Genomic DNA, 51,572 nt, shown 5'->3' with positions numbered 1-51,572 from the left:
GCATTTTCTGCTTTTATGATCACAGACGCGCCAGGGCTGACTGCCACACCCTGGCCGAAACAATGTCGCGAAGGGGAGTGACCGGATGATCCGCTCGGAACTGATCCAGAAGATCGCAGACGAGAACCCGCATCTGACCCAACGCCATGTTGAGCGGATCGTGAACACGGTTTTCGAAGAGATCATCGAAGCGCTGTCGCGCGGCGACCGGGTCGAATTGCGCGGCTTCGGCGCCTTCTCGGTCAAAGAGCGGGACGCCCGCACCGGCCGCAACCCGCGCACCGGCGAGGCCGTCGAGGTCGAGGACAAGCGCGTCCCCTTCTTCAAGACCGGCAAATTGCTGCGCGACCGGCTGAACGGCCGCTGATCGGCGCAAGCCGGGTTGAACAGCGCCGCGTTAAGCCCGATATTCCGGCCAAGGGGCAGGCTTTGCCTGCCCGGTTCCTGACTGACGGATAGCGGATCATGCTGCGTTACCTGCGCTTTATCTTCATCGGTATCACCGGCCTCGTGCTTCTGACCCTTGCCCTTGCCAATCGCGGACAGGTGCAGTTGCGGCTTTTGCCCGAAGGCATCGGCAATATTCTCGGCACCACCGGTGGCTGGTCGATCCCGCTTTTTGTGGTGATCCTCGGATCGGTGGCCATCGGCATCCTGGTCGGCTTCATCTGGGAATGGATGCGCGAGATGCGGATACGCCAGGCGGCAAAGGTCCAGACCAAAACCGTGGCGCGGCTTGAGAAAGAACTCGCCGTCCTGAAAGACAGCAATTCCGTTCCGCCCCGGGACGAGGTTCTTGCGATTCTCGCCGGGGACGGGCGGAAGTGAGCTCTCCCATCCGGGTAAAGATCTGCGGCTTGCGCCATGCAGCCGAAGTCACTGCCGCTGCCGCCGCAGGAGCCGCCTATGTGGGCTTTGTCTTCTTTCCCAGGTCCCCGCGCCATGTCTCGCTGACAGAGGCCCGTGAGGCTGCGCTGATCGCGCCTGAGGGCCTGTGCAAGGTGGCGCTTGTGGTCGATGCTGATGACAGCCTGCTCGACAATATCCTGGCCGAAGTGCCCATTGATATGCTGCAGCTGCATGGCAGCGAGACGCCTGAGCGCGTGTCAGAGATCCGTGCGCGCTTCGGCCTGCCGGTGATGAAGGCGGTGGGCGTGGCGGATGAGGGCGATCTGGCGCCGCTGATGGATTATGCGCTGGTGGCAGATCAGCTGCTGATCGACGCGAAACCGCCCAAAGGGACCGCCCTGCCCGGCGGCAACGGGCTGAGCTTTGACTGGCGGCTGGTGGCGCAACGGCGCTGGCTGAAGCCCTGGATGCTCGCGGGTGGGTTGACCCCCGAAAATGTAGCCGAAGCGATACGCCTGACCAATGCGCGCCAGGTCGACGTGTCTTCGGGCGTGGAAACTGCGCCGGGCATCAAGGATCTGGGTCGGATCGGCACATTTGCCCGCGCGGCCCTTGGCCCGGTGGAACCGGCGGTTCCGAAACTGCGCTGACACGATCAGGACCGGCCAGGACCGGCGATTTCTCCAAAATGAAAAAGCCCCGCAGCAGATGCTGCGGGGCTTTTTCAATTCTGTTTCGCCGATCAGTGCAGCCTGGCATCGACCTGGGCAATCGCGTCTTCAATCGACGCAGCCGCCCAGTCTTCGGTGCTGTTCTTCGCCAGCAGGTCGCCTGCCGCCGCAATCGCAACCGCCACGGCGCGCTCGCGCACCTGACGAACGGCAGTCTGTTCTGCCAGAGCGATCTGCTCTTCGGCAGCCTTCAGCCGGCGCTCGATCGAGATGGCCAGATCCGCACGCGCCTTGTCGGCAGCGGCCCGGGCCTCCTCTTTGGCCGAAGCCACGATGCGGTCCGACTGTTCGATCACTTCCTTTTGCTTGCGCTCATAGGAAGCGAGGATCGACTTGGCCTCTTCGCGCAGCGCCCTTGCCTCGTCCAGCTCGGCCTTGATCGCGACCGCACGCTTATCGAGAAGCCGCCCGAGCAACCCCGGAACACCTGCATAGATCAGGATACCGACGAAGATCAGGAAGGCGATCAGGACGACGAAGTCGGTATTCCCGAGCGAGAAGAACGGACCCGAAGCCGCGAGGGCGGGCGTCGCGCTCACAAGGGCTGCGGCAGTGATGAGAAGCTTTTTCATCGCCTTACCCTTTCAGCCGGGCAGCAATCGCCGCCGTTACCGACCGCGCATCGGCGGAGCCGCCAAGCGCTGCAACCAGTTCCTTCGCGGTGTCTTTCGCGACAGCCTGAACCGCCTCTTCAGCACCGGCCCGGATCTCGGCGATCTTCGCCTCGGACTCTGCAGCCCGTGCGGTGATCTCGACATCGGCCTTCGCAGTCGCCGCATCCAGGTCTTTCTGGATTTCGGCCTTCGCCGCCGCGATGATCTTCCCGGCCTCGGTGCGGGCCGTGGCCAGCGCCTCGTTATAGGCTTTCTCGGCCTCGAGTGCCTTGAGCTTCAGCTCTTCGGCTGCGGCGAGATCATTGGTGATCGTTCCCTTGCGCTCGGCCAGCACCGCGCCGATGCGCGGCAGGGCAATGCGCGAGAGGATCACGAACAACACCACCAGGGCGACCGCAAGCCAGAAGATCTGGTTGGGCATCCAGTCGGTGCAGAGCTGCGGCATCCCTTTGGCGCCGCCCGCGTCATAAAGGCATTCTGCATGCCAGTTAACGCCGTGGGTTTCCGTTGCCATTCTGCTCTCCGTCGATCCCTTCTGAACAGGAAGGGCGCCAGCCGTCTCCGACCCGCGCCGCTTCCCACTTTTACGTCAGAAGCAGATCAGACTGCGAACATCAGCAGCAGAGCGATCAGGAACGAGAAGATCCCGAGTGCTTCTGCGAAAGCGATACCAACGAAGAGGTTGGCGGTCTGGCCCGGAGCGGCCGAAGGGTTGCGCAGAGCGCCGGCGAGGAAGTTGCCGACGATGTTACCCACACCGATGCCAGCGCCGCCGAGACCGAAAGCCGCGAGGCCAGCGCCGATGTATTTGCCGAGAGCTGCGATTTCGCCTTCCATGGTCGAATACTCCTGTATTTGGATTTGGCTGAGTTGAGGTTCGGACCGTCAGGGGTGACGCTTAGTGATGCGCGTCGCCCACAGCGTCTTTCAGATAGACGCAGGTCAGAATGGTGAAGACATAGGCCTGAACGAAGGCCACGAGCACCTCGAGCGCGTAGATGCCAACGGCACCTGCGATCGCGAGCGGCGAGATGATCGCCATCGAGGCAAAGCCCGCGAAAACTTTGAGAACGGCGTGACCTGCCAGCAGGTTACCTGCAAGACGGATCGAATGGGACACCGGGCGCATGATGTAAGAGATGATCTCAATCACCGCGAGCACCGGGCGCAGCGCGAGCGGCGCCGAGGAAACCCAGAACATCGAGAAGAAGCCCAGACCCTTGCGGGCGATCCCGATCAGGGTAACGCCGAAGAACACCAGAAGCGCAAGCGACGCGGTCACGGCGACATGCGAGGTGGTGGTGAAGCTCATCGGCAAAAGGCCAAGGAGGTTCGAGAGCAGGATGAAGAGGAAAAGCGTCATGACATAGGGGAAATACTTCACCCCGTCATGGCCGGCGACTTCTTCAACCATGTTATGGATAAAGCCGTAAAACACTTCGGCGACCGATTGCAGACGGGTCGGGATGATGCCGCGATGGCGGGTCGCCAGCACGAAAAGCGCGAAGACGCACAGAAGTGCGACCCCCATCCACAGCGTCACATTGGTCACCGTGAACGTGCCCACAGGACCGTCGCCCCAAAGGGGTTTCACAATGAACTGATCCATCGGATGGATCGAAAAACCGCTTCCGCCCTCAGCCGTGCCTTCTGCCGCCACGATCAGTTCCCTTCACCCGATGCGGCGCCGGCCTCTGCCTTTGCCGCCTTGTCATCCCTTGCGGCCTCAGCCGCACGTTTTTCCGCCACTTCCCGCGCGGTGCCCATCATGGTGCGCACCCCCGCGGCAAACCCCAGGAGCGAGAAGATCACCAGGAGGAACGGGATCGTGCCGAACAGCTTGTCCAGCCCATAACCGATCCCGGTTCCGACGATGATGCCGGTCGCAAGTTCGATCACCATTCTCCAGGCAAGCTCGCCATGCGAGAGGCCCTTTGCCACAGAGGTCTTGTCCGACTTCGGCTTGCCCCGCAGATCACCAAGCCGCTTTTCCAGCGCCCTGAGCCTGTCGGGATCGGGTTCCGAAGCCATTTTCGCCACCCCATGACATTTGCGAGGGTTCTATGCGGCGGGGGGGAGGGTGTCAACCTTGCGTGAACGCGGGATATCTCAGAACAACCCATTGAAATTATGCGCATATGAGATTCGCAACCTATCTTTTCTCCGCTCCCCGCGGGCGCAGGATCGCGATTTGCACGCCGCTTCAATATTCAACGAAACGGTTGACTATCGCCGGTTGCGCCTGCCCGCCCTGGCCGCGATACTGCGACATGCTTTCCGCCTCCGCCCAGCTGGACCTCGTCTTCGCCGCCCTCGCCGATCCGACGCGGCGCGCGATCCTCGCGATGCTGCTCGAAGATGATATGGCAGTGACCGATGTGGCGCATCCGTTCGAGATAAGCCTTGCAGCCGTGTCGAAACATCTTGGCGTGCTCGCGGATGCCGGGCTGATCACGCGGGAGCGGCGCGGGAGGGTGATCTGGTGCAAACTCGAGCCCGATGCCCTGCGCGGCGCCTCGGTCTGGATGCAGGCCTTTGGCCAGTTCGAGCCTCTTGACCTTGACCAGTTCGAACGTTTTCTGGCAAGCGAGCTCGCCGGAGCAGAAACCGCGCCTCTTACCCCGGAGGAAGCCTCCGGCGGGGATATTTAAGGACAGAAAATATCTCTTTTTCCTATTTTCTGTCCTTAAATATCCCGGGGGAGTCGCCGCAGGCGACGGGGGCAGTGCCCCCTGCCCGGGCAGTCAGGTGCGGAACCACTCTTTGCCAGCGTCACGCATCAGGTTCTTTTGCCCCTGGCCTATGGTGTTGCGCGGCAGTCCATCCACCACCACGGCAGCTTTCGGCTGCGTGAATCCGGCGATCTGCCCCGACAGGGCGGCAAGTATCGTGGCCGGATCCGGATCTGCCCCGGGGCGCTGCGCCAGCACGCCTTGCGCCTCGTCGCGGATCAGCTCCAGATCTTTTGGGCAGACGTTGAAGCCGCCGGTGATCACCAGATCCTTCGCGCGCCCGACGATCCTCACATGGCCCTCCGCGTCGCGAGGTCGCCGGTCAGGAACCAACTCATACAGTTCCTCGGGGGGTCTCCGGCATCTGCCAGTAACCCTGAAACACATTCGCGCCACGCATCTCCGGGAGATAGCCAATCTCGGCCAGGGCATAAGCGGTGTTGAGCGGCAAAAAGAACCGCACCTGCCGCGACGGTTCCGGCACAGACCGCGAGCGCTTCAGGCGTTTTCGCGATCTGCACCGCGACGCGGTCCCCCGGCCGGATCTCAGGCGAGAGGAGCGCGTTCGCTGCTCGCGCCAGCATCTCATGAAAGACCACGGCGCTGATACCCCGCCCATCGGCCAGCGCAATCAGGTTGTGCTTCCCATCTGCCAGGGGAGCAAAGCACGTGTCATACAAAATATTGGAGATGGATGCCTCCTGTGGCATCTGCCGCGCCCTCAGGATTTCTGCCGCTTCCGGAGGACGCCGCCAGGCCTCCGCATCGGCAGGATTTCCTGCCCGGAATTCGCACCGGGCACCAGCGGATTCCTTCGCAACCGGAAACAGTCTGTCCGAAACCCCACGGCCAAGGCCCATGTTTCAACCGGAGGCTGCCACAAACCTGCCCCGGTTCGCAGCGATCTTCAGGCTCAGGAAAAGGAACAGGCCCGTCGCCTGCCGCAACGCCGGCAGCGGGCCAGGAACTGAAGGAACGCCCCCATGACCAAGGCACTCGAATTTCTGCGCAGCCTGACCGCGAAACGTGCCGTCGAGCCCGATGTCGATGCCGCTTTCGACGCCCGGCTGCAAAAACTCGACGCGGTGCGCCAGGTAACGGTCTCGCGCGCGGTGCTGTTCAGAACGCAGCCGTCACAGCAGGAAGCCTGAGCGCATTGATCAGGTCACGCAGTTCCTGCCGCGCGGCCACGTTGGAGAGGTTCATCTGCTCGACCCCGGTATCCTTCAGGTCGAGCAGCGTCAGACCGCGCGGAAACAGCTCGCGAAAGATCACGCGTTCGGAAAAGCCGGGCGCCACACGAAAGCCGATGCGGCGGGAGAGATCCTCCAGCGCGGCACCGACCTTCTTCTTGTTATGCATCGCCTGGGCGCCCAGACGGTTGCGCAGGACGATCCAGTCGATCGGCTTCAGCGCAGCCTGCGCCCGCAATTGCCGCGCGCCCCAGACCATCTCAGCATAGATCGACGGGCCCTTCACCTTGCCGGATTCCGGGTCGATCCGGGCCAGAAGGTCGAAATCAACGAATGAATCGTTCAGCGGCGTGATCAGCGTATCGGCCAGCGAATGCGCCACCTGGCTCAGCCGCGTATGGCTGCCGGGGCAATCGATCACGATGAAATCCTTGACCGGATCCAGCGCCGAGACCGCCGCCGTCAGACGCTGGTCGAACGGGTTTTCACCATCCACGAGGCTTGGCTCGTCGACATCGGGCAATTCGCGGTAATCCGGCGATGGCAGATCCAGCCCGGCTTTCGCAAGAAAGGCCCGGCGGTTTTCAACATAGCGACCAAAACTGCGCTGCCTGAGATCAAGATCCAGCGCACCCACCCGATGCCCCATCCGGGCCAGAGCCGTTGCGACATGCATGGAGGTGGTCGATTTCCCCGACCCGCCCTTTTCGTTTCCGACGACGATGATATGCGCCATGGCAGTGGCTCTCCCCCGGGGTCATTCCAGCCTGTCTATTGGCAAGGACCGGACAAAAGGGGAAGAGGAAATCCACGATCCGGCATCTCAGGCGGTTTCTGCTGCCGCACAGGGAACATATCAGTCGCAGTCATAAGCGGCGTCATTACCCGGAAACTCCCCCAGACAAACACGTCCGTCCGCGTCGCGTCGAAGACGCCGTTCAGGCCGATCCTCATCTGGGGCGAGCGGAAAATCCCCCTCGGGCAGCCGCAGCCAGGACAGGATCAGATAGTCCGGCCCGTGCCCGAGAACGCGGTAAGACGGATCGAAACAGCCACTTTCACTGTAGCCCCAAAGCGTGAGAACAGTACCGCCCTCCTGAGACCGGAACCCGATCGGGCGCTTTTCGCAGCGCGATAAATCTGCTTGTGGCGCGAACTCACCGTCAAAGGCCGCGAAAGGATCTGCCGCAACGCCGGCCCCGCATGCCAGCAGCATCCAAAGCAAAAAGGCGCATCCGAAGATGCGCCTTTTGTAGCTGTGCCAGGTCTCAGAACCCAAGGCCGGCATATTTGTTTTTGAACTTCGACACGCGGCCGCCGGTATCCATCAGCTTGGCCGACTGTCCGGTCCAGGCCGGATGCGCCAGCGGGTCGATGTCGAGCGACATGGTGTCGCCCGCTTTGCCCCAGGTCGAACGGGTCTGATAGGTCGAGCCGTCGGTCATTTTCACTTCGATGAAGTGATATTCGGGGTGAATGCCCTCTTTCATCTCGGCTCTCCTTATTCCGATTTGGCTTTATAGGTGCTGTCTTCGGCGATCCGGGCCGATTTGCCGCGGCGCGCGCGCAGGTAATACAGCTTGGCGCGACGGACTTTACCGCGGCGGACCACGTCGATCGAATCGATGTTGGTCGAGTACAGCGGGAACACACGTTCCACACCTTCGCCGAAGGAAATCTTGCGGACGGTGAACGAGGCTGCGAGGGTCGCGCCGCCTTTGCGGGCGATGCAGACGCCTTCATAGGCCTGCACGCGCGAACGGGTGCCTTCGGTCACTTTATAGCCGACGCGAATGGTATCGCCGGCCTTGAAATCAGGGATCTTCTTGTCGAGGGCGGCAATCTGCTCCGCCTCGATCTGAGCGATCAGGTTCATCGCATTTCTCCATATGCCTGCGGTTTTTGTCCGCAGAGGTGATCCTGGCCGAGAGCTCCTGGTCTTCTTTCGGGTCCCCGCATCGCGTGTTGCGCGACCGGCCCGCCGGAGATCGGTTCGGTTTACTTTGCTTTTCAGCATGCCGCGCCCTGCCTGCCCCCGCCGAAGAAGACGGTTCGATCAGACAAAAGGAATCGGGTCCGACAGGCTTTCACCCCGGACCCGCTGGCTATAGGCGCTGACGGCATTCCGGTCAAGCGGCGCGCATCCTGTCCCGGCATGCTGCCGGGATGCCTCCGGCGGGGATATTTAAGGACAGAAAATGACAAAAGAAGGCTTTCATTTTCTGTCCTTAAATATCCCGGGGGTGAGCGCGGTACGCGCGAGGGGGCTGGCCCCCTCAACACCCTTTCCGCTTGCGAAATGCATCCCAGAGATCGGGCCGCCGCGCGGCTGTGATTTCTTCTGACTGCGCCTGACGCCATTTGGCGATTTCGCGGTGATTGCCGGACATCAGCACCGGCGGGATCCCACGCCCTTCCCACTCTGCCGGCCTGGTATATTGCGGATGCTCCAGCAGCCCGTCGGAGAAACTCTCCTCCACGGCCGATTCTGCATTGCCCAGCACGCCGGGCAGAAGCCGCAGCGTCGCATCCAGCACGGCCTGGGCCGCAATCTCACCCCCGGTCATCACGAAATCGCCGAGGCTGACCTCTTCAATCTGCCAATGGTCCAGCAGGCGCTGGTCGACCCCTTCGAACCGGCCACAGAGCAGCGTCATCCCCTCGCCCGCCGCAAACCGGCGCGCCATCGACTGATCGAACGGCCGGCCGCGTGGCGAGAGATAGATCAGCGGCCAGGTGGCGCGGCTGGCGCGCACCCCCTCCATCGCCGCGGCGAGCGCACGATGTGTCACATCCGCCCGCAGCACCATTCCCGCGCCGCCCCCCGCAGGTGTGTCATCGACATTGCGGTGCCGGCCCTCGCCGAACTGGCGCAGATCAAAGGTTTCCAGCCGCCAGCGCCCCATCTCCAGCGCTTTGCCCGTCAGCGAGAGACCGAGCGTGCCGGGGAAGGCGTCGGGGAACAGGGTGACGATCCTGGTTTCAAACGCCCCGTGCAGGAGACGCGGCTCCTGCATCAGATCGCGCGGCTTCAGGGAGGCGCTGATCTTCAGTTTGCCATGGCTGCGGTCGGGCGCAGCCCCGTTGCCGGGACCCTCAGTCCCTCCGCCAGTCGCTTGCTGTTTACCGGGTTCTTCACTCATGGCCCCGCTCTAGCGCGAAACCTGTCGTCACGAAAGGGTCGTGCGTGAAATCACCAGGGCGGAGCGGTTTCCCGATCCGCCCGTCTCATCCGAGGCAAAGCCCTCGCGTCAGAGGCCCCGCGTTTCAGGCCTGCCGGGCGCCGGCAACCGGCGGCACAAAGCCAGGGGTGACCGGCCGCGCGGCGGCGGGCTTGCTCCGTGCCGTCTCGCTTGCCCGACCTGATGCCTGCGCTGGCGCTCCGGCTGCTGCCAGGGCCGCCGCGAGGTCACGCAAAGCGCGTGCCGCAGCGCTGCCTTCGCAGGCCCCGGCGAGATCCTCTGCCATGCCAGCCGGTGGGAAATATTGTGCCATCGCCGGGATCCTGTGCAAAAGCGCCCGGCCTCGCAACGACAGGAGCGACAGGAGCTCCTCCGAGGTTCCGGCAGCGGCAAAGGCCGTCCGCATCTCGCCCGGCACCGTATAGTCCGAATGCGGGAAAGGTTCTGTGGCTTTCAGAATGACCGCCGTTCTGAGTGCCACATGCTGGCTCGCGGGGCAGGCATTCAGTGCCGCCGTAAGTGCCGCAAGCCGTGACCAGATATCGCCGGTGTCTAGGAAATCTCCGAGCTGTTCCAGCATGACCCCGGCCGCGGTTGCGCCATCCTCAGCCAGGGCAAACAGCTCAGAGACCGCAGCCTCGGCCGAAGCCGGAACCGGGCGCGGTCGCCCTGCACCTGCCTCATCGCTCCAGAGCAGCTGGTCGATGGTTTCGCCAGTCACCAGTGCCAGTTCAGGCACCCAGGCCATCCGCAGCAGCGGCAGTGCCACAAGCGACAGCGCCACCGGCAGCAAAGGGTTGAACAGCGGCACATAGCCAAGCACGCCGCCGATGCCGCGCCCGACCCCGAACAGCAAGGCCACGAAAAGGATCTGCGAGCACAGGAGCGTCAGCGCCGCCAGTCCCGCCCTGAGGGTCAGCCATTCGCCAAAGCGTTGCGGCCATTTATGCGGCCGGAGCATCACCAGCCAGAGCATGAACAAAGCCACGAAGGGCGGCAGATAGGCCGCACCGAAACCGGCCAGTCCGGCCAGCAGCGGCCCCATGTAAAGGAGAACAGTTGTCGCCTGTATCAGCCGCTTCCGATGCGTCACGACGCGTCCCTTTCGCCGATGCGGATTGCGATCCGCCCTGTTGCCATCACGACCCCGACCCTGGTGAGGACCCGCGCCGGCCCTGCATATCCCGACCCGCAGGTGACGGTTTCAACGAGAGGGACCAGCCATGGCAAAAACAAGGCAGCGCCGTGTCGGGCCCTGGAAAATCCGAGGGATTTAAGAAAAGTTCTCGCCGGAGACGGTAACAATCCAGCCGCGCTGGCCACAGTGTTTCCGGAACGACGGCGGAAGCTGTGGCAAGTCTGAAAATGCCTTAACGCCTGTGGCGCTGGCATGGTTTAGAAAAGACAGGGACCAAAAGGCGAGACTTCATGGCCAGCACATTCGGCCGGACAGACCGGACCGGGCTGGCCGGCAGTCAGGCCCGGCTTCAGTCCAGACCTTCCGGCAGATCGGCGATCAGCACTCCGCGTGCAAGATCAACGGTGGGCACGGTTGCCTGTGTAAAGGGAAGCAGCAGCGGCGCGGCTTTCCCGGTGAGCCGGATCTCGATCAGATCCCCTGCCCCGTGATTATGGACCGCGATCACCGTCCCGAGGCCTGCGCCGCCGGTGTCTTTCACCGCAAGCCCGATCAGATCGGTGTGATAGAATTCATCATCCGGCAGGCCAGGCAGGCGGTCACGCGCGACATAAAGCTCTGTCCCACGCAGAGCATCGGCCTCTTCCTTGGTGGAAATGCCGGACAGACGCGCCCCGATGGCCCCCGCGACCGGCCTGGTCAGGGTCACCGCAAAGCTGCGATTGCCGTCTTTGGTGAAAAGCGGGCCATATGAGGCGATATCGGTCGGCTCGGCGCAAAAGCTTTTCAGCCGCACCTCGCCCCGGACCCCCCAGGCACCCGCGATGGAACCGACACAAATCCGGTCGTCAGACATAGCCCGCTCCAGTCCTGGAACAGATGGCCCCGGTGAAGGGGCCATCCGTGTTTTGCTCACGCTTCAGCAGCAGCCGGAGCTTCCGAACGGGCGGCTTTCTTGGCAGCGCGCTCGGCCATTGCTTTGCCCGGGACAGCCGATTTCAGGTTCGAGCGGACGGCTTTCTCTTTCAGACCAGCCGATTCCAGGAAGCGGGCCACGCGGTCGGTCGCCTGGGCGCCCTGGCTCAGCCAGTATTGGATGCGCTCGACATTCAGCACGACGCGGGCTTCGTTGTCTTTTGCCAGCAGCGGGTTATAGGTGCCCAGCTTCTCGATGAAGCGGCCATCGCGCGGCATGCGCGAATCGGTCGCAACGATTGCGTAGAACGGGCGCTTTTTCGAGCCGCCACGGGCGAGACGGATTTTCATAGACATGGGTATCTCCTTCAGATGTCTGTATCGCGGGGGTCAAACCCGCTTATTTTTGCAGTTTCTCGTGATGCCTGATGACTTCGGATATGATGAAGGTCAGGAATTTCTTGGCGAATTCCGGATCGAGACGGGCCTCATCGGCCAGCTTTTCCAGACGTTCGATCTGACGCGCCTCGCGGGCGGGGTCGGATGGGGGAAGGTCATGCGCGGCCTTCAGCCGGCCAACCGATTGCGTATGCTTGAACCTCTCGGCCAGCGTATAGACGAGGATCGCGTCCAGCCGGTCAATCGAATCGCGATGTTCTTTCAGCAGCTCAGCGGCGCGTGCGACAGGATCACTCATCTTGTTTCTCCGGTTGCGGGGCGCGCGGGTGCCGCCAGATCGTCATCGGCTTGCCGAAAATCTCGTCATCCCGCTCGGGGGCCGCGCCAAGGCGGCGGGCCAGGGCCATCGAGCGGTGATTGTCGCGCGCAATCATGCTGATCGCCGTGTTCCAGCCAAGCGCACCGAATGCGTGGTCACGAATGGCGAAAGCCGCTTCGCTCGCATAGCCGTAACCCTCATGCGCCGGATCCCAGAGGTTCCAGGCCAGTTCGGGCTCGGGCCAGGCGGGCGGGTTCAGATGGCCGGCAAGCCCGATCGCTTCGCCGGTCTCCGTAAGCGTCACGGCAAACAGCCCATAGCCGCGCAGCACCCAATGGCCGATCACGGTCGCAAATGTCTGGAACGCGCCCGACGCGGTGGCCGGCCCGCCGGTGAACACCGCACGGGGGCTTGCCATATAGGCGATGAAGCCCGGCAGATCGCGCTCTTCGGGGGCGCGAAGCGTCAGGCGCAGGGTGTTCAGCACGGGCGCACCGGAAAGCGAGATCATGCGGTCGCCTCCGCCGTCAGCGGGAAATGCCAGAGGCTCGCCCCGGCGATATGCGGCGAGGGCTGGTCGGTTGGCGTGCCGCCGATCCTGCGGGCAATCGTCATTGACGCGTGGTTGTCGCGGTGGATCGAGGTCACCGCCGTGGAGAAACGCGGATCCGCGACCATCCAGGTCTGCACCATCTGCGCGGCCTCGGAGGCGACACCCCGCCCTTCGGCCTCCGCGCTCCAGAGCGACCAGGTCAGATCGACCGGCGCGGCGGGGTCGAAATGCAGCGGCCCGGCATGGCCAAGCGCCTCCCCACTGACGCGGTCGGTGATGATGAACCGGCCATAGCCGCGCAGATGCCACTGCCCGATCATACCGGCGAATTTCTCGAACGCCTGAGCGGCGGTCTTCGCGCCGCCGACAAACCGCGTCCGCGCCGAGGTCGCGAAGGCGACAAAGGCGGCCACATCTCCGGCCTGGGGCGCGCGCAGGACCAGGCGGTCCGAGGTGAGGATCGGAAAGCTCATGCCGCCACCCCCAGATCGCGCCGCATCCGCGACGATTCCCCCCAGGTCGAAAGCCAGATCACCAGGTTGACGCTGTGCCGCGCCAGCGCCTGAAACGCGCGGCTGGCCCAAGTGTCATGGGTCTTTTGCTCGCGGGCAAGGTCCAGATGCCCCTCTTCCTCGGCGCGGATGCTTTCGATCAGATCATGCAGCGCCGGGTCGCGCTTGCGCAAAAACGCCAGCTGGTCGGTCAGATGCTGGTGAACGGTGTCCTCCACCGCTTCGGTGCAGGCCCAGATCAGATTCGGGCCCAGAACGGTCGAGGCCGCGCCAAGCGCCCAGCCGCCCATGCTCCAAAGATACATCGCGCGACACGGACGCCCCCCGCGCCCTCGCAGCGCCGTGATGAACAGCTCGCAATGCTCGATCTCATGCGCCTTCAGCACCGCCAGCCGGTCTGCAAGCGCAGGCCAGAGGTGGCGGCAAATCGCAATCTGCGCGCCATAGATCCGGATCGCGCCGTATTCCCCGGCGTGATTGACCTTTGCGATACGGATCGCTGAGAGGCGCTCGGCAGGCGTCATTTCTTGCGCATCATTCCCGAAAGGCCGGCCGGCAGGGTCACGCCGCGCGGCATCCCCGGGATCGAGCCACCGCCGAGGCCCGGCAGGCCACCCATGCCGCCCGCGCCCTGCTGCACACCCTTTGCCAGTTCAGCAAGCTGTTCCGGCGACATTTTAGACGGGTCCGGCATACCACCGCCCTTGCCAAGGAATTGCTTGATCATGTTCTTCATCATGCCCCCCTTGCCCATCTTCTTCATCATATCGGCCATCTGCTTATGCTGTTTCAGCAGACGGTTCAGGTCCTGCACCTCAAGCCCGGCACCCGTTGCGATCCGCTTCTTGCGGCTCGCCTGGAGCATATCGGGATTGGCGCGTTCCTTTTTGGTCATCGAATTGATCAGCGCGATCTGGCGCTTGAGCATGGAATCGTTGAGGCCCGCCTCTGCCGCCGCCGCCTGGTGTTTGCCCATCCCGGGCAGCATCCCCATCAGCCCCTGCATGCCGCCCATTTTCAGCATCTGATCAAGCTGCATCTTCAGGTCGTTCATATTGAACATACCCTTGGAGAAGCGCCGGGCCATCCGCTCGGCCTGTTCGGCTTCAAACGTCTCCTGCGCGCGCTCGACCAGGGCGACGATATCGCCCATGCCAAGGATACGGCCCGCAACGCGCTCGGCATCGAAGGTCTCGATGGCATCCATTTTCTCGCCAAGGCCGACAAAACGGATCGGCTTGCCGGTCACGGCGCGCATCGACAGCGCAGCGCCGCCGCGCCCATCGCCATCCATCCGCGTCAGCACGACGCCGGAGATCCCGACCTTGCCGTCAAATTCGGTCGCAACATTGACCGCGTCCTGGCCGGTCAACCCGTCAACCACCAGCAGCACTTCGCGCGGTTGCGCGATGTCGCGGACGGACTGAACCTCGTCCATCAGCACTTCGTCGATATGCAGACGGCCTGCGGTATCAAGGAAGAGCACATCATAGCCGCCAAGGCTGGCCTGGGTTTTCGCGCGTTTCGCGATCTGAACCGCGCTCTCGCCCTTGACGATCGGCAGGCTGTCGACACCGATCTGGGTGCCGAGAATCGCGAGCTGCTCCATCGCGGCCGGGCGCTGCGTGTCCAGAGACGCCAGCAGCACGCGCTTGCCGTTGCGCTCTTTCAGCCGTTTCGCCAGTTTCGCGGTGGTCGTGGTTTTGCCCGAGCCCTGCAGACCCACCATCAGGATGGTTGCGGGCGAATTATCGATCTTCAGCGCATCCGCCGGCCCATCGCCCTGGAGCGTCCGCACCAGTTCGTCATGCACGAATTTGACGACCATCTGGCCGGGGGTAATCGATTTCGTGACCGCCGAGCCCGTCGCCTTTTCCTGCACCCGCCTGATGAATTCGCGCGCGACCGGCAGCGAAACGTCTGCCTCAAGCAGCGCGATCCGCACCTCGCGCATCGCCGATACAACATCGTCCTCGCTCAGCGCGCCCTGTTTCGTCAGGCGATCAAAGACGCCGCCAAGGCGTTCTGAAAGGCTCTCAAACATGCGCGGCTCCTCGCGTGACAGATTTTCCCCGATATGGGGCGGCGATCGGGGTGGGACAAAGCGGTTTCGCACCCGTGGGCGCAAACGCGCTGACGGATGGCGATCCCGGGCAAAGCCCAAGGGACCGGAAGCTTTTGCCTCCGGGGAATTAGCCCCGCGATTACGCAAAGCGGGGGCGAGAGTCAAGTGCAGGCGGGTTGCGCTGCCGTCAGCTGCCGGCCGCCGTCAGGGCGGCAAGCTCGTCGGGCGAAAGGCTGAGATCGGCCGCGCGGGCGAAACTTGCCACCTGGTCTGCCGAGGTGGCAGAGGCAATCGGCGCGGTGATGCCGGGCTGCGCCATGACCCAGGCCAGCGCCACCTCGGCCGGTTTCGCGCGATGGGCAGATGCCACCTCGTCCAGCGCTTCAAGGATCCGCAGCCCTTTGGCGTCAAGATATTTTTCGACCGCATCGCCGCGCGCCGATTTGTCGAGATCGGCTTTCGAGCGGTACTTCCCCGACAGGAACCCCGAGGCGAGACTAAAATAGGTCACAACCCCGATCCCCTCAGTAAGGCAAAGATCGCGCAGCGGGCCTTCGAATTCGCCCCGGTCATAGAGATTATATTCCGGCTGGATCACCTGATAGCGCGGCAGCGAGGTTCCCGCCGCCTTCAGCGCCGCGCCCAGCAAAGCCGCATCGTAATTCGAGGCGCCGATGGCTTTGATCTTACCCGATATCAGCAGCCTGTCATAGGCGCCAAGCGTATCCTCATGGCGCGCCTCAGGATCGGGCCAATGCGAGAAATAGAGGTCGATGCTCTCGACCCCGAGCCGCTTCAGCGAGTTTTCGGCCGCCTCAGCGATCCAGCCCGAGGAAAGCCCCTTCTGCCCCGGCTGCCCCAGATCAGAGCCTACCTTGGTAAAGATCTTTACCCGCTGCCGCATCCCTGGCCGCGCCCTGAGCCAGGCACCGATGATCGTCTCTGATTCGCCGCCTTTATTGCCGAGCTTCCAGGAGGAATAGACATCCGCCGTGTCGATGGCGTCAAAGCCGTGATCGACAAAGGCATCCAGCACCCGGAAGGATTGCGCCTCATCGATGGTCCAGCCAAAGACATTGCCGCCAAAGACCAGCGGCATGAAGCTCAGCCCGCTCTTGCCCGCATCGCGCCGTTCCATGGCTCTCTCCGTCCTGGCCAGAAATCAGTGACAACCCTGCCCGCCGGCCTGTCCGGGTGCAAGCCCCCGGCGGCAGCAGATGCGCCTTCAGGCCCCGATTTCGCGCGGCACGATAAAATCGACCGTGATGCCCTGACCAAAGCCGACCTCGCCCCAGCTCGCCGCGTCGAAATCAACCACAAGGGTTGCGCCGGTCGGATAGCGGGTGAATTGCGAGGAAATCGGCGTTTTCGACACCAGGCGATGGGCGAATTCGGCAATGCCGGGGTTATGCCCCAGCATCATGACGCAGTCCGTCTGGGCCTTGCGCAGCACGGTCAGCATCACATCCGGACCGGCGTGATAAAGCGCCGGCTTCAGCTCCAGCTCCGGACCTTCGGGCAGTTCTCTGGCGAGGCCCGACCAGGTCTCCCAGGTGCGCAGGGCGTCGGAACAGAGCACCTGGCCCGGAATATAGCCGCGCGAGGCAAGCCATAGCCCGAGATCCGTTGCCGCCAGTTTGCCGCGCTCATTGAGAGGGCGGTCGTGATCCGCCATGGTCGGTTCGTCCCAGCTGGATTTTGCGTGGCGGATCAGGATCAGGCGCTTCATGTGTGGAACTGTCTCATATGATAGGCTGAATGTTCAGCCAGTCTTGCATAGCGAGAGGACACCGGGCAAGCGCGTCGCGTGATGCAGCCGGAACTGAGACAATCGGCGCCGGCGGGCTGATCGAGAAAGGCGTGGCAGGCGGGGATGTCATAGCCATGGCCCCCAAGCGCTCCGGCCGGGCAGGCTGTCAGGCAGGGCGCGGGGCAATCCTCGCAGGGCTTTACACCCGGGCTGACGTCGAGCCGCTGTTTCAGCGCCAGCGCGCCGCGAAAACTGACCATCAGCCCCTGGTCCTGATGGACGAGCAGCCGGACCGGGCTGTCCCAGACCCGCCCCGACCGCAAGGCCCAGGCATAGAACGGATGCCAGGCAGGGCCACCAAAAGGAAACAGCGCTTTCGCGCCGATGGCACAGGCCAGCCGCCCGATCACCCGGCGCGACCAGCGATCCACCGGATCGGGCCGACCGTCCCATTCCGGCTGAGAGGTGAGATGCGGCCAATACCCCGGCTCCTTCGGCCCGAGGAGCAAAAGCGTCTTTGTCCCTTTGGGAAACCCCGCCTCCTCCGGATCGGGATTGAACCCTCCGAGCAACGTCAGGAAATGCGGCGCGAGACGCGCCTCCAGGTCTTCCAGATCGTTCAGCGGTGCCGATGCCATGCCAGACCTCTTGCAGGCGGGGGCCAGCCCCCGCACCCCCGGAGTATTTTTATCAAGAGGAAGAAGCTGGCTTCCTCTTGACTTAAATACTCCCGCCGGAGGCTTCCGCGCTTTGCCGGAAGCGACGGCTCAGCCGCGTTTCACACGCGGTTTCACCCGGGGTTCGGTCGAGCGGATCTGGCTCCCTGCCCCGTGATCGGTAAAGAGCTCCAGGAGTGCCGCATTCGGAATGCGGCCATCGAGAATGGTGACTGCCCGCACCCCTTCTTCGATCGCCTTCAGCGCGGTCTCGGTTTTCGGGATCATGCCGCCCGCGATCACGCCGTCACTGGTCAGCTGGCGGATCTCTTCGGGGGAAAGCGAGGTCATCACCTGGCCATCCGCCCCTTTCACCCCGGCCACATCGGTTAAAAGAAGCAGCCGGTCGGCCTGCAGCGCGCCGGCAATCGCGCCGGCAGCGGTGTCACCATTCACGTTGAAGGTCTCGTTGTCATTCATGCCGGTTGCCACCGGTGCCACCACAGGGATGATCCCGGCGAGGTAAAGATCACGCAGCACCTGAACATTCATCTCGACCGGGCGGCCGACAAAGCCCAGTTCAGGATCATCGGCCTCGCAGACCATCAGATCGTCATCCTTGCCGGAGATTCCGACAGCACGCCCGCCTGCATCCATGATCGCCTGCACGATGCGCTTGTTCACAAGGCCCGAGAGGATCATCTCGACCACTTCGACCGTCGCCTTGTCGGTCACCCGCTTGCCGCGCACGAATTCCGATTTGATACCCAGTTTCGACAGCATCTCATTGATCATCGGCCCGCCGCCATGCACCACGACCGGATGCAGGCCGACCTGCTTCATCAACACAATATCGCGGGCGAATTCGGCCATCGCCCCGTCATCGCCCATCGCATTGCCGCCGAATTTCACCACCACCACCGCATCCTCATATCTTTGCAGATAGGGCAGCGCTTCCGAGAGCATTTTCGCGGTGTTCTGGGCGTCTTGCATGGTCAGGGTCTGCTGCTTCATGATGGCCTCCGGGTTGCCTTTGCCCCATAGGACTTTCACGCCCCCTTGCCAAGCACCGCACAGCCGGCCCGGATGGTTTTGGGCAGGGATCCGGGCGCGGTTTTGACACGGGGGGTCGCAAAGGCTATGCCCTTCGGCATTGATATGGTGATTTAAGCGAGCGAAGTCTTGAGTGCAGAAGACAATCCCCGCGCAGCAAAGGCGCCCCGCAAACTGAGCGAGGCGAATATCAACCGCCGCGAAGAGATCCTCGAGGCCACAGAACGAGTGTTGCGCCGGGACGGATATTCCGGCCTCACCGCGCGCAAAGTAGCGGCTGAAGCCGGGTTCTCACTGGGCCATATTACCTATAATTTCAACGGGATGGACGAAGTTCTCTCCGAGACCTATCGCCGTCTGTCGGGGCGGTTGCGCGACAGTATCGCCAGTGCAGGTTGCGCCAATGCGCCGCCACTGGCCCGGCTCGAAGGGTTTCTCGACGCGGCTTTCACGCCTGAATTTCTTGACCCTGCTCACCTGCGGCTCCGGATCGATCTTTGGTCGGCTGCGCTGACATCCGAAGTGATTGCCGCAACCGAATCCGGGCTTTACGCGCATTATCGCAGCGATCTCGAGGGGCTTTTGCTGGCGGTCGCAGGGGACGAACCCGCACGCCGGGCGCAGGTGCCTTTGCTGACCGATACGCTGATGGCGACACTGGACGGGCTCTGGCTTGACTGGATGCGCCGGCGTGATGATGCCGCAATCCGCCACGTGCTCAAAGGGTGCATGGCGCTGGTGCGCGCACTTTTGCCGTGACGAGACTGCGCTCTCAGGCGGTGCGGCGAGGGCGCCGGCTTTCCAGCCAGCCAAAGCCCAGGACGATCACCCCGGCCAGCACCAGATAAACCGCCGCGACAAAGAACAGCGGCTCGTAGGTGATCAGCAGATCCTGGCGGACCCGGCTGGAGGCGGCATAGATTTCCAGCACCGTGATCGTCGCGACCAGGGGCGTGGCTTTCAGCTGAAGCACAGTTTCTCCGCCCAAAGTCGGCAAGACGCTTTGCAGCGCCTGGGGGAAGGAAATCCGCGTCAGGATCTTGTGGCGCGGCATCCCCATGGCGCGGGCGGCCTCGATCTGGCCGCGCGGCACCGAAGCAAAGGCCCCGCGCATCACCTCGCCCTCATAGCCCGCGTAGGACAGCGACAAGGCCAGCAGCGCATAGGGCCAGGCCTGGCGCAGGATCGGCCAGAGCTCGCTCTCGCGGATCCAGGGGATGCCGGGGAAAAGCGAGCCCAGCCCGTAATACCAAAGCCAGATCTGCAACAAAAGCGGCGTACCGCGGATCACGGTGCAGAAGGCGCGGGCCGGCACCGCCAGATACCATGGCCCCGAGGCCTGGGCGAGACCAAGCGGCACCGCAAGAGTGAACCCGATCAGCACCGAAAGCGCCATCAGCCAGATCGTACGCCAGATACCCTGCAGGATCAGGGTCTGGTATTTCGGCTCCCCCAGCCAGTCCCAGCGGCCGGCAAGGCAGATCCACAGCACGAGACCTGCGGCGATCAGCATCATGATAATGCGATGTGGCTGAAGCAGGGCCTTCATCAGCGCCCTCCCGTCTGGCGAGGCGGGTCACCACGCCGCGCCCAGCGTTCCAGCCGCGCGAAACCCCAGGTCGAAAGCAGGGTAATCACAAGGTAGATCAGACCCGCTGCGATGAAAAAGGTGAAGAAAGCCTTGGTGGTGCTTGCCGCCTGGCGGGTCGCAAGGGTCAGTTCGTTAAAGCCCACAATCGCCATCAATGCCGTGTCCTTGGTGGCGATCAGCCAGAGGTTCGAGAGGCCCGGCAGCGCCAGGCCCAGCATGGTCGGCAAGGTGATGCGGCTGGCCACTTTGCGCGCCGGCATCCCCATCGCTTTCGCGGCCTCGATCTGGCCGGAGGGCACGGCAAGAATGGCGCCGCGCAGGATCTCGGTCGCATAGGCGCCCTGCACCACACCCAGCACGATGATCCCGGCGACCACGCCGGAAATCTGGATCCGGCCGAAATCCAGCGCCATCAGCGCCCGGTTCAAAAGGTCTGTCAGCCCGAAATACAACAGAAGGATCAGGATCAGCTCGGGCAAAGCCCGCACCATGGTCGTGTAAACGCTGAGGCAATCGCGCAGGACCGGCCCGCCATAGATCTTGCCATAGGCGCCTGCGAGGCCGATCACCAGACCGATGCCAAAGGCGCCGACCGCGATCCGGATTGACGCCCAGAGCGCGATCAGCAGGGTTCCCCCCCATCCGGGAGGGCTGAGGGCCAAAAGGCCGAATGTGCTTTCCACGGCGTACCGCTCCGGCGATCAGGGCTTATTCACCGTAGATCGATGAGGCGAAGTATTTCGCGGTGATCGTGTCATAGGTGCCATCGGCCCGAACCGCCGCGATGCCCTTGTTGAAGGCTTCTTTCAGCTTTTCATCGCCCTTGCGGATCCCGACGCCGACGCCAAGGCCCAGCACCGCCGGATCATCGGCCACAGCGCCCATCGATTCACAGCAGGCCTGACCATCGGAAGACGCGAGGAAGGCGTCGAGTGCGGTCGAATCCGCCTGGATCGCATCGACGCGGCCCGCCACCAGGTCCTGGTTCGCCTCGTCCTGGGTCTGATAGGCTTTGACCTCGGAGGCCACGCCTGCGAAATGCTTCTCGGCATAGGCCTGATGGATGGTCGCGACCTGAACGCCGAGGATCTTGCCCGTCAATCCGGCCGCATCCGGCGTGATGCCCGCCCCTTTCGCGGCGACGATCATCGAGGGTGTGTTGTAGTATTTATTTGAGAAATCAATGACTTTCAGACGTTCATCATTGATCGACATCGAATTCATGATCGCATCAATCTGACCTGCGGTCAAAGCGGGGATAATGCCATCCCAGGCGGTGGGGGTGATGACACAGTCAAGCGCTGCCGCCTTGCAGACCGCCTCCATCATCTCGATCTCCCATCCGGTCCAGTTCCCCGAGGCATCGACGCTGGCAAAGGGCGGATAGGGTTCGGGCGCCATGCCGACGCGAACGGTCTCGGCAGCGGCCATACCGGTAAAGCCGATGGCGAAAGCGGCGGCGAGTGCGATTTTTTTCATAGTCATCTCCCTGTTTTGTTGGCTGGTCTTCTTACGAGACCGATTTAAGAAACTGTTTCAGCCGGGCCGATTGCGGGGCACCGAAGAGCTGGTCAGGCGGCCCTTCCTCCTCGATCAACCCGTTATAAAGATAGACAATATGGTCCGAGACTTCGCGGGCGAATTTCATTTCATGCGTGACCAGAAGCATGGTGCGCCCCTCATCGGCAAGACTGCGGATGACGGCGAGAACCTCGCCGACCAGTTCCGGGTCAAGTGCCGAGGTCGGCTCGTCAAACAGCATGGCGCGCGGCTCCATGCACAGCGCGCGCGCGATGGCGGCGCGTTGCTGCTGACCGCCCGACAGAAAGGCCGGATAGGCATTTTCCTTGGCAGAAAGGCCGACCCGGTCCAGCAATTTGCGTGCGGTCGCAATGGCCTCGTCCTTCGGCTTTTTCAGCACATGGACCGGCACTTCGATGAGGTTCTCCAGCACCGTCTTATGGGTCCAGAGATTGAACTGCTGGAACACCATACCAAGACTTTGCCGGATCCGCTCGATCTGGCGGCGGTCGGCAGGGGTGCCGTCGCCCCGGCACCGCACCTCTTCGCCACCGATCAGAATCCGCCCCGATGAGGGCGTCTCAAGAAAGTTCACACAGCGCAAAAGCGTCGACTTCCCCGAGCCCGATCCGCCGATCAGCGTGACCACATCCCCCTCTTTCGCCGAGATCGAGACCCCCTTGAGCACCTCATGCGGGCCGAAGCTCTTATGCAGATCCTCGACCCGGATCGCCTCGGCTCTGGCTGTGATGCTGGCGGGGGGGGCAGTGGTCGCGATGCTCATCAGGTCCGGCTGCCCCTTTTGTCGCTACGCCGCCTTCTCCCGGGCAAGCAGGAACCGGCGCACATGCGGAAGCACCTGTTCGGTCGCCTCGATGAAAATCGCATGTTTCAACTCCGGAAGGACCACCAGTTCCGCCCCGGGCATTGCCCCGGCGATCAGCCTATTGAGACGGGGATTGCAGCCGCCGTCAAGCGCGCCGGTCAGAACCTGGGCGGATGCATGAATTTTATGCAGCCAGGGCGCCATTTCGGTTTCCGCATAGATATCAAATACATTCAGAAAGACATCCGCCGGGGTCTCAACCACCTGCTGCTTGCGCCAGGCGATCACATCCGGGCGGGCCGCCACGAAAGCATCGGTGAACCAGCGCGCGGTCAGCGTATCCAGCACCGGGCCGATGCCTTTTTCGCGCATCGCCTGCACCACAGCCCTGACCTTCGCACTATCCTCTTCGCTGCGGAAGGCGGCGGTCGACCAGAGGCCCAGCGAGCGCACGCGATCAGGGTAACGCCGCGCATAGGCCGGGCCGATCATCCCGCCCAGCGAATGGCCGGCGAAATGCGCGCGCTCAATACCCAGCTTCGCCCGCAGCGCCTCGAGGTCATCGACAAGGTCCTCAAGGCCAAAGCGACCGGCCGGTTGCGGACTTTCCCCATGGCCGCGAAGATCATAGCTGATACAGGTAAACCGGTCCTGCAGCCCTTCGACCAGGCGGGCAAAGGTGGCTCGGCGCGCACCGATCCCATGGATGAGGAAGAGCGGCGGGCCCTCGCCCGCCACCGAATAAGCGCAATCGATCGCGGCCATGGCTCACTCCGGTTTTGGGTCGGACCCGAGCCGCCCGCCAAAGGCCCAGTCGTGTTTCGCAACATCTGTAAAGACGATCTGAAGCGCTTCCGGCGTGCCACCGCAGGTTTCGACAAAGGCCCGGGTGAGGGCTTTGGCACAGGCACGCTTTTGTTCGACAGTGCGACCTTCGAACATTTCGATACGGATCATTGGCATTTTCTGGTCCTTGCTTTCACTTATGCAACTTTTTGGCGCATGGGCCGGATGGAGGGCATGACCTCTGCCGCGAAGCGGCTCATCATATCAAGTGTGGCCTCCTGGGGCTGGCCGAAATTCGACGAGGCGATCACCTCATCGATCCCCAGTTCAGCATAGCCGGCCAGCCTGTCGATCATCTCGGCTTGCGTACAGATGAGCACGTTCTGGCGTAACTCCTCAACCGTCTGGCGCCGCGGCAGCGGGCGGATCATGCCATGATCCACCAGGCCCGGCCCGCCAAAGACATTGTCAAAGCTCTGGTAATAGTGATGCGCACGGGCCGTCATCTGATCCGCCTCTGCCTCATCACGCGCAAGCCATAGCGTGCGTTGCAGCGAGAGCCGCTGTCGGTCCGGTCGGCCAGCCCGGGCGCGGCCAGAATGGAAGGCATCCACCTGGCTGCGCAGGATCTCGTGGCTGGCCCCGAGCGGTGTGGTCTGGACAGAATAGCCCCTGGCCGCTGCCGCCTCGATCCCGGGCGGTGCCATGATCGCCAGCGCGACCGGGATCGGATCTTCGGGGCGCGGCATCACTGTAAGCGCGTCAAAGCGATAGCGAGACCCCTCCCAGGTCACCTCTTCACGCGTCAGAAGCGCCTCGAGAACGGCAAGGCTTTCCTCGAAAATGGCCTTGGTATCTTCCATCGGGACACCGATTCGGCCGGTTTCAAAACCAAATGCCCCCTTGCCGACCCCAAGAACCAGGCGCCCGTCACAAAGCGCCTGGGCCTGAACGACTTCACCGGCGAAGACCCGCATATCCCTGATCGGCAACTGACAGATCGAGGTCGAAATCTCGAGATCCCTGGTCAGGGACGCGATTCTGACAGCGAGCTGCAGCGGCGAAGGGACCAGTAGAATATTGATCAGATGATGTTCCGGGATTGCGACACCGCGATAGCCACAGAACTCGGCATGAAGCGCCTGGTCGGTCATCTCACGGTAGAGCTGCTTGCCCCCGGTCTCCCGGCACAGGAGGTGACTGCTGAGAAAATGTGAAAAATCCAATCGCCTTCCCTCCATTCTGCACGAGTGTACAATTGTACATCCGAGCAAACCTGTCAACAGAGAAGAACAGGCCGGGAAAACACCACAAGGCCAGATGCGAGACCGAAAGAATGGAGAGAGTTCAGCAGCCAGAGGCACCGGAGTTTTAAGAAAAACTCCGGGCCGGTTTCTGTGCAGAAACCGGCTTCTATTCCAGCGTTGCGATCACGGCGCGCAGGGTCTCGACGCCCTCGCCCTTTTCGGAACTGGTCACGATGATCTCGGGATAGGCGGCCGGATGCTTTTGCAAGGCCTGTTTCACCTGCTCGATATTGGCCTCGCGGGTGGCGAGATTGACCTTATCTGCCTTGGTCATCACGACCTGGAAGGTCACGGCTGATCGGTCGAGCAGGCCCATGATCTCGTCATCTACCGCTTTCACGCCATGGCGCGTATCGATCAGAACAAAAGCACGCCGCAGGGTCTGCCGTCCGGCAAGATAGGATTTCAGCAATTCCTGCCATTTGCGCACAATAGCCACCGGGGCTTCGGCAAAGCCATAGCCGGGAAGGTCGACGAGATAGCGGCTGTCGCCGAGTGTAAAGAAGTTGATCTCCTGCGTCCGGCCTGGGGTATTCGACGCGCGCGCGAGGCTTTTGCGCGTGGTCAACGCATTGATCAGGCTTGATTTCCCGACATTGGAGCGACCGGCGAAGCAGACCTCCACGCGGTCAGCCGGCGGCAGTGCCGCCATGGTGGTCACGCCCTTCACGAAATCGACCGGCCCGGCAAAAAGCAGCCGCCCGGTTTCGCGCGCCGCGTCCTCCGGTTCTGCAGCAAGGGTAAACGCCATCGTCATGCCAGTACCTCGACCCTGTCTTCCGGGCGGATCTCGCCGCCCTCCAGCACGGTGCCGAACACACCGAAATCCTGCACGCCGACGGTTTCCATCAGCGCATCCAGCGTATCCGCGTCAACCAGGCCGGTTTCCGGGTTCGACATGGTGGCACGGCAGCGCCCCACCCTTTCGCGGATCTCCAGCACGGTGGCGCCAATCCGCAACCGCCGTCCTACCCAGGTCATCTCTTCCCAGGGCGCGAAACCGTCAACCCAGAGATTGCCGCGCCAGCGATGGATCGAGAGGTCGCGCTTCATCTTCTGCCCGAGTGCGGCATTTGAGGCGAGGTTCTTGATCGAGAGGCTGGCATAGGCCGTGTCGGTCATTGCCCGATCCGGCGCGTGCACCAGGGCCACCGGGCGAAACCGCAGCTGCGGGCTGATCGGCAGCACCCAGTCGATCAGCTTTTCGCCTTCACTTTCGGGAAAGAAGACCAGCGGCGGCAGGTCCGGATGGGTGAGGCGCATTTCGCCCGAGACCTCATCGAACCGCGCCTCGATCGCCATCAGCGTCGGGCTGCGCGCTGCGCGCTGAAAGTTGATGCAGGGCATCCAGGACGGCGCCCCGGGATCAAATTTCGACAGGTCATGCGCCACGGCCCAGTGGCGATCCCAGGGCATCGCCTCGCCTTCCGACAGCCGAACGGACGCGAGCTGCTCGCGTCCGTGGGCCTTGATCGGATGACGGAGGATCTGCGCAAGGCGCCCTTCACTGGTCATTTCTTTTTCGCACTGCCTTTATCCGCAAGCTTGCCGGCGGGCGCTTTATTGGCATTGGCCGCCGCTTCCTTCTTGCGAAAGCCCGAGCGGATATTGCCGAAGATATCCGGCTTATGCCCGTGGCTGCGCATGATGATGAACTGCTGCGAGAAGGTGATGACGTTGTTGGTGATCCAGTAAACCACCAGGCCCGAGGCAAAACCGCCAAGCATGAACATGAACACCCAGGGCATCCAGGCGAAGATCGAGGCCTGGACCGGATCGGTGGGCGCCGGGTTCAGCTTTTGCTGCAGCCACATGCTGATGCCGAGAAGGATCGGCAGCGCGCCGATAAAGACCAGATGCAGGATCGAGCCGGTCGCCGGTGCATCCCAGGGCAGCGCGCCGAACAGGTTGAACAGCGACGAGGGATCGGGCGCCGAGAGGTCCTGCAGCCAGCCGAAGAAGGGCGCGTGCCGCAATTCGATGGTGACGAAGATCACCTTGTAAAGCGAGAAGAAGATCGGAATCTGGATCAGGATCGGCAGACAGCCCGCCGCCGGATTGACCTTTTTATCGCGGTAAAGCTGCAGCATTTCCTTTTGCAGGCGCTGCTTGTCTTCGCCAGCCCGTTCCTTGAGCGCCTCCATCTCGGGCTGCAGCTCTTTCATCCGCGCCATCGAGACATAGGATTTGTAAGCCAGGGGCAGCACGATCAGCTTCAGCACGAAGGTCAGTGCTATGATCGCAAGGCCCATATTGCCGATCAGGCCATGGATCCAGTGCAGCAGCGCGAAGATCGGCTTGGTCAGGAAGTAGAACCAGCCCCAGTCAATCGAATCGATGAACCCGGGGATCGGGGCCCGGGCCTCATCGGCCTTGGCACCGAACAGTTTCGACACGAAGCCCGGCTCGTTCTGGTAGTCGCGGATCGCTTCCCATTCCTTGGCGCCGACGAAGAAGCGGGTCGAGGTGGTGAGGCTTTGGCCCGGGGTCACGATCACAGTGGGCTGACGCGCCTCGGTCAGATAGAGGTCATGCGAGGCCACATATTTCGTAACCTGGGTGATCGGCTTGCCCTGTTCGGGCACCAGGAGCGACATCCAGTAGTGATCGGTAAAGCCGATCCAGCCGCCATCCGAGGCTTCGACGACGCTGGCCGGTGCGGCCTCGCGTTCGACCGGGTCGAGGGCGACGATGTTTTTATAGGTGGTTTCGGTCAGCTTGCCATCGGCGCGGGCAATGGCGCCTTCATGCAGGATGAAGAAGCTCTTCATATTCGCGGGCAGGCCATAGCGCTGGATCTGACCGTAATAGAACATCGAGGCATCACCGGTGCCGGTATTCGCAACCGTCTCATTGACGGTGAACATGAACTCTTCATCCACCGAGATCTCGCGGGTGAAGGTCAGGCCCTTGCCATTGTCCCAGGTCAGTCTGGCGGGGTTGCCCGGCGACAGCGCACCGGTGGTCACCGGCGTCCATTCGGTTTGCGCGCCGGGCACATCGCCCTCGGTCAGCGAACCAGCGGGGCGCCAGCCGAAGAGCGCGAACCAGGCGCCCTGCTCGCCTTGCGGCGTCAGCAGGCGGACAATCGGCGAGTCATCCTCGATGGTCTCGTGGTAATTTTTCAGACGCAGATCGTCGATACGGCCACCGCGCAGCGAGATCGAACCTTCCAGCTGCGGCGTTTCCACCCGCAGACGCGGCGCTTCGGGAACCGGCTCTGACCCAGCTACAGCGCCCGCCTCAGGCAGAGCCGCGCCGGGTTGTTCCGTGGTGGCGGTCTCAACCGGAGCCGTCGTTTCCGGAGGAGGGAAGAGCCAGAACCACACCAGGATGACCAGAGCGCTGAGCACCATGGCGAGAATGAGGTTCTTGTTGTTTTTCTCGTCCATATTCTGAACCGCTGCCGCATGTAAGGAAGGATCAGCGGTCTTCAACAGAAGGGGGGGCGAAAGGTCAAGCGGTTTCGCCGGAAAAGCCGGCGAACCGGGCCGGTATCCGGCTGATTAGCGCATTCCGGCCTGCCACAGCAGGGTGCACGAAGCAGCAGGTCTCAGCCGCCCCGCGCGCCAATCCGCGGGATGCGGTCGGGGCGGTTCTGGTGTTTACGGATCCATTCCAGCGTGTCTTCGGGGTTCAGCGGCCGTTCGATTCCATAGCCCTGCACAAAGCGGCACCCAAGCTGGGACAACATGGAATGCTCACTTGCGGTCTCCACCCCTTCGGCCAGCGTCTCCAGCCCAAGCCGGTCCGCCAGCGAGATGATCGCCGACACCATGCGCTGCTGATCGCGATCCTGGTCCACCCGGGTGACAAAGCTGCGGTCGATCTTCAGGCGCCGAACGGTAAAGCGCCGGATGGTCGAGATCGAAGCATGGCCGGTGCCGAAATCGTCAAGGTCGATGCCGCAGCCCATCGAGGCCAGCTGCGCGATATTCGACACGATCACATCATTCTCGGCCTGGGCCACCACGGTCTCAAGGATCTCCACCGTGAGCCGGGCCGGTTTCAGATCGAACCGCTCCAGCTCCCAGCGGATACGGTCTGGCAGGCGCGGGTTGCGCAGTTCCGCCGCCGAGAAATTGACCGAGACCGTGGGGACCTGCAACCCCGCCTTGTCCCAGTCTTTCAGCGCGACCAGCGCATGGGACAGCATGGTCTCGCTCAGACGATCGCTCAGATCGCTGCTTTCGACCAGCGGCAGGAACTCCGCCGGCGAAAGCACGCCGCGCAGCGGGTGATGCCAGCGTGCCAGCGCCTCGAGCCCGGAAATCTCGCCGGTATCGGTGGAAATCTGCGGCTGGAACCAGGCGCGGATCTCTCCCTTATCGAGCGCCTCTTCGAGATCGTCGCGCAGTGCAGCGCGGACGACACTGCGTTCGGCCATATCACGCGAGAAGGCCCGGATCGCGCCCGGCCCGTGGCCAAGCGCCTCGTCTGCCGCCGCCTGGGCCGCATCGAGCAGCGATCGCCCGGTCGCCTCGGGTGAGCAGCCCCCGATACAAAAACCGATAGAGCAGGTGATATAAAGCCGCGCTCCGCCAAGCGAAATCGGTTCCGCCACCGCATCCTGGAGCCGCGCACAAAGCTGAACCATGCTTTCCAGATCCAGCCGCCTCACCGGCGAGAGCACAACGACCGCCGAAGCGCCAAGCGGATTGGTCACAAGATCCCCCGCCCTCAGCGCGCCGCGAATGCGGTCCGTCGCGCGCTCCAGCACTTCGGTATGGGCGGCGCGGCCATGGCGTTCCAGCGTATTGGTCAGATTGTCGAACTGCACGATCAGGCAGGCCGTATTGCGCCCATTATCCGTGACCAGCGGCAGCATCCGGTCCATCGCCGCAATCGCCCGCTGCAGCGATGTCCCTTCGTCCTTGTCCCCCAATGGCATCGGCGCCCGCAAAGGATCCGGCCCGGCGATGGCGATCACCAGCGGCAGGCCAAGCGCGAGAAAGATCAGCGCCCGCTCACCGCCCAGCCAGAACCCCGCAAGCGTGATCGCGGGCAGAAACAGAAGAAATTCCGGCCGCCGGAAACAGCCCAGGGCCTTCAGATACCTGCGGGTGCGGGCTGTGCTGGGAAGAGCCGACATACGGGAACCCTCTCTGATATGGCGCCGGGCCATCGCAGAACAGGATTGGCGAAACCTGTATGGGCTTTCTTAATCCGGAAGACGAAGATGCTTCGCATTTTCCTCAACTTCTCCGGGTTCTCCGGTCATCAGCCCGAGGAAATCGAAGATGCCGGGGTCAGCAAGATGCGAGGGGCGCACATTCATCAGCGAACGGAACATCACCTGACGGCGGCCCGGGGTGCGCGTTTCCCACTCATCAAGCAGCTTTTTCACCTGGGCCCGTTGCAGCCCTTCCTGGCTGCCACAGAGATCACAGGGGATGATCGGATAATTCATCGCGCGGGCAAAACGGTCGCAGTCAGCCTCGGCCACAAAGGCCAGGGGCCGGTAAAGGAACAGATCGCCCTCTTCATTCACCAGCTTCGGTGGCATGCTCGCCAGCCGGCCGCCATGGAAGAGGTTCATGAAAAAGGTCTCGAGAATGTCATCGCGGTGATGCCCGAGCACCACGGCCGAACAGCCCTCTTCCCGCGCAATCCGGTAGAGATTTCCGCGCCTTAGCCGCGAACAGAGCGAACACATCGTCGCACCTGGCTTGATTTTCGCGGTCACCACCGAATAGGTGTCCTGATATTCGACCCGGTGCTCGACCTCCATTTTCGCCAGAAATTCCGGCAGTACGGTCGAAGGGAACCCCGGCTGACCCTGATCGAGATTGCAGGCCAGCAGATCGACCGGCAAAAGCCCGCGCCATTTCAGCTCATACAAGACGGCGAGCAGCGTGTAGCTGTCCTTGCCGCCCGAAAGGCAGACAAGCCAGCGCGTCCCCGGCTGGATCATGCCATAGGTGTCGATCGCCTCGCGCACCTGGCTTACGAGGCGTTTCCTCAGCTTGCGGAACTCGGTCGATTTCGGAGCGCCGTAAAACAGCGGATGAATATCGTCGGCCTCGTCCAGCATCGGTGCACCTTCATGTGTTCCTGTGGCCAGATGGCCGTTCAGCGTTAACAGGTCAAGCCCCTCACCGGCCCATCAGCCACCCTGATGTCGCTGCCGCAGCTTTGCAAAGCAATCGATTCGCTTTTTCAGCGCTTATTCGCAGCCGCATTCTGGCGGGCCGTACAGAACGAGGCATTCAGGTCTTGGCGGACCCAGTCCTGCCCCCCCGAAAGCATCCTCGGGGTCATGGTCGCAATCATTGCCCGCGCCATAAGAATGTCGCCTGCGCGGATTTTACCGCTGGTTTCCACCCGAAATCCAGCCAGGTTGGTGCTCTGTCGTGCCCGAAACGCTGACCACGGAGCACGCCCGGCGGCGATCCGCACTGGCCCCTGGCAGCTTTGAGGGAAGGTCGCGCATCGGGTGGCCTCATTCAGATGTTGACGAAGGCGTTCTCTGCACGGTGGGAAGGCCTGTGACACGCTCCCAATACTCAGCAGCTCTTGCCTCGAATGTGACGCCTCTGCCATCAGACTGGTAGAGAGATCCCCTGGCCAGACCCGCCGCGTAATTCTGCTCGACCCAGCCCCGCGGGTCATTATGCGGAAACTTATAGCCGACGTGACCGAGCTTGGCGGCGCCGGCGTAATGAGAGTCGCGCAGATGCAGGGGAACCGGTTTTGGCGCTTCTGAAGTCACCATCTTCATTGCCAGCCCAATGCCACGGCACGCTGAATTCGACTTCGGCGCCAAAGCGATATGCAGCGCCGCATGGGCCAGGATAATCTGCGCCTCAGGATAACCGATCTTCTCCACTGCGTGCAGGGCGGCAACCGCAGTCTGCAGCGCGGTGTTGTCAGCAAGGCCAACATCTTCCGAGGCATGGATCATCAGCCGTCGCGCAATGTAGCGTGGATCTTCACCGGCATGGATGAGCCGGGCCAGCCAATAGAGCGTGGCATCCGGATCCGAGCCCCTTGCCGCCTTGATCATCGCACTGACGACATCGTAATGCATATCGCCACTGCGATCATGGTTCACCGGCGCCGAGGCATAGACTTCCTCGATCATCTCACCGGTAATGACCACCCGCGCCTGGTCATGCCCGACCGCGAGGCTTTCCAGCGTCGTGAGCGCGCGTCGCGCGTCGCCACCGGACCGGCCCGCCAGCAGACGCATCTGCGCAGGCTCCAGGACCACTTCGATGCCTTCCTCTTTCAGATGGGCAAGGCCGCGCAAAAGAACACGTTCCATGTCTTCTATGGTCAGCGGCTCAAGCTTCAGAATATGCGAGCGCGATATCAGAGCGGGCGGCAACACGTGGTAGGGATTGCCGGTTGTCGCACCGATGAAATCGGCCGTGCCCTCCTCACAGATTGACAGGAGATCGTCGCATTGCGTCGCGCTGAAGCGGTGCACCTCGTCCACGAAAATCAGCAATGGCCGGATCCGGGCCTCATCCGCCAGTTCACGCAAGTCCTTTACGCCGGCGCGGGTTGCGTGCAGCGGGCGGAATTCCTTGCCCAGCATATTGCCGACCGCTCTGGCAATCGAGGTCTTCCCGATGCCGGGAGGGCCATAAAGGATCAGGCTGCCAAGCCGGCCGGCAGCGATCCGGCGGCGCAACACTGAGCCGGGCTTAACGATATCGGGCTGGCCGAACACATCATCAAGCGTCTGCGGGCGCAGAACTGCGGCCAGCGGCTGTTTCGTCTGCCTGGGGGCACTGTCGAAAAGGTCGGACATGGGGATACCGGGTTTGAAGGATCTATCTCGAAGCCAGATTGCGACACCAGGCCGCCAGCCTCGCACCGGGCGGGACCTCGGGAGCCAGGGCATGCCCCTGCCCTCTCACCTCTGAAAGGCTGTTCGGCCGCAGCCGGCCGGCAGGGGGGCGCAGCGCCCCGGCACCTGGGGGCTTCGGATCGGTGCGACCACCGGGGGAATCGAAGAGATCGGTCATGGGCGCAGCTTCGCATGAAGCGATCAGCGCCGGAAGCGCCGAGGTAAAAGCCTAGCGCCCAAACGGATAAGGCCCACCCCTGACAATCAGAGGCGGGCCCTTTAATCATCCCGATCCCAGACAGGCGGGGATCAGTCGCGCGAGATCACTCTTCAGCGGCTTCCAGACGGGCGCGGTCAGCGGCGCCTTTGGCCGAAGTGTCACGGTCAACGAATTCGATGATCGCCATCGGAGCCATATCGCCATACCGGAAACCGGCTTTCAGGACGCGCACATAGCCGCCCTGACGCTCTTTGTAGCGCGGGCCGAGAATCGCGAAGAGCTTCTCGACGTCTTTGTCTTCTTTCAGCTGGGCGGCAGCCTGACGACGGGCGTGCAGGTCGCCACGCTTTGCCAGCGTGATCAGCTTCTCGATGATCGGACGCAGTTCCTTCGCTTTCGGAAGGGTGGTCTTGATCTGCTCATGCTCGATCAGCGAGCCGGACATATTCGAGAAAAGCGCCTTGCGGTGCTCATGGGTGCGGTTGAGGCGACGATAGCCGCGGGCGTGACGCATGGGTCTCTCCTATAGCGTTTTTACTTTGTGTTGCCGGTCTGCGTTGGACCGGCGTCGTTGGGGCAGGATTGCCCGGGGTCTTCATCGCGCTCCCTCAAACACAAAGCGGGAGGCGGGGGGTCCGGGGGGCCTTAGCCCCCCGGCTGCCTTAACAGGTTCTGCGGGGCCTTAGCCCCCCGGCTGTCTTAACAGGTTCTGTGGGGCCTTAGCCCCCTGGCCTTGCTCAGTCAACCGGCGTTCAGCCAGGCATCGCAAAGGATCAGAACTGATCTTCGAAGCGCTTGGCCAGATCTTCGATATTTTCCGGCGGCCAGTCTTCGACTTCCATCCCGAGATGCAGACCCATGCCCGAAAGCACTTCCTTGATCTCGTTCAGCGACTTGCGGCCGAAGTTCGGGGTGCGCAGCATCTCGGCTTCGGTCTTCTGGATCAGATCGCCGATATAGACGATATTGTCGTTCTTCAGGCAGTTTGCCGAACGGACCGACAGTTCCAGCTCGTCGACTTTCTTCAGCAGCAGCGGGTTGAATTCGAGGCCCGAATCCACTTCGCCACCACGCGCCGCTTCCGGCTCGTCGAAGTTCACGAAGACCGCCAGCTGATCCTGCAGGATGCGCGCAGCATAGGCCACGGCATCATCCGGCGTCAGCGAGCCGTCGGTTTCGATCTTCATCGTCAGCTTGTCATAGTCGAGCACCTGACCCTCACGGGTCGGCTGCACTTCATAGGACACGCGCTTGACCGGCGAATAGATCGCATCGATCGGGATCAGGCCGATCGGCGCATCTTCCGGACGGTTCTTGTCGGCCGAGACATAGCCCTTACCGGTGCTCACGGTCAGTTCCATGAACACGTCTGCCCCGTCGTCAAGGTGACAGATCACGTGATCCTTGTTCAGCACTTCGATGCCGTTGGTCTCGGAAATCGCGCTCGCGGTGACAACACCGGGGCCACGGGCCGAGATCGAAAGACGCTTCGGCCCTTCGACATCCATCTTCAGCGAAACGCCTTTGAGGTTCAGAACGATATCGGTGACATCCTCGCGGACGCCCGGCACCGAGGAGAACTCATGCAGGACATTGTCGATCTGGACGCTGGTGATCGCAGCGCCCTGCAGCGACGACAAGAGAACGCGGCGCAGCGCGTTGCCGAGCGTCAGGCCGAAGCCCCGCTCCAGCGGCTCTGCGATGACCGTGGCAACGCGGCCTGCGTCACTCCCCGGCTTCACGACCAGCTGGGTCGGTTTGATCAGTTCCTGCCAGTTCTTGTGGATCATGCTTATGCCTCCATACCTGCCATCGCTTCCATGTTCCGGGTGAAGCGCGGCGCCCGAGGGTCTTTAACGAAGTCTGAGAACCAGACCGTCAAACAGGAACACCCGGGCCATGCACCAGCACGGCCCGGGCTTGATCTTGAAAGATCAGACGCGGCGACGCTTCGGCGGGCGGCAACCATTATGCGCCAGCGGGGTCACGTCGCGGATCGAAGTGATGGTCAGACCAATCGCGGAAAGTGCGCGGAGCGCCGATTCACGACCCGAACCCGGGCCCTGAACTTCGACTTCCAGCGTTTTCACGCCATGTTCCTGCGCCTTGCGGCCGGCGTCTTCAGCAGCCATCTGGGCAGCATAAGGCGTCGATTTGCGCGACCCCTTGAAGCCCATGGTCCCGGCCGACGACCAGGAAATGGCATTGCCCTGAACGTCCGAGATCAGGATTTTGGTATTGTTGAACGACGAGTTCACATGAGCAACGCCTGCGGCGATGTTCTTGCGCTCTTTACGCTTGCCACCACGGGCGGCTTTCGGATCACGTGCCATGTGTCAGGCCTCCCCTTACTTCTTCTTGCCAGCGATGGCCTTTGCGGGGCCTTTGCGGGTGCGAGCGTTGGTGTGGGTCCGCTGACCACGCACCGGGAGACCGCGACGATGGCGCAGACCGCGATAGCAGCCGAGATCCATCAGGCGCTTGATGTTCATCGAGGTTTCGCGACGCAGGTCGCCCTCGACGGTGAAGTTCGCGTCGATATATTCGCGGATCGCCAGCACTTCTGCATCCGAGAGATCATTCACGCGGCGCGCCGGGTCAATGTTCAGCGCGGTGACGATCTGGCTCGCGATATGCGCGCCGATGCCGGTGATATACTGAAGCGCAATCGGAACGCGCTTATTGGTGGGGATGTTAACGCCAGCAATACGTGCCACGCGTGATTTCCTTTCGTTGCGGTTCCGTAGCTCCAGAACCTTTTTTCACAACCGGCCAGCAAAACTGTTCCGGCCGATTCGATCTTCCCGAAATGGGAAACCCCGGAGCGGTGATTCCACCCCGGGACGCTGTGCAATATGGTCAAATGCTTTGCGGGTCAAGGCCCCGCGCCGGATTTTCATGCCTTGTCAAGAACTTTCGCGATCTCGGCGGCAACGCTCTCCATCGCGGCCATGCCATCAACCTGGGTCAGCCCGCCCTTGGCATAGTAATAGCCCAGCAGCGGCGCGGTCTGTTTGTAATATTCGCGCAGACGCCTGGCGAAGACCTCAGGATTGTCATCCGGACGCACCGGCTCGCCGGCGCTGGCGGCTTCTTCGGCGCGCCTCACGATGCGGCCAACCAGGGCCTCATCATCCACCACCAGCTCGATCACCGCGTCCAGTCTTGTTCCTTTGGCCGCGAGCAAGGCGCCCAGGGCATCGGCCTGGGCCAGGGTGCGCGGGAAGCCATCAAAGATGAAACCACCAGCAGCGCCACGATCAAGCTGTTCGGCGATCAGGCCGATCACGATCTCATCGGTCACCAGCTGGCCGGCATCCATGATCGCAGCAACCTTCTTCCCCATTTCGGTGCCCGAGCTTTTGGCCGCGCGAAGCATGTCGCCGGTCGAAAGCTGAACCATGCTGCGCCCGGTTTCGAGCCGCTTGGCCTGGGTGCCTTTGCCGGCCCCGGGGGGGCCAAGCAGGATGATATTCTTCGCCAAAGCGTTGTCCTTTCCCTCAGGCCTGCACACCTTCGCGTGCAGGCTCTCCCTTAACCTCGGGCTTAGCGGCGGGCCGGAGCGCGCGGGCCCGTCTTGCGCTTGCCGCGCAGCTGCGACTTTTCGATCAGGCTCTCATACTGATGTGCCAGCAGATGCGACTGAACCTGGTTGATCGTGTCCATCGTCACCGACACCACGATCAGAACCGAAGTCCCGCCAAAGTAGAAGGGCAGACCGATATTGGCGATCAGGAATTCCGGCAGCAGACAGACGGCAGCCAGATAGGCCGATCCCAGAACAAGCACGCGATTGGTCACATAGGTGAGGTAATCCTCGGTCTTCTTGCCAGGGCGGATCCCCGGGATAAAGCCGTTCTGCGTCTTCAGGTTCTCGGCCACTTCGTCAACTTTGAAGCTGACATTATGGGTGTAGAAATAGCTGAAGAAGACGATCAGCAGACCCAGAGCCAGGGCGTGCAGCGGCGTCCCGTAGCCCAGATACAGCGCGATCCAGCTGATCACCGGGTTCGTTGTATTGCCCGAGAAGGTGCCGATGGTGGTCGGCAGCAGCAGGATCGACGAGGCGAAGATTGCCGGGATAACGCCTGCCGGGTTGACCTTGATCGGCAGATGCGACGAGCCGCCGTCATAGACCTTCATCCCCACCTGGCGGCGCGGATACTGGATATGGATCTTGCGCAAAGCGCGTTCCATGAACACGACGAAGGCAATGACGATGATCACCATCACGATCACGCCAAGGATCACCGGGGTCGAGATCGCGCCCGAACGGCCCTGCGCGAGGAAGTTCATCAGCGCGGCCGGGATCTCGGCGACGATACCGACGAAGATGATCAGCGAGATGCCATTGCCGATGCCGCGGGCGGTGATCTGCTCGCCCAGCCACATCAGGAACATGGTGCCGCCGACCAGGGTGATCACCACGCCGGCGATGAAAAACATTCCCGGATTATGCGCCAGATCACCGGCTTCAAGCGATTTCGCGATGCCGAAAGCCTGGAAGACCGCCAGCAGCACGGTGCCATAGCGGGTATACTGGTTCAGCTTCTTGCGCCCCAGCTCACCCTCTTTCTTGAGGTTCTTCCAGGGCTCATACATCGTGCCCAGCAGCTGGACGATGATCGAGGCCGAAATATAGGGCATGATGCCAAGGGCGAAGATGCCCATCCGGCTCATGGCGCCCCCGGTAAACAGGTTCAGCATCCCGCCGATCCCCTGCCCCACCTCGGCCCAGGTGCGCCGCAAAGCCTCACCCTCGATGCCAGGCACCGGAATATAGGTGCCAAGCCGATAGATGATCAGCAGGCCGATGGTAAAGAAAATGCGTTGGCGAAGATCGGTCGCCTTGGCCAAAGCCCCCCAGGAGAGGTTGGCGGCCATTTGCTCTGCGGCAGATGCCATTTCCGGTCTCTTTCATGGACAGCGCCGCCGGACCGTTTTATCCGGGTCCGGCGGCGCAGGAAAACGTGAGTGAGATGTAAGCGACGATGACGCCGCTCACAACCGCTTTGTTGGCTTATTCAGCCGCAGCGTCAGCCTTTACCGTGATCGAGCCGCCGGCGGCCTTGATGGCCTCGACAGCAGCGGCCGAAGCGCCGGTCACGTTCAGTTTGACAGCCGATTTGATCTCGCCCTTGTTCAGGATGCGGATACCATCACGCTTGTTGGTGGTCAGGCCGGCTGCAACCAGCGCGTCCTCATTGATCTCGGCCTTGATGTCGAGCTTGCCCATGTCGATGAATTTCTCGATCAGACCCAGGTTGACGACTGCGTATTCCTTGCGGTTCGGCTTGTTGAAGCCGCGCTTGGGCAGGCGGCGATAGAGCGGCATCTGGCCACCCTCATACCCGCCGATCGCCACACCCGAACGGGATTTCTGGCCTTTGATACCGCGCCCTGCGGTTTTACCTTTGCCCGAACCCGGGCCGCGTGCCACGCGCTTTTTCTTACGGGCGGCGCCAGCGTTGTCGTGAAGTTCGTTCAGTTTCATGTCGCATACTCCTGGCCGGAACGACCCCGCCTGCGACGGATGGGGCCAACACGGCATTTCTTGGTTGTGAGTCGCAGCCCGCTGGGCCACGCTGGCGCCTATAGACCACCACCCAGCCCCTGGCAAGCCCGGCGTCACGGCTGGCGCCTGAACCCTGAGCACGGCACGGTCGGACATCACCCCTGGCCGGGGCACGAACCCGGCCATTTGCTCAGGATCCGCTATGACCGCCTCCCCTTCCGCCGCCCGCCTCACTGCTCTTGTCGCAGCCCTCAGCCTGTCACTCTCGCCGCTTGCCGCTGTTGCGCAAGAGCCGGCTGCGCCCGGCGGGGCAGCCCTGCCCGAAGCCGCGAGCGCAGCCGAGGCCCCCGCCACGACCGAAGATTATGTCGCCGCAGTGATCGCACGGATCAACAGTGTCAGGCTGAACACCGCGACGCTGAGAGACGCCGGCATAACCGGTGACTTCACGACACGCGTCACCTTTACCACCGGCGCCGATGGCCGCCTCGTCTCCAGCGCGGTCTCGGAAAGCTCGGGACACCCGATGTTCGACAATATCGCCATGGCCCAGATCCGGTCCGCCGAGCCCTTCCCGCTTTTCGCGCCGGATATGGGTGATGCGGATCGCAGCTTTTCGATTCTCGTCACCAGCAATATCCCCGCCCTGCCGGAGGCGCCCGCCGAAGAGGCCGCAGAGCCCCCGGCGGAATAACTCAGAGGCTGGCCAGCCAGTCACACCAGACCGAGGGCGCGCTGCGGCGCAGAGCGATGTCGCGGGCGCGCTCTGCCATGTCCCGGATCCCGGCCCCGCCGGTCGCAAGGCGCTCCATCGCGGCGGCCAGCGCCTCCGGGCTTGCGGGCGGCAGCAAAAGAGCGGTGGCCGGGTCGACATAATCCCGCACCCCGAGCGAATCGGTGATCGCCAGCGGCACGCCCAGCAATTGCGCGCCGACCAGCGTGATATGGCCATTGGGCGTGCGGCCCTCGCGCAGCGGCAACAGCATCCCGGCTGCCCCGCTGACCAGCCCCCAGGCCTCGGCCGCCGGCAGATTGGTAAAGGCCTTTACATTGGGCGGCAGTTCCAGCCCGGCAAGGTTATAGGGCCGCGCGATCACCACCAGCCGCAGATCGGGCCGCAGCCGCGCGGCCTGCAGCAGCGTCGGGTAGTCGCGCCCTTCGCCGCCAAGCGCGACCAGCCAGGGCTGACCGAAGGGCGCCGGCACCGGCCCTGGTCGTGGCGCCTCCATCGCCCAGGGCAGGACGGTGAAACGCTCGGGCGGCAGACCGAAATGGCGCGCATAGAGATCACGTTCAAAATTCGAGAAGATCACGAATTCATCGACACGGGACAGCGCCGCGCGATAGGCGCGCAGTTTGCGCCCCTGCGGCAGGTCGGTAAAATTGAAGGCGAATGCGATATGCCTTGCCCCTGCCCCGTTTCGTGATCCCGGCCCCGCCAGCATGGCCAGCCGCAAGGTCGCGCCCGGCAAATGGCTGACCAGCACCGCGTCGGACCGCCCCCGTGCGGCCCTGACCGCGCGCCGCGCCGCAGCCCACGAATTCAGCCGGAGCCCCCAGGAGCGGCTTCCCGGGGCGATGACATGGCATTCCGAACTCAGCCCCGGGATCTGGCGGGACGGATCCGGAAAACGCCAGTCAGGCCCCATCAGTTCGGAGAAATTTACCAGATGCACGCGCGGCCCCTTCGTAATGCGGTGCCATCCTGGCGGCAGTGGCGCAAAAAGAAAACGCCCCGGTCGCGGGGGACCGGGGCGTTTTCAGAAATCGTCAGAGGCTCAGCCGCGCTCTTCGATGATCTTCACAAGATGCGGGATCTTGTTGACCATGCCGCGCACTGCCGGGGTATCTTCCAGCTCGCGGGTGCGGTTGATTTTGTTCAGGCCAAGACCGATCAGGGTCTGGGTCTGGATTGCCGGGCGGCGGGCAGCCGAGGCGTATTGCTGGACGACGATGGTTTTCTTGGCCATTTCGATCAGCCTCCCACAGCTTCGGGCGCCGCTTCGGTTTCCGGCTTACGCAGGATCTCGGCGACTTTCTTGCCACGACGCGCAGCAACCGAACGCGGCGAGTTCTCTTTCGAGAGACCTTCGAAGGTGGCGCGGATCATGTTGTAGGGGTTCTGCGAGCCGAGCGACTTCGCAACAACGTCCTGCACACCGAGCATCTCGAAGACAGCGCGCATCGGGCCGCCGGCGATGATACCGGTACCTGCAACAGCGGTCCGCATCACGACTTTACCAGCGCCGTGACGGCCCTCGATGTCGTGGTGAAGCGTGCGGGCGTCTTTCAGCTGCACACGGATCATCTGGCGCTTGGCCTGCTCGGTGGCTTTACGAACAGCCTCCGGCACTTCTTTCGCCTTGCCCTTGCCGAAACCAACGCGGCCGCGCTGATCGCCGACAACGACGAGCGCTGCAAAGCCAAAGCGCTTACCGCCCTTGACGGTTTTCGACACGCGGTTGATCGCGACGAGGCGATCTGCGAATTCCGGGGTCTCTTCGCGACGGTCGTCACGACGCTCCCGGCGGTTATCACGTTCTGCCATGTGACAGAGTCCTTTCCGTGAGTGGCACGGGCGAGCCGCGCCTGATTTGGTTCAATCCTGGTGAGACGCGGCCGAAAAGACCGCGCTCCCGGATCATCGGGGTGGCGCCAGCTGACTTAACAACCGACGCCACCCGCAAGGATCAGAACTTGAGGCCGCCTTCGCGTGCAGCTTCTGCCAGGGCTTTGATTTTGCCATGGAACAGGAAGCCGCCACGGTCGAAGTAAACTTCTTCGACACCGGCTTTTTTGGCGCGTTCTGCAATCGCTGCACCCACTTTCGCGGCTGCTTCGACGTTGTTCTTGCCAACGACGCCCAGTTCTTTTTCCAGCGACGAGGCAGCTGCCAGGGTCACGCCATTCACATCGTCGATCAGCTGAACGCTGATGTTTTTCGACGAGCGGTGAACGGAGAGACGCAGACGACCTGCATTCGCCGATTTGATTTTGTTCCGTACGCGCAAGCGGCGCTTCAGGAACAGCTCTCGTTTGTTCAAAGCCATTTTTGCGCCCCTTACTTCTTCTTGCCTTCCTTGCGGAAGACGAACTCGCCCTTGTAGCGGATCCCTTTGCCCTTATAGGGTTCGGGACGCTTCCAGTTGCGGATGTTCGCTGCCACCTGGCCGACTTCCTGCTGATCGATGCCCTCGACGGTGATTTCGGTGGGCTTCGGGGTCGTAACGGTGATCCCCTTCGGCACTTCGAAATTCACTTCATGCGAGAAGCCGAGAGACAGTTTCAGAACATTGCCGGCCATCGCTGCACGATAACCAACGCCCTGGATTTCCATCTCTTTCTTGAAGCCGGTGGTCACACCGGTCACAAGATTTTCGATCATCGAACGCGACATGCCCCATTGCTGACGGGCAATTTTGGAAAGGCCACGCGGGGTGACTTTCACTTCATTGCCCTCAACAGTGACCGACACATTGTCGCCAGCGGTGAAGGAGCGGGTGCCTTTCGGCCCCTTGACTTCGATGGTCTGGCCGGAAACGGACGCGGTAACGCCCTTTGCCAGCTCTACGGGTTTTTTGCCGATACGAGACATTAAACCCTCCTCAGAAGACGGTGCAAAGCACTTCGCCGCCAACATTGGCCGCGCGCGCATTTGCATCCGAGAGAACGCCCTTCGGGGTCGAGACGATCGCGACGCCAAGCCCGTTGCGGACCGACGGCAGATCTTCGACGCCCATATACACGCGACGGCCCGGCTTGGAGACCCGCTTCAACTCGCGGATAACCGGCTCGCCTTCGTAATATTTCAGGCTGATGGTGAATTCGCCCTGACCATTCGAGGTCTCGGCCTTTTCATAACCGCGGATGTAACCTTCTGCGAGCAGCACGTCGAGGACGCGGGCACGCAGGGTCGAAGCCGGGGTCGAAACCGTGGACTTGCCGCGCAGCGACGAGTTACGGATACGGGTCAGCATATCGCCGATGGGATCATTAACAGGCATCTGCTCTCTCCCTTACCAGCTCGACTTGACCATGCCCGGGATCTGGCCGAACGAGGCCAGGTCACGCAGCTTGATCCGCGACAGTTTCAGCTTACGGTAGTAAGCATGCGGACGACCCGTCAGCTGGCAACGGTTGTGCATGCGCACAGCCGAAGAGTTGCGGGGCATCTCAGCCAGTTTCAGAGTCGCTGCAAAGCGCTCTTCAATCGGCTTCTCTTGGTCATTGATCACCGCCTTGAGTGCAGCGCGCTTGACAGCATGACGAGCCGTCAGCTTCTCGCGCTTCACTTCGCGGTTCACCATGGATTTCTTAGCCATGTTTCAGGTTCCTCGCGATCAGGCCGTGAACGGCATGTTGAAATGCTTCAGCAGGGATTTTGCTTCGGCATCCGACTTGGCGTTCGTGCAGATGATGATGTCCATACCCAGAACCTCATCGACTTTGTCGAATTCGATTTCCGGGAAAACGATGTGCTCTTTCAAGCCCATGGCGTAGTTGCCATGGCCGTCAAACGAGGTGCCTTTCACGCCGCGGAAGTCGCGGACGCGCGGCAGGGCCACGTTGATCAGACGATCAAGGAATTCATACATCTTGTCGCCGCGCAGCGTGACTTTGGTGCCGAGCGGCATCTCTTCACGAACGCGGAAGCCTGCGATGGATTTCTTGGCCTTGGTGATGACGGCCTTCTGGCCGGCGATCAGCGAAAGCTCCTCGGAGGCCTGTTTGACCTTCTTGGTGTCTTTCACCGCTTCACCAACGCCCATGTTCAGGACGATCTTTTCCAGACGCGGGATCTGCATGTCGTTCTTATAGGAAAATTCTTCCTTCAGAGCGGCGCGGATCTTCGACTTGAACTCGGCCTTCAGACGCGGGGTATAGGTTGCTTTATCCGACATCAGATAGCCTCCCCGGTGGTCTTGGCGAAGCGGATCTTCTTGCCGTCTTCCTCACGGAAGCCAACGCGGGTCGCTTTGCCGTTTTTGTCGAGCAGCGCAAGGTTCGACAGGTCGATCGGCATCGCTTTCGGGATGCGGCCGCCCTGGCTGCCTGCGGATTGCTTGGTGTGACGGATCGCGATGTTCACACCATCAACCACAGCTTTGCCGGCTTTCGGCGAAACAGACGAGATCTCGCCTTGCTTGCCCTTGTCCTTGCCGGTCAGAACGACGACGGTGTCGCCTTTTTTCAGCTTAGCAGCCATATCACAGCACCTCCGGCGCCAGCGAGATGATCTTCATGAAGTTCTTCGCGCGCAGCTCACGAACCACCGGCCCAAAGATACGGGTACCGACCGGCTCGCCCTGATTGTTCAGGATGACGGCAGCATTGCGGTCGAAACGGATGGCGGTGCCATCTTCACGACGAACTTCTTTCGCGGTGCGAACGACGACGGCTTTACGCACGTCACCTTTCTTCACGCGACCTTTAGGAATCGCCTCCTTGACCGACACCACGATGATGTCGCCCACGGATGCGTAGCGGCGGTGCGAGCCGCCCAGAACCTTGATGCACTGAACCCGGCGGGCGCCGGAGTTATCAGCTACATCCAGATTGGTCTGCATCTGGATCATTTGGTTTCTCCCGACCTTCGGGGACAGCGATCAACCGCCCCGGGGTATCGCTCAGTTGTAGCTGAACGGTATGGAGAGGGCTGATTGCTCAGGCCTCGACCACCACCGTCCAACGCTTCGTCTTCGAAATCGGCGCACACTCTTCGATACGAACAGTGTCACCCACTTTGAATTTGTTTTCCGCGTCATGGGCGCGGTATTTCTTTGACTTACGGACCGTTTTCTGCAGCAGCGGGTGCTTGAAACGACGCTCGACCGAGACAGTGATGGTCTGCTCGTTCTTGTCGGAGGTCACGGTGCCAGTCAGGATGCGCTTCGGCATGGGTCTGATCCTTACTTCGCAGCTTCAGCGGCTTTTTGGCCGAGAACGGTTTTGATACGGGCCACTTCGCGGCGCACGGTGCGCATGCGGGCGGTGTTCTCAAGCTGGTTGGTCGCTTGCTGGAAGCGCAGATTGAAGGCTTCTTTCTTGAGCGCAACAAGGCTGTCGCGCAGCTGGTCCGGGGTTTTCCCGGTCAGTTCTTTGGCGGTCATTCGCCTTTTCCTTTTACATTCACCAGAGGGCCCCGACATCTGGCCGGGTGACCTTTGACCTGGTGGATCAATGAAATATCAACGAATCCGAGTCGCCCCGGATCCGTGGATGGGGCCTGATACAGGAGCCCCACCCAAAGGGCAAGAAAGAACTTCCGGCGGGCCCTTTGCCGCCGTGCCGGTCCGGAACCGCCCGCGCATCGGCCAGAGATAGCCGTTCGCACCTGCCGTCTCGCAAAGGTGACTACGCATCCGGGCCAACCGGGCGCATCCTGCGCGCACCGCAGGCTGCACCTTACGGCATGTCGCCTGTCCGGCCGGTCGAATTCCTCTTTCGGGAGCACTGATCATGAAAACTTCACGCGTAACACTCGCCCTCGCCTGCCTGCTGCTCAGCTCAGCGGGCATGGTGCGGGCCGAGACCGGAATGACGAAGATGACGCTCTATACCTATGATGATGACAAAGGCGGGGAGAGCAGTTGCTATGATGACTGCGCCACCAACTGGCCGCCCTATCTCGCCAAAACCGGTGAAACCCTGGGCGAAGGCTGGACCATGGCTGCGCGCAAAGATGGCGCGATGCAATGGGCCTATGACGGCAAGCCGGCCTATTTCTATATCGGAGATAAAAAGGCAGGTGATGTGACCGGAGACGGCAAAGGTGGTGTCTGGCATGTGATCAAGGCCGAATAGCGCCCGGGCAGACCACGGATAAAGCCATATCACATGGAAAAGGCCCCCGGCGATCTCTCGCCGGGGGCCTTTTTGTTTCTGTCACGAAGATCTGGCAGATTACCAGTCTTCACGCGCCACGATGCGCGAGGTGACCGGCAGTTTCATCGCGCCAAGACGCAGGGCTTCACGAGCGATTTCCTCGTTCACACCGTCGATCTCGAACATGATACGGCCAGGCTTCACCTTGCAGGCCCAGTAATCGACCGAGCCCTTACCGGACCCCATCCGGACCTCGGTCGGCTTTGCCGAAACCGGGGTATCCGGGAAGATACGGATCCAGACACGGCCCTGACGCTTCATGTGGCGGGTGATCGCGCGGCGGGCCGCTTCGATCTGCCGCGCCGTGACGCGCTCGGGTTCGGTCGATTTCAGAGCAAACGAGCCGAAGTTCAGGGTGGAGCCGCCTTTGGCTTCGCCCTTGATGCGGCCCTTGTGCATCTTGCGGAATTTAGTGCGCTTTGGTTGCAGCATTGTTCAATACTCCTCAGGCGCGCTCACGGTCGCCACGCTCACGGCGCGGACCGCGGGGTGCCGGAGCATCCGCTGCCTCTGCCAGGCGACGATCGTGGGCTTGCGGATCATGCTCAAGGATTTCGCCTTTGAAGATCCAGACTTTCACACCGATGATCCCATAGGGGGTTTCGGCTTCCGACAGCGCATAGTCGATGTCAGCACGAAGCGTATGCAGCGGCACACGGCCTTCACGGTACCATTCGGTACGCGCGATTTCCGCACCACCCAGACGACCAGCCACGTTCACACGGATGCCGAGGGCCCCCATGCGCATCGCGTTCTGCACGCCACGCTTCATCGCACGACGGAACGACACACGACGCTCCATCTGTTGTGCGATCGACTCGGCCACCAGCTGGGCATCGACTTCGGGCTTGCGCACTTCGACGATGTTCAGATGCAGGTCCGAGGCGGTGAACGCCGCAACCTTCTTGCGAAGCGTCTCGATGTCGGCGCCTTTTTTGCCGATGATCACACCCGGACGCGCCGAGTAGATGGTCACGCGGCACTTGCGGTGCGGACGCTCGATGACGACTTTCGAGATGCCGGCCTGTTTGGCTTCCTTGTGGATGAACTCACGGATGCGGAGATCTTCCAGAAGCAGGTTGCCGAAATCTTTCGATTCAGCGAACCAGCGGCTGTCCCAGGTACGGTTGACCTGAAGGCGCATGCCGATCGGATTGACCTTCTGACCCATTATGCCGACTCCCCGGACTGACGAACCTTGATGGTGATTTCGCTGAACGGCTTCATGATTTTGCCGAAGCGACCACGAGCCCGCGGACGGCCCCGCTTCATCACCAGGTTCTTGCCGCACCAGGCTTCCGCCACGATCAGGCTGTCAACGTCGAGACCATGGTTGTTCTCGGCATTGGCAATCGCGGATTGGAGGACTTTCTTCACTTCGCCAGCGATACGACGCTTGGAGAAGGTCAGGTCGGCCAGCGCCTTGTCGACTTTCTTGCCGCGGATCAGGCCCGCAACGAGGTTGAGTTTCTGGGGCGAGGTGCGCAGCATACGTGCCACGGCCATCGCCTCATTATCCGCCACGCGGCGCGGATTCTTTTCCTTACCCATGGCTTACTTCCTCTTGGCTTTTTTGTCGGCAGCATGCCCGTAATAGGTACGGGTCGGCGAATATTCACCGAATTTCTGGCCGATCATGTCCTCGGTCACCGCGACCGGAACGTGTTTTTTGCCGTTATAGACGCCGAAGGTAAGTCCGACGAATTGCGGCAGGATGGTGGAACGGCGCGACCAGATCTTGATCACTTCGTTCTTGCCCGACGCGCGCGACGCTTCTGCCTTTTTCAGGACATAGCCATCGACAAACGGGCCTTTCCAGATGGAACGTGCCATGGATCAGCGCCCTTTCTTCTTGGCGTGACGCGAGCGGACAATGTATTTGTCCGTCGTCGAGTTGGTGCGCGTACGGGCGCCCTTGGTGGGTTTGCCCCAGGGCGTAACCGGGTGACGACCACCGGAGGTCCGGCCTTCACCACCACCATGCGGGTGGTCGATCGGGTTCATCGAGACGCCGCGGACAGTCGGACGCACGCCCTTGTGGCGCATACGACCGGCTTTACCGAAGTTCTGGTTCGAGTTGTCGGGGTTCGACACGGCACCGATGGTTGCCATGCATTCCTGACGGACCAGACGCAGTTCGCCCGACGAGAGGCGGATCTGCGCATAGGAGCCGTCACGACCGACGAATTGTGCGTAGGTGCCTGCGGCGCGAGCCAGCTGACCACCTTTGCCGGCTTTCAGTTCCACGTTGTGCACGATGGTACCGATCGGCATGCCCGAGAAAGGCATCGCATTGCCGGGCTTCACGTCGACTTTGGCGCCGGCGACAACAGAGTCACCAACGGCAAGACGCTGGGGCGCGAGGATATAGGCCTGCTCGCCGTCAGCATAGCGCACCAGCGCGATGAATGCGGTGCGGTTGGGGTCGTATTCGATCCGTTCGACGGTCGCGGCGACATCCCATTTTGCGCGTTTGAAATCCACGATGCGGTAGAGGCGCTTTGCCCCGCCGCCCTGGTGGCGCACAGTAATCCGTCCGGTATTGTTCCGACCACCATGTTTACGCAGACCTTCGGTCAGCGCTTTAACAGGGCGGCCCTTCCACAGCTCCGAACGGTCGATCAGAACCAGCCCGCGCTGGCCTGGCGTCGTAGGTTTATAAGACCTGAGTGCCATGTTCTCTGTCTTCCGTTTGCTTCATGGGCCATAAGTGCCGCCCGCTGATCTTGCGATCTGAAGGTGGCTTTTCGGCCCGGGGTTAAGGGCTCCGAAGATCCCCGGCTGAGTTGCCTTGCCCCTTCAGGTGAAAGAGGTCGGCAAAACCAAAGACCCCCGGACGAATCCGGGGGCTTTGGGATGGAGGGCTGGTAACAGAAAGAAGTTGGGGCGGCAACCGCTCTGTGCGCTTTTTCCGCTCCCCCTGCCCCGCCCTAGCGCTGCGCGGTGACGAAGAGCTCTTCGGTCGCCGCGTCATAAGCGATATATCCCACAGTGTCGGGCTGCGCCGCGCCGCTGCCGATCTCGACCACGGTGCCGTCGACGGGGCGGATATGGCCGATCAGCAGCTGGTCGGCGACCCCCTCTTCGATCAGCGCGACAAAGGCGCCATCTTTCCAGACCGCGATCCTGCCATCGAAGAACTCACAGCCACCACCGTCTTTGGGCGTGGCGATAGCGGCAAAGCTGACCAGTTCAAAGTCATAGAACGAAACCTCGCTGGTCACCACCCAGTCGCCATCAGCGAGGATCTTGCCGGGGGCCGAGAAGTCATCACTCGCCGGGTAGCACTGGTTCTCAGCCTGGATCCCGACAGGGTTGCCGGTCACGGCCTCGCCGCCGCTGACGAGGAAATCCCTGGTCTCGCTGGAGACCGTAAAGGCATTCCCAGAGAAGGGCAGCAGGGCAAGGCAGGTTGCCGCAATGGCGGTTTTTGACGGCGACATGGTCTCTCCGGTTTTGTCAGGCGGCTCCGGGCGTCACGGTGACGCGTCTCCGGCACCTTGGCTTTGTGCCTCCGCTTATGCGCGGCTTCAATGCAGGTATCCCCTGGTTGACAAATGGCGTCACCACCCCTGCCAGGCCACCAGAAGGCCCGCCCGCGCGACCTGGTCGTACCGGCAGCGGGCCAGAGACCGCCGGCACCGCCTGCAGCCCTGAGCCCCTTTTCTCAATGCCCGGCCCCGCAAAGGAAAAAGCCCCCGCTTTCGCAGGGGCTTTTCCGGTTCAGGGGATCTGACGATCAGAGGCCGGTCGACACGTCGATCGTGTTGCCCTCTTCGAGGGTCACATAGGCCTTTTTCACGTCCGAACGCTCACCGGCGCGGCCGCGGAAACGCTTGGCCTTGCCTTTGGTGATGGTGGTATTGACGGCTTTGACCTTGACGCCAAAGACAGCCTCAACGGCCTCTTTGATCTGCGGCTTGGTCGATGCCATCGCAACCTGGAACACAACCGCGCCATTTTCCGAGGCCATAGTGGCTTTCTCGGTGATGACCGGCTTGCGGATCACGTCGTAATGTTCGGGTTTCGCGCTCATTTCAGGCGAGCCTCCAGAGCTTCGATACCTGCTTTGGTGATCACGAGCGTGTCACGCTTCAGGATATCATAGACATTGGCGCCGATGGTCGGGAGCACGTCCACGCCTTCGATATTACGCGCAGCCAGTGCGAAATTCGCATCAACCGTTGCACCATCGATGACCAGAACGCGTTTCCAGCCACGCTCGCCCAGGGTTTTGGCCAGAAGACCGGTTTTCGCATCGGCCAGCGCGAGGCTGTCGAGGATCACCAGTTCGCCGGCTTTGGCCTTGGCCGAAAGCGCGTGACGCAGACCGAGCGCACGGAACTTCTTCGGCAGGTCATGGGCGTGGCTGCGGGGCTGCGGGCCCTTATAGACACCACCGTGACGGAAGATCGGAGCTTTCTTGGACCCGTGACGTGCGCCGCCGGTGCCTTTTTGCTTGTAGATCTTCTTGGTCGAGTAGCTGACATCCGATTTACCCAGCGTCGAATGGGTACCGGCCTGTGCTTTCGCACGCTGCCAGCGGACCACACGGTGCAGAATGTCGGCGCGCGGCTCGAGGCCGAACAGCGCTTCGTTCAGGTCAACCGAACCGGCTTTGTCGCCGTCGAGTTTGATCACATCGAGTTTCATGCTTCACCCCCTTCGACTGCTTCCACAGCCGGAGCAGCAGCTGCAGCCGCCGAGCGGATCGCCGCCGGACGCGGTGCATCAGCATGCGGAGCTTTTTTCACGGCATCCTTGACAGTGACCCAGCCACCGGCCGAACCGGGGACAGCGCCCTTGACGAGGATCAGGCCACGCTCTGCATCGGTCTTGACGACCTGCAGGTTCTGGGTGGTCACGCGAACGGCCCCCATATGGCCAGCCATTTTCTTGCCTTTGAACACCTTGCCGGGGTCCTGGCACTGGCCGGTCGAACCGTGCGAACGGTGCGAAACCGACACACCGTGCGACGCGCGAAGACCGCCGAAGTTGTGACGCTTCATCGCACCCTGGAAGCCTTTACCAAGCGAGGTGCCGGCGACGTCGACGAACTGGCCCGAAACGTAGTGCTCGGCCGAGATTTCGGCGCCCACTTCGATCAGGTTGTCAGGCGAGACGCGGAACTCGACCAGCTTGCGCTTGGGGGCGACATTCGCTTTCGCGAAATGGCCACGCTGCGCGGCAGTGGTGCGCGAAACCTTGGCAGTGCCGGCGCCGAGCTGAACAGCGGTATAGCCGTCAACGTCGTCGGTGCGGTTTGCCACGACCTGAAGGGCGTCAAGCTGCAGCACCGTGACCGGGATCTGCTTGCCGTCTTCCAGGAACAGCCGGGTCATGCCCAGCTTCTTTGCGATAATACCGGAACGCATTTTTGCCCCCTTACACCTTGATCTCGACATCCACGCCAGCGGCGAGGTCGAGCTTCATCAGCGCGTCCACGGTCTGGGGGGTCGGATTGACGATGTCGAGAAGACGCTTATGGGTACGGATCTCCCACTGGTCGCGCGACTTCTTGTCGATATGCGGACCACGCAGAACCGTGAATTTCTCGATTTTGTTCGGCAGCGGGATCGGCCCGCGGACTTCTGCACCGGTGCGCTTGGCCGTGGAAACGATTTCCTGGGTGCTGGCATCCAGCACGCGGTAATCGAAGGCCTTGAGGCGGATGCGAATGGTCTGACCTTGCATTGCTTCTTCCTTCGGAACGTCATGATGAGGCCAGGATGGCCGCATCCGATAGGTTCACATGTTGACGGTCTTTTTCTCTGAACGGGCGGAACAAACGGCCCGCCCGAAGAATCAGGCAGACGGCACTTTCCAGCGCCGCGCGCCCCTTTTGCACCAAAGCCCGAGGAAATCAAGGCCTATGCCCTGCGAAACCCCGAAAACACCTGAAGAGGCTGTGCCCTCTTCCTGCACCTTCGTCTCTGATCTCAGTCGGATGCCTCCGGCGGGAGTATTTGGATCAAGAGGAAATTCCGGCTTCCTCTTGATCCAAATACTCCCCGCGGAGCGTTCCACGGAAAAAGGCCGCCCCGAAGGGCGGCCTTTGGATCAAAAGCCCGAAGGCTTCAGATCACTTGATGATTTTGGCAACGACGCCTGCACCAACGGTGCGGCCGCCTTCGCGGATTGCGAAGCGCAGCTTCTCTTCCATGGCGATCGGCGCGATCAGTTCGACTTCGAACTTCAGGTTGTCGCCCGGCATCACCATTTCGGTGCCTTCCGGAAGCTTGACCATGCCGGTCACATCCGTGGTGCGGAAGTAGAACTGCGGACGGTAGTTCGCGAAGAACGGCGTGTGACGGCCACCCTCTTCCTTGGTGAGGATATAGGCCTCTGCCTCGAAAGTGGTGTGCGGCAGAACCGATTTCGGCTTGCACAGAACCTGACCACGCTCAACGCCGTCACGGTCGACGCCGCGCAGCAGCGCGCCGATATTGTCGCCGGCTTCAC

At 62.1% G+C, this 51,572-nt stretch carries 73 protein-coding genes and 1 pseudogene; 8 read left to right on the top strand and 66 right to left on the bottom strand.

Annotated features, from left to right (window positions below; translation table 11 throughout):
* Window positions 1-85: 85 nt before the first annotated feature.
* From ihfB to JC607_RS14600, 3 genes are all read left to right on the top strand, one after another.
* A complete protein-coding gene (gene ihfB, locus JC607_RS14610) occupies window positions 86-367 on the top strand; it encodes an integration host factor subunit beta (RefSeq protein WP_092899121.1) in 282 nt (93 codons plus the stop codon).
* A gap of 98 nt (window positions 368-465) precedes the next feature.
* Window positions 466-828, top strand: a complete 363-nt coding sequence (locus JC607_RS14605) for a lipopolysaccharide assembly protein LapA domain-containing protein (protein WP_198837645.1) — start codon at window positions 466-468, stop codon at window positions 826-828.
* Window positions 825-1,499, top strand: coding sequence for a phosphoribosylanthranilate isomerase (locus tag JC607_RS14600; RefSeq protein WP_198837644.1), 675 nt, complete (start codon window positions 825-827; stop codon window positions 1,497-1,499). The genes JC607_RS14605 and JC607_RS14600 overlap by 4 nt, the downstream gene beginning before the upstream one ends.
* Before the next feature lie 92 nt (window positions 1,500-1,591).
* Here JC607_RS14600 and JC607_RS14595 read toward each other — a convergent pair whose 3' ends face one another.
* From JC607_RS14595 to JC607_RS14575, 5 genes are all read right to left on the bottom strand, one after another.
* Entirely contained in the window at window positions 1,592-2,152 is a 561-nt protein-coding gene (locus JC607_RS14595) for a F0F1 ATP synthase subunit B (RefSeq protein ID WP_198837643.1), read from the bottom strand.
* A 4-nt stretch (window positions 2,153-2,156) separates the two neighbouring features.
* Window positions 2,157-2,708 (bottom strand): F0F1 ATP synthase subunit B', encoded by a 552-nt coding sequence (locus tag JC607_RS14590; protein WP_198837642.1) that lies wholly within the window; start codon window positions 2,706-2,708, stop codon window positions 2,157-2,159.
* Between the two features lie 86 nt (window positions 2,709-2,794).
* The gene (locus JC607_RS14585) at window positions 2,795-3,031 is read right to left on the bottom strand and encodes a F0F1 ATP synthase subunit C (RefSeq protein WP_092899130.1); all 237 of its coding nucleotides are present in this window, start codon (window positions 3,029-3,031) and stop codon (window positions 2,795-2,797) included.
* Between the two features lie 61 nt (window positions 3,032-3,092).
* The gene (locus JC607_RS14580; RefSeq protein WP_198837676.1) at window positions 3,093-3,803 is read right to left on the bottom strand and encodes a F0F1 ATP synthase subunit A; all 711 of its coding nucleotides are present in this window, start codon (window positions 3,801-3,803) and stop codon (window positions 3,093-3,095) included.
* A gap of 53 nt (window positions 3,804-3,856) precedes the next feature.
* Complete coding sequence (locus JC607_RS14575) at window positions 3,857-4,225, bottom strand: AtpZ/AtpI family protein (protein WP_198837641.1); 369 nt, start codon at window positions 4,223-4,225, stop codon at window positions 3,857-3,859.
* Window positions 4,226-4,464: 239 nt separating this feature from the next.
* Between JC607_RS14575 and JC607_RS14570 the strand changes: the two genes are divergently transcribed.
* Window positions 4,465-4,845: a helix-turn-helix transcriptional regulator gene (locus JC607_RS14570; RefSeq protein ID WP_198837640.1), complete on the top strand. Its 381-nt coding sequence runs from the start codon at window positions 4,465-4,467 to the stop codon at window positions 4,843-4,845.
* Between the two features lie 93 nt (window positions 4,846-4,938).
* Here JC607_RS14570 and JC607_RS14565 read toward each other — a convergent pair whose 3' ends face one another.
* Both JC607_RS14565 and JC607_RS14560 read right to left on the bottom strand, forming a co-directional pair.
* Window positions 4,939-5,220 (bottom strand): hypothetical protein, encoded by a 282-nt coding sequence (locus tag JC607_RS14565; protein WP_198837639.1) that lies wholly within the window; start codon window positions 5,218-5,220, stop codon window positions 4,939-4,941.
* Window positions 5,217-5,636, bottom strand: a complete 420-nt coding sequence (locus JC607_RS14560) for an AMP-binding protein (RefSeq protein WP_198837638.1) — start codon at window positions 5,634-5,636, stop codon at window positions 5,217-5,219. Before JC607_RS14560 ends, JC607_RS14565 begins: the two co-directional genes overlap by 4 nt.
* 273 nt (window positions 5,637-5,909) lie before the next feature.
* Between JC607_RS14560 and JC607_RS14555 the strand changes: the two genes are divergently transcribed.
* On the top strand, window positions 5,910-6,077 hold the full coding sequence (locus tag JC607_RS14555; protein WP_198837637.1) for a hypothetical protein: 168 nt from the start codon (window positions 5,910-5,912) through the stop codon (window positions 6,075-6,077).
* Here the strand turns inward: JC607_RS14555 and JC607_RS14550 are convergent.
* From JC607_RS14550 to argB, 16 genes are all read right to left on the bottom strand, one after another.
* Window positions 6,046-6,855 (bottom strand): division plane positioning ATPase MipZ, encoded by an 810-nt coding sequence (locus tag JC607_RS14550; protein ID WP_198837636.1) that lies wholly within the window; start codon window positions 6,853-6,855, stop codon window positions 6,046-6,048. The two genes, JC607_RS14555 and JC607_RS14550, sit on opposite strands and share 32 nt — an antisense overlap.
* A 532-nt stretch (window positions 6,856-7,387) precedes the next feature.
* Complete coding sequence (gene rpmE, locus JC607_RS14545; protein ID WP_198837635.1) at window positions 7,388-7,609, bottom strand: 50S ribosomal protein L31; 222 nt, start codon at window positions 7,607-7,609, stop codon at window positions 7,388-7,390.
* Between the two features lie 11 nt (window positions 7,610-7,620).
* Window positions 7,621-7,995, bottom strand: coding sequence for a 50S ribosomal protein L19 (rplS, locus tag JC607_RS14540; RefSeq protein ID WP_092899142.1), 375 nt, complete (start codon window positions 7,993-7,995; stop codon window positions 7,621-7,623).
* Between the two features lie 400 nt (window positions 7,996-8,395).
* Window positions 8,396-9,262, bottom strand: a complete 867-nt coding sequence (trmD, locus tag JC607_RS14535) for a tRNA (guanosine(37)-N1)-methyltransferase TrmD (RefSeq protein WP_198837634.1) — start codon at window positions 9,260-9,262, stop codon at window positions 8,396-8,398.
* A gap of 124 nt (window positions 9,263-9,386) precedes the next feature.
* The gene (locus JC607_RS14530) at window positions 9,387-10,394 is read right to left on the bottom strand and encodes a hypothetical protein (protein WP_198837633.1); all 1,008 of its coding nucleotides are present in this window, start codon (window positions 10,392-10,394) and stop codon (window positions 9,387-9,389) included.
* Window positions 10,395-10,788: 394 nt separating this feature from the next.
* Window positions 10,789-11,295: a ribosome maturation factor RimM gene (rimM, locus tag JC607_RS14525; protein ID WP_198837632.1), complete on the bottom strand. Its 507-nt coding sequence runs from the start codon at window positions 11,293-11,295 to the stop codon at window positions 10,789-10,791.
* A 56-nt stretch (window positions 11,296-11,351) separates the two neighbouring features.
* A complete protein-coding gene (gene rpsP, locus JC607_RS14520; protein WP_198837631.1) occupies window positions 11,352-11,711 on the bottom strand; it encodes a 30S ribosomal protein S16 in 360 nt (119 codons plus the stop codon).
* Between the two features lie 43 nt (window positions 11,712-11,754).
* Window positions 11,755-12,051, bottom strand: a complete 297-nt coding sequence (locus tag JC607_RS14515) for a chorismate mutase (protein WP_198837630.1) — start codon at window positions 12,049-12,051, stop codon at window positions 11,755-11,757.
* The gene (locus JC607_RS14510; protein ID WP_198837629.1) at window positions 12,044-12,583 is read right to left on the bottom strand and encodes a GNAT family N-acetyltransferase; all 540 of its coding nucleotides are present in this window, start codon (window positions 12,581-12,583) and stop codon (window positions 12,044-12,046) included. The genes JC607_RS14515 and JC607_RS14510 overlap by 8 nt, the downstream gene beginning before the upstream one ends.
* Window positions 12,580-13,098 (bottom strand): GNAT family N-acetyltransferase, encoded by a 519-nt coding sequence (locus JC607_RS14505; RefSeq protein WP_198837628.1) that lies wholly within the window; start codon window positions 13,096-13,098, stop codon window positions 12,580-12,582. Before JC607_RS14505 ends, JC607_RS14510 begins: the two co-directional genes overlap by 4 nt.
* The gene (locus tag JC607_RS14500; RefSeq protein ID WP_198837627.1) at window positions 13,095-13,661 is read right to left on the bottom strand and encodes a demethoxyubiquinone hydroxylase family protein; all 567 of its coding nucleotides are present in this window, start codon (window positions 13,659-13,661) and stop codon (window positions 13,095-13,097) included. The genes JC607_RS14505 and JC607_RS14500 overlap by 4 nt, the downstream gene beginning before the upstream one ends.
* Window positions 13,658-15,181 carry a signal recognition particle protein gene (gene ffh, locus JC607_RS14495; RefSeq protein ID WP_198837626.1) on the bottom strand — a complete coding sequence of 508 codons (1,524 nt, stop codon included), beginning with the start codon at window positions 15,179-15,181 and terminating at the stop codon, window positions 13,658-13,660. The genes JC607_RS14500 and ffh overlap by 4 nt, the downstream gene beginning before the upstream one ends.
* A gap of 208 nt (window positions 15,182-15,389) precedes the next feature.
* A complete protein-coding gene (locus JC607_RS14490) occupies window positions 15,390-16,340 on the bottom strand; it encodes an aldo/keto reductase (RefSeq protein ID WP_198837625.1) in 951 nt (316 codons plus the stop codon).
* Window positions 16,341-16,427: 87 nt separating this feature from the next.
* Complete coding sequence (locus JC607_RS14485) at window positions 16,428-16,931, bottom strand: histidine phosphatase family protein (RefSeq protein ID WP_198837624.1); 504 nt, start codon at window positions 16,929-16,931, stop codon at window positions 16,428-16,430.
* Window positions 16,928-17,590, bottom strand: a complete 663-nt coding sequence (locus JC607_RS14480) for a ferredoxin (RefSeq protein WP_198837623.1) — start codon at window positions 17,588-17,590, stop codon at window positions 16,928-16,930. Before JC607_RS14480 ends, JC607_RS14485 begins: the two co-directional genes overlap by 4 nt.
* Window positions 17,591-17,719: 129 nt before the next feature.
* Entirely contained in the window at window positions 17,720-18,601 is an 882-nt protein-coding gene (argB, locus tag JC607_RS14475; RefSeq protein ID WP_370584813.1) for an acetylglutamate kinase, read from the bottom strand.
* A gap of 189 nt (window positions 18,602-18,790) precedes the next feature.
* Between argB and JC607_RS14470 the strand changes: the two genes are divergently transcribed.
* Window positions 18,791-19,420, top strand: a complete 630-nt coding sequence (locus JC607_RS14470; RefSeq protein ID WP_198837621.1) for a TetR/AcrR family transcriptional regulator — start codon at window positions 18,791-18,793, stop codon at window positions 19,418-19,420.
* A gap of 13 nt (window positions 19,421-19,433) precedes the next feature.
* Here the strand turns inward: JC607_RS14470 and JC607_RS14465 are convergent, their stop codons facing one another.
* From JC607_RS14465 to rplO, 20 genes are all read right to left on the bottom strand, one after another.
* Window positions 19,434-20,210, bottom strand: a complete 777-nt coding sequence (locus JC607_RS14465) for an ABC transporter permease (RefSeq protein WP_198837620.1) — start codon at window positions 20,208-20,210, stop codon at window positions 19,434-19,436.
* Window positions 20,210-20,935 carry an ABC transporter permease subunit gene (locus JC607_RS14460; protein WP_198837619.1) on the bottom strand — a complete coding sequence of 242 codons (726 nt, stop codon included), beginning with the start codon at window positions 20,933-20,935 and terminating at the stop codon, window positions 20,210-20,212. Before JC607_RS14460 ends, JC607_RS14465 begins: the two co-directional genes overlap by 1 nt.
* A gap of 25 nt (window positions 20,936-20,960) precedes the next feature.
* Window positions 20,961-21,737 (bottom strand): transporter substrate-binding domain-containing protein, encoded by a 777-nt coding sequence (locus JC607_RS14455; RefSeq protein ID WP_198837618.1) that lies wholly within the window; start codon window positions 21,735-21,737, stop codon window positions 20,961-20,963.
* Window positions 21,738-21,762: 25 nt separating this feature from the next.
* Window positions 21,763-22,557, bottom strand: a complete 795-nt coding sequence (locus JC607_RS14450; RefSeq protein ID WP_198837617.1) for an ABC transporter ATP-binding protein — start codon at window positions 22,555-22,557, stop codon at window positions 21,763-21,765.
* A gap of 24 nt (window positions 22,558-22,581) precedes the next feature.
* Window positions 22,582-23,364 carry an alpha/beta fold hydrolase gene (locus JC607_RS14445; protein WP_198837616.1) on the bottom strand — a complete coding sequence of 261 codons (783 nt, stop codon included), beginning with the start codon at window positions 23,362-23,364 and terminating at the stop codon, window positions 22,582-22,584.
* Window positions 23,365-23,367: 3 nt separating this feature from the next.
* Window positions 23,368-23,586, bottom strand: a complete 219-nt coding sequence (locus JC607_RS14440; protein ID WP_370584812.1) for a 4-oxalocrotonate tautomerase — start codon at window positions 23,584-23,586, stop codon at window positions 23,368-23,370.
* Window positions 23,583-24,611 (bottom strand): LLM class flavin-dependent oxidoreductase, encoded by a 1,029-nt coding sequence (locus tag JC607_RS14435; protein ID WP_198837614.1) that lies wholly within the window; start codon window positions 24,609-24,611, stop codon window positions 23,583-23,585. The genes JC607_RS14440 and JC607_RS14435 overlap by 4 nt, the downstream gene beginning before the upstream one ends.
* 187 nt (window positions 24,612-24,798) lie before the next feature.
* Window positions 24,799-25,449 carry a ribosome biogenesis GTP-binding protein YihA/YsxC gene (gene yihA, locus JC607_RS14430; protein ID WP_198837613.1) on the bottom strand — a complete coding sequence of 217 codons (651 nt, stop codon included), beginning with the start codon at window positions 25,447-25,449 and terminating at the stop codon, window positions 24,799-24,801.
* Window positions 25,446-26,207, bottom strand: coding sequence for an MOSC domain-containing protein (locus JC607_RS14425; protein ID WP_198837612.1), 762 nt, complete (start codon window positions 26,205-26,207; stop codon window positions 25,446-25,448). Before JC607_RS14425 ends, yihA begins: the two co-directional genes overlap by 4 nt.
* The gene (gene yidC, locus JC607_RS14420; RefSeq protein ID WP_198837611.1) at window positions 26,204-28,084 is read right to left on the bottom strand and encodes a membrane protein insertase YidC; all 1,881 of its coding nucleotides are present in this window, start codon (window positions 28,082-28,084) and stop codon (window positions 26,204-26,206) included. Before yidC ends, JC607_RS14425 begins: the two co-directional genes overlap by 4 nt.
* A 161-nt stretch (window positions 28,085-28,245) precedes the next feature.
* Window positions 28,246-29,784: a bifunctional diguanylate cyclase/phosphodiesterase gene (locus JC607_RS14415; protein ID WP_198837610.1), complete on the bottom strand. Its 1,539-nt coding sequence runs from the start codon at window positions 29,782-29,784 to the stop codon at window positions 28,246-28,248.
* A 69-nt stretch (window positions 29,785-29,853) separates the two neighbouring features.
* Window positions 29,854-30,726: a tRNA 2-thiocytidine(32) synthetase TtcA gene (gene ttcA / locus JC607_RS14410; RefSeq protein WP_198837609.1), complete on the bottom strand. Its 873-nt coding sequence runs from the start codon at window positions 30,724-30,726 to the stop codon at window positions 29,854-29,856.
* Window positions 30,727-31,134: 408 nt separating this feature from the next.
* Complete coding sequence (locus JC607_RS14405) at window positions 31,135-32,451, bottom strand: replication-associated recombination protein A (RefSeq protein ID WP_198837608.1); 1,317 nt, start codon at window positions 32,449-32,451, stop codon at window positions 31,135-31,137.
* A gap of 362 nt (window positions 32,452-32,813) precedes the next feature.
* Window positions 32,814-33,224 (bottom strand): 50S ribosomal protein L17, encoded by a 411-nt coding sequence (rplQ, locus tag JC607_RS14400; protein WP_198837607.1) that lies wholly within the window; start codon window positions 33,222-33,224, stop codon window positions 32,814-32,816.
* A 259-nt stretch (window positions 33,225-33,483) separates the two neighbouring features.
* Entirely contained in the window at window positions 33,484-34,500 is a 1,017-nt protein-coding gene (locus JC607_RS14395) for a DNA-directed RNA polymerase subunit alpha (RefSeq protein ID WP_092899193.1), read from the bottom strand.
* Window positions 34,501-34,644: 144 nt separating this feature from the next.
* Window positions 34,645-35,043 (bottom strand): 30S ribosomal protein S11, encoded by a 399-nt coding sequence (gene rpsK / locus JC607_RS14390; RefSeq protein ID WP_092899195.1) that lies wholly within the window; start codon window positions 35,041-35,043, stop codon window positions 34,645-34,647.
* A gap of 15 nt (window positions 35,044-35,058) precedes the next feature.
* Entirely contained in the window at window positions 35,059-35,427 is a 369-nt protein-coding gene (gene rpsM, locus JC607_RS14385; RefSeq protein ID WP_198837606.1) for a 30S ribosomal protein S13, read from the bottom strand.
* 179 nt (window positions 35,428-35,606) lie between these two features.
* Entirely contained in the window at window positions 35,607-36,194 is a 588-nt protein-coding gene (locus JC607_RS14380; RefSeq protein WP_198837605.1) for an adenylate kinase, read from the bottom strand.
* Between the two features lie 62 nt (window positions 36,195-36,256).
* Complete coding sequence (gene secY / locus JC607_RS14375; RefSeq protein WP_198837604.1) at window positions 36,257-37,615, bottom strand: preprotein translocase subunit SecY; 1,359 nt, start codon at window positions 37,613-37,615, stop codon at window positions 36,257-36,259.
* A gap of 115 nt (window positions 37,616-37,730) precedes the next feature.
* Entirely contained in the window at window positions 37,731-38,204 is a 474-nt protein-coding gene (gene rplO / locus JC607_RS14370) for a 50S ribosomal protein L15 (RefSeq protein ID WP_198837603.1), read from the bottom strand.
* A gap of 223 nt (window positions 38,205-38,427) precedes the next feature.
* On the opposite strand from rplO, the gene JC607_RS14365 reads away from it, so the two are divergent.
* Window positions 38,428-38,919: an energy transducer TonB gene (locus JC607_RS14365; protein ID WP_198837602.1), complete on the top strand. Its 492-nt coding sequence runs from the start codon at window positions 38,428-38,430 to the stop codon at window positions 38,917-38,919.
* A gap of 1 nt (window position 38,920) precedes the next feature.
* Here the strand turns inward: JC607_RS14365 and JC607_RS14360 are convergent, their stop codons facing one another.
* From JC607_RS14360 to rpmC, 12 genes are all read right to left on the bottom strand, one after another.
* Window positions 38,921-39,901: a glycosyltransferase family 4 protein gene (locus JC607_RS14360; RefSeq protein WP_198837601.1), complete on the bottom strand. Its 981-nt coding sequence runs from the start codon at window positions 39,899-39,901 to the stop codon at window positions 38,921-38,923.
* 102 nt (window positions 39,902-40,003) lie between these two features.
* Window positions 40,004-40,195: a 50S ribosomal protein L30 gene (gene rpmD / locus JC607_RS14355; RefSeq protein WP_092899209.1), complete on the bottom strand. Its 192-nt coding sequence runs from the start codon at window positions 40,193-40,195 to the stop codon at window positions 40,004-40,006.
* A gap of 5 nt (window positions 40,196-40,200) precedes the next feature.
* Complete coding sequence (gene rpsE / locus JC607_RS14350; RefSeq protein WP_198837600.1) at window positions 40,201-40,773, bottom strand: 30S ribosomal protein S5; 573 nt, start codon at window positions 40,771-40,773, stop codon at window positions 40,201-40,203.
* Between the two features lie 142 nt (window positions 40,774-40,915).
* Window positions 40,916-41,275, bottom strand: a complete 360-nt coding sequence (gene rplR / locus JC607_RS14345; protein WP_198837599.1) for a 50S ribosomal protein L18 — start codon at window positions 41,273-41,275, stop codon at window positions 40,916-40,918.
* Between the two features lie 11 nt (window positions 41,276-41,286).
* On the bottom strand, window positions 41,287-41,820 hold the full coding sequence (gene rplF, locus JC607_RS14340) for a 50S ribosomal protein L6 (protein ID WP_092899215.1): 534 nt from the start codon (window positions 41,818-41,820) through the stop codon (window positions 41,287-41,289).
* Window positions 41,821-41,830: 10 nt separating this feature from the next.
* Window positions 41,831-42,229, bottom strand: coding sequence for a 30S ribosomal protein S8 (gene rpsH, locus JC607_RS14335; protein WP_198837598.1), 399 nt, complete (start codon window positions 42,227-42,229; stop codon window positions 41,831-41,833).
* 12 nt (window positions 42,230-42,241) lie between these two features.
* A complete protein-coding gene (gene rpsN / locus JC607_RS14330; RefSeq protein WP_198837597.1) occupies window positions 42,242-42,547 on the bottom strand; it encodes a 30S ribosomal protein S14 in 306 nt (101 codons plus the stop codon).
* 18 nt (window positions 42,548-42,565) lie between these two features.
* Window positions 42,566-43,126: a 50S ribosomal protein L5 gene (gene rplE, locus JC607_RS14325; RefSeq protein ID WP_198837596.1), complete on the bottom strand. Its 561-nt coding sequence runs from the start codon at window positions 43,124-43,126 to the stop codon at window positions 42,566-42,568.
* Window positions 43,126-43,431: a 50S ribosomal protein L24 gene (gene rplX / locus JC607_RS14320; protein WP_092899223.1), complete on the bottom strand. Its 306-nt coding sequence runs from the start codon at window positions 43,429-43,431 to the stop codon at window positions 43,126-43,128. Before rplX ends, rplE begins: the two co-directional genes overlap by 1 nt.
* A 1-nt stretch (window position 43,432) precedes the next feature.
* Window positions 43,433-43,801, bottom strand: coding sequence for a 50S ribosomal protein L14 (rplN, locus tag JC607_RS14315; protein ID WP_013066055.1), 369 nt, complete (start codon window positions 43,799-43,801; stop codon window positions 43,433-43,435).
* An 88-nt stretch (window positions 43,802-43,889) separates the two neighbouring features.
* Complete coding sequence (gene rpsQ, locus JC607_RS14310) at window positions 43,890-44,123, bottom strand: 30S ribosomal protein S17 (protein WP_092899225.1); 234 nt, start codon at window positions 44,121-44,123, stop codon at window positions 43,890-43,892.
* 11 nt (window positions 44,124-44,134) lie between these two features.
* Window positions 44,135-44,335 (bottom strand): 50S ribosomal protein L29, encoded by a 201-nt coding sequence (rpmC, locus tag JC607_RS14305; protein ID WP_092899227.1) that lies wholly within the window; start codon window positions 44,333-44,335, stop codon window positions 44,135-44,137.
* 349 nt (window positions 44,336-44,684) lie between these two features.
* Between rpmC and JC607_RS14300 the strand changes: the two genes are divergently transcribed.
* A complete protein-coding gene (locus tag JC607_RS14300; RefSeq protein WP_198837595.1) occupies window positions 44,685-45,029 on the top strand; it encodes a hypothetical protein in 345 nt (114 codons plus the stop codon).
* A gap of 99 nt (window positions 45,030-45,128) precedes the next feature.
* On the opposite strand, the gene rplP is transcribed toward JC607_RS14300, so the two are convergent.
* The 11 genes and pseudogenes from rplP to tuf form a co-directional block, all read right to left on the bottom strand.
* Window positions 45,129-45,542, bottom strand: coding sequence for a 50S ribosomal protein L16 (rplP, locus tag JC607_RS14295; protein WP_092899232.1), 414 nt, complete (start codon window positions 45,540-45,542; stop codon window positions 45,129-45,131).
* A gap of 13 nt (window positions 45,543-45,555) precedes the next feature.
* Window positions 45,556-46,281, bottom strand: a complete 726-nt coding sequence (gene rpsC, locus JC607_RS14290; RefSeq protein WP_092899234.1) for a 30S ribosomal protein S3 — start codon at window positions 46,279-46,281, stop codon at window positions 45,556-45,558.
* A complete protein-coding gene (gene rplV / locus JC607_RS14285) occupies window positions 46,281-46,661 on the bottom strand; it encodes a 50S ribosomal protein L22 (protein ID WP_198837594.1) in 381 nt (126 codons plus the stop codon). Before rplV ends, rpsC begins: the two co-directional genes overlap by 1 nt.
* 3 nt (window positions 46,662-46,664) lie before the next feature.
* Window positions 46,665-46,943, bottom strand: a complete 279-nt coding sequence (gene rpsS, locus JC607_RS14280) for a 30S ribosomal protein S19 (protein ID WP_092899238.1) — start codon at window positions 46,941-46,943, stop codon at window positions 46,665-46,667.
* A 3-nt stretch (window positions 46,944-46,946) separates the two neighbouring features.
* On the bottom strand, window positions 46,947-47,786 hold the full coding sequence (gene rplB, locus JC607_RS14275; RefSeq protein ID WP_198837593.1) for a 50S ribosomal protein L2: 840 nt from the start codon (window positions 47,784-47,786) through the stop codon (window positions 46,947-46,949).
* 254 nt (window positions 47,787-48,040) lie between these two features.
* The gene (locus JC607_RS14270; protein ID WP_198837592.1) at window positions 48,041-48,553 is read right to left on the bottom strand and encodes a hypothetical protein; all 513 of its coding nucleotides are present in this window, start codon (window positions 48,551-48,553) and stop codon (window positions 48,041-48,043) included.
* Window positions 48,554-48,849: 296 nt separating this feature from the next.
* On the bottom strand, window positions 48,850-49,146 hold the full coding sequence (locus tag JC607_RS14265) for a 50S ribosomal protein L23 (RefSeq protein WP_124085136.1): 297 nt from the start codon (window positions 49,144-49,146) through the stop codon (window positions 48,850-48,852).
* A complete protein-coding gene (gene rplD, locus JC607_RS14260; protein ID WP_092899246.1) occupies window positions 49,143-49,763 on the bottom strand; it encodes a 50S ribosomal protein L4 in 621 nt (206 codons plus the stop codon). The genes JC607_RS14265 and rplD overlap by 4 nt, the downstream gene beginning before the upstream one ends.
* A complete protein-coding gene (gene rplC, locus JC607_RS14255) occupies window positions 49,760-50,485 on the bottom strand; it encodes a 50S ribosomal protein L3 (RefSeq protein WP_198837591.1) in 726 nt (241 codons plus the stop codon). Before rplC ends, rplD begins: the two co-directional genes overlap by 4 nt.
* A 10-nt stretch (window positions 50,486-50,495) precedes the next feature.
* The gene (rpsJ, locus tag JC607_RS14250; protein ID WP_092899250.1) at window positions 50,496-50,804 is read right to left on the bottom strand and encodes a 30S ribosomal protein S10; all 309 of its coding nucleotides are present in this window, start codon (window positions 50,802-50,804) and stop codon (window positions 50,496-50,498) included.
* A gap of 388 nt (window positions 50,805-51,192) precedes the next feature.
* Window positions 51,193-51,572, bottom strand: a pseudogene (tuf, locus tag JC607_RS14245) (elongation factor Tu); the annotation flags it as partial.

Origin of the sequence: Paracoccus sp. IB05 (assembly GCF_016405985.1) — a bacterium.
Classification (GTDB): domain Bacteria; phylum Pseudomonadota; class Alphaproteobacteria; order Rhodobacterales; family Rhodobacteraceae; genus Pseudogemmobacter.
This window is presented reverse-complemented; position numbering and strand designations above follow the sequence as displayed.

Bases quoted from the DNA above. Each gene is read 5' to 3' on its own strand.
- ihfB (WP_092899121.1), top strand. From the start codon at position 86: ATGATCCGCTCGGAACTGATCCAGAAGATCGCAGACGAGAACCCGCAT.
- JC607_RS14605 (WP_198837645.1), top strand. From the start codon at position 466: ATGCTGCGTTACCTGCGCTTTATCTTCATCGGTATCACCGGCCTCGTG.
- JC607_RS14595 (WP_198837643.1), bottom strand. From the start codon at position 2,152: ATGAAAAAGCTTCTCATCACTGCCGCAGCCCTTGTGAGCGCGACGCCC.
- JC607_RS14590 (WP_198837642.1), bottom strand. From the start codon at position 2,708: ATGGCAACGGAAACCCACGGCGTTAACTGGCATGCAGAATGCCTTTAT.
- JC607_RS14585 (WP_092899130.1), bottom strand. From the start codon at position 3,031: ATGGAAGGCGAAATCGCAGCTCTCGGCAAATACATCGGCGCTGGCCTC.
- JC607_RS14580 (WP_198837676.1), bottom strand. From the start codon at position 3,803: ATGGATCAGTTCATTGTGAAACCCCTTTGGGGCGACGGTCCTGTGGGC.
- JC607_RS14575 (WP_198837641.1), bottom strand. From the start codon at position 4,225: ATGGCTTCGGAACCCGATCCCGACAGGCTCAGGGCGCTGGAAAAGCGG.
- JC607_RS14570 (WP_198837640.1), top strand. From the start codon at position 4,465: ATGCTTTCCGCCTCCGCCCAGCTGGACCTCGTCTTCGCCGCCCTCGCC.
- JC607_RS14560 (WP_198837638.1), bottom strand. From the start codon at position 5,636: ATGCCACAGGAGGCATCCATCTCCAATATTTTGTATGACACGTGCTTT.
- JC607_RS14555 (WP_198837637.1), top strand. From the start codon at position 5,910: ATGACCAAGGCACTCGAATTTCTGCGCAGCCTGACCGCGAAACGTGCC.
- JC607_RS14550 (WP_198837636.1), bottom strand. From the start codon at position 6,855: ATGGCGCATATCATCGTCGTCGGAAACGAAAAGGGCGGGTCGGGGAAA.
- rpmE (WP_198837635.1), bottom strand. From the start codon at position 7,609: ATGAAAGAGGGCATTCACCCCGAATATCACTTCATCGAAGTGAAAATG.
- rplS (WP_092899142.1), bottom strand. From the start codon at position 7,995: ATGAACCTGATCGCTCAGATCGAGGCGGAGCAGATTGCCGCCCTCGAC.
- trmD (WP_198837634.1), bottom strand. From the start codon at position 9,262: ATGAGTGAAGAACCCGGTAAACAGCAAGCGACTGGCGGAGGGACTGAG.
- rimM (WP_198837632.1), bottom strand. From the start codon at position 11,295: ATGTCTGACGACCGGATTTGTGTCGGTTCCATCGCGGGTGCCTGGGGG.
- rpsP (WP_198837631.1), bottom strand. From the start codon at position 11,711: ATGTCTATGAAAATCCGTCTCGCCCGTGGCGGCTCGAAAAAGCGCCCG.
- JC607_RS14515 (WP_198837630.1), bottom strand. From the start codon at position 12,051: ATGAGTGATCCTGTCGCACGCGCCGCTGAGCTGCTGAAAGAACATCGC.
- JC607_RS14510 (WP_198837629.1), bottom strand. From the start codon at position 12,583: ATGATCTCGCTTTCCGGTGCGCCCGTGCTGAACACCCTGCGCCTGACG.
- JC607_RS14505 (WP_198837628.1), bottom strand. From the start codon at position 13,098: ATGAGCTTTCCGATCCTCACCTCGGACCGCCTGGTCCTGCGCGCGCCC.
- JC607_RS14500 (WP_198837627.1), bottom strand. From the start codon at position 13,661: ATGACGCCTGCCGAGCGCCTCTCAGCGATCCGTATCGCAAAGGTCAAT.
- ffh (WP_198837626.1), bottom strand. From the start codon at position 15,181: ATGTTTGAGAGCCTTTCAGAACGCCTTGGCGGCGTCTTTGATCGCCTG.
- JC607_RS14490 (WP_198837625.1), bottom strand. From the start codon at position 16,340: ATGGAACGGCGCGATGCGGGCAAGAGCGGGCTGAGCTTCATGCCGCTG.
- JC607_RS14485 (WP_198837624.1), bottom strand. From the start codon at position 16,931: ATGAAGCGCCTGATCCTGATCCGCCACGCAAAATCCAGCTGGGACGAA.
- JC607_RS14480 (WP_198837623.1), bottom strand. From the start codon at position 17,590: ATGGCATCGGCACCGCTGAACGATCTGGAAGACCTGGAGGCGCGTCTC.
- argB (WP_370584813.1), bottom strand. From the start codon at position 18,601: ATGCAAGACGCCCAGAACACCGCGAAAATGCTCTCGGAAGCGCTGCCC.
- JC607_RS14465 (WP_198837620.1), bottom strand. From the start codon at position 20,210: ATGAAGGCCCTGCTTCAGCCACATCGCATTATCATGATGCTGATCGCC.
- JC607_RS14455 (WP_198837618.1), bottom strand. From the start codon at position 21,737: ATGACTATGAAAAAAATCGCACTCGCCGCCGCTTTCGCCATCGGCTTT.
- JC607_RS14450 (WP_198837617.1), bottom strand. From the start codon at position 22,557: ATGAGCATCGCGACCACTGCCCCCCCCGCCAGCATCACAGCCAGAGCC.
- JC607_RS14445 (WP_198837616.1), bottom strand. From the start codon at position 23,364: ATGGCCGCGATCGATTGCGCTTATTCGGTGGCGGGCGAGGGCCCGCCG.
- yihA (WP_198837613.1), bottom strand. From the start codon at position 25,449: ATGACGATGGCGTTTACCCTTGCTGCAGAACCGGAGGACGCGGCGCGC.
- JC607_RS14425 (WP_198837612.1), bottom strand. From the start codon at position 26,207: ATGACCAGTGAAGGGCGCCTTGCGCAGATCCTCCGTCATCCGATCAAG.
- yidC (WP_198837611.1), bottom strand. From the start codon at position 28,084: ATGGACGAGAAAAACAACAAGAACCTCATTCTCGCCATGGTGCTCAGC.
- JC607_RS14415 (WP_198837610.1), bottom strand. From the start codon at position 29,784: ATGTCGGCTCTTCCCAGCACAGCCCGCACCCGCAGGTATCTGAAGGCC.
- ttcA (WP_198837609.1), bottom strand. From the start codon at position 30,726: ATGCTGGACGAGGCCGACGATATTCATCCGCTGTTTTACGGCGCTCCG.
- JC607_RS14405 (WP_198837608.1), bottom strand. From the start codon at position 32,451: ATGTCCGACCTTTTCGACAGTGCCCCCAGGCAGACGAAACAGCCGCTG.
- rplQ (WP_198837607.1), bottom strand. From the start codon at position 33,224: ATGCGTCACGCCCGCGGCTATCGTCGCCTCAACCGCACCCATGAGCAC.
- JC607_RS14395 (WP_092899193.1), bottom strand. From the start codon at position 34,500: ATGATCCACAAGAACTGGCAGGAACTGATCAAACCGACCCAGCTGGTC.
- rpsK (WP_092899195.1), bottom strand. From the start codon at position 35,043: ATGGCACGTGATCCGAAAGCCGCCCGTGGTGGCAAGCGTAAAGAGCGC.
- secY (WP_198837604.1), bottom strand. From the start codon at position 37,615: ATGGCATCTGCCGCAGAGCAAATGGCCGCCAACCTCTCCTGGGGGGCT.
- rplO (WP_198837603.1), bottom strand. From the start codon at position 38,204: ATGAAACTGAACGAACTTCACGACAACGCTGGCGCCGCCCGTAAGAAA.
- JC607_RS14365 (WP_198837602.1), top strand. From the start codon at position 38,428: ATGACCGCCTCCCCTTCCGCCGCCCGCCTCACTGCTCTTGTCGCAGCC.
- rpmD (WP_092899209.1), bottom strand. From the start codon at position 40,195: ATGGCCAAGAAAACCATCGTCGTCCAGCAATACGCCTCGGCTGCCCGC.
- rpsE (WP_198837600.1), bottom strand. From the start codon at position 40,773: ATGGCAGAACGTGATAACCGCCGGGAGCGTCGTGACGACCGTCGCGAA.
- rplR (WP_198837599.1), bottom strand. From the start codon at position 41,275: ATGGCTTTGAACAAACGAGAGCTGTTCCTGAAGCGCCGCTTGCGCGTA.
- rplF (WP_092899215.1), bottom strand. From the start codon at position 41,820: ATGTCTCGTATCGGCAAAAAACCCGTAGAGCTGGCAAAGGGCGTTACC.
- rpsH (WP_198837598.1), bottom strand. From the start codon at position 42,229: ATGCCTGTTAATGATCCCATCGGCGATATGCTGACCCGTATCCGTAAC.
- rpsN (WP_198837597.1), bottom strand. From the start codon at position 42,547: ATGGCTAAGAAATCCATGGTGAACCGCGAAGTGAAGCGCGAGAAGCTG.
- rplE (WP_198837596.1), bottom strand. From the start codon at position 43,126: ATGTCGGATAAAGCAACCTATACCCCGCGTCTGAAGGCCGAGTTCAAG.
- rplX (WP_092899223.1), bottom strand. From the start codon at position 43,431: ATGGCTGCTAAGCTGAAAAAAGGCGACACCGTCGTCGTTCTGACCGGC.
- rplN (WP_013066055.1), bottom strand. From the start codon at position 43,801: ATGATCCAGATGCAGACCAATCTGGATGTAGCTGATAACTCCGGCGCC.
- rpsQ (WP_092899225.1), bottom strand. From the start codon at position 44,123: ATGCCGAAGCGCATCCTGACTGGCACCGTGACCTCCGACAAGAACGAG.
- rpmC (WP_092899227.1), bottom strand. From the start codon at position 44,335: ATGACCGCCAAAGAACTGACCGGGAAAACCCCGGACCAGCTGCGCGAC.
- JC607_RS14300 (WP_198837595.1), top strand. From the start codon at position 44,685: ATGAAAACTTCACGCGTAACACTCGCCCTCGCCTGCCTGCTGCTCAGC.
- rplP (WP_092899232.1), bottom strand. From the start codon at position 45,542: ATGCTGCAACCAAAGCGCACTAAATTCCGCAAGATGCACAAGGGCCGC.
- rpsC (WP_092899234.1), bottom strand. From the start codon at position 46,281: ATGGGTCAGAAGGTCAATCCGATCGGCATGCGCCTTCAGGTCAACCGT.
- rplV (WP_198837594.1), bottom strand. From the start codon at position 46,661: ATGGGTAAGGAAAAGAATCCGCGCCGCGTGGCGGATAATGAGGCGATG.
- rpsS (WP_092899238.1), bottom strand. From the start codon at position 46,943: ATGGCACGTTCCATCTGGAAAGGCCCGTTTGTCGATGGCTATGTCCTG.
- rplB (WP_198837593.1), bottom strand. From the start codon at position 47,786: ATGGCACTCAGGTCTTATAAACCTACGACGCCAGGCCAGCGCGGGCTG.
- JC607_RS14270 (WP_198837592.1), bottom strand. From the start codon at position 48,553: ATGTCGCCGTCAAAAACCGCCATTGCGGCAACCTGCCTTGCCCTGCTG.
- JC607_RS14265 (WP_124085136.1), bottom strand. From the start codon at position 49,146: ATGAGCGCGAAACCCGAACATTACGACGTGATCCGCAAGCCGGTCATC.
- rplD (WP_092899246.1), bottom strand. From the start codon at position 49,763: ATGAAACTCGATGTGATCAAACTCGACGGCGACAAAGCCGGTTCGGTT.
- rplC (WP_198837591.1), bottom strand. From the start codon at position 50,485: ATGCGTTCCGGTATTATCGCAAAGAAGCTGGGCATGACCCGGCTGTTC.
- rpsJ (WP_092899250.1), bottom strand. From the start codon at position 50,804: ATGCAAGGTCAGACCATTCGCATCCGCCTCAAGGCCTTCGATTACCGC.